The organism is Phaeobacter sp. S60 (assembly GCF_000826845.1).
In the GTDB taxonomy this organism is placed as follows: domain Bacteria; phylum Pseudomonadota; class Alphaproteobacteria; order Rhodobacterales; family Rhodobacteraceae; genus Phaeobacter; species Phaeobacter piscinae.
Genome location: NZ_JSWJ01000009.1, coordinates 1 through 57050 on the forward strand (window position 1 = coordinate 1; position 57050 = coordinate 57050).

The window sequence follows — 57050 nt, forward strand, 5'->3', positions numbered from 1 at the left end:
TTCTATGGCGATGCAAAGGCGTCAATCGACGGTTTGCTGCCAATTTTGGGATAGCGTGCCAAGTTGATCGTGAAAGGCGGAGAAACCGATGAAGAACATAGTATATGTCAGCCAGGCAGAGCGCCCGTTTGCGGCTAGGGACCTCGCAAATCTACTGGAGACCAGCCGCGCCAAGAACGCGGGATACGGGGTTTCCGGGTTGCTTATCTACCGATTCAACCACGAATATAATCGCGGAAACTTCGTCCAAGCGATTGAGGGGCCGGAAGCGGCGATTGACGATCTTTGGCAAAAAATTTCCACGGACAATCGCCACCACACCATTGTTGTTGTGCAGGAAGCTGCCATTGAAGCCCGTATGTTCGATGGCTGGTCCATGGGGTTCAAAAATGTTGATGCAGCCGATTTGGCCGGATTCGAAGGGTTTTCCGACCTTGGCAGCGACCGGTTCTGGAAAGAGATCAGCCCGGTGTCTGCCGCCGGTGCAATTGAGCTGCTGAGAAACTTCTACGATGGCTCTTGAGCTTTTCTGGCCGCCAATTCCGAACGGATCAGCGCGACACCCGCTCCAAGGTGAGCAATTCGACCACAAGACATCTGTTCTAAATGGAGGTAAACGGGTCCAGTGAACCCCATGCTTAACCATCCTGCGGTCGGAACCATCGAACCGGTCAGGGCTTTGGCAAGTTCTGCCAAGCCCGGTGTTCTGGCAGTAATCACCGGCATTGAAGGCCCGTCCTACCGGCCGCTTGGCGCGACAATGGCCATCCTGGGCAATGGATCGTTGGTGGGTAGCCTGTCCTCTGGTTGTATCGAGGCCGACATCGCCCTTCAGGCCGCCGAATGCTTGCAAAAAGGGCAGCCCGCCAGCATTGTCTATGGCCGCGGCTCGCCATTTGCGGATATCCAGCTTCCTTGCGGCGGGGGGCTGGAGATCACCTTGGTGCCGAATCCCGATCAGGTTGTCCTCCAAGAAGTGGCCGAACGTAGTGCCAGGCGGCAAGCCTGCATACTCACATTGGATACCACTTCAGGATCGCTGTCGATTGAGGACGACGGCGAGACCAGGCGCAACAACGCCGTCGTCATGATCAGGTTTGAGCCCGAAACTTTCTTCTATGTATTCGGCAAGGGACCAGAAACCGTGTCATTTTCGGGGCTTGTTCAGTCCACAGGTTTTCCTGCCTTGGTTTTGTCCCCCGATGAAGAAACCCTGATGGCCGTGGCGGAAACAGGGTGTTGTACACGTCACCTTACGTCGGCAAGTTTTCCAAAGGATCTGGTCCTCGATCAATTTTCGGCAGTCGTCCTTTTCTTTCACGATCACGAATGGGAACCACCGATCTTGCAGCGAGCGGTTGCAACAGAAGCGTTTTATATCGGGGCCCAAGGCAGCCACCGGGCAGCCGCTGTGCGACTATCGGAAATGGCTGCTTTGGGAACTTCCGCTTCGGATCTTGAGCGGATAGCGGGTCCTATTGGACTAGTCCCATCTGTTCGCGATGCGCGAACCCTGGCCGTCAGCGTTCTGGCAGAAATATTGCAGAAACGCCTGAGCTAGGTCTGGTGTTTTCGAATTGCCATAGCATGGCTGACTCTCGAAAACCGAGGGTTTTCAGACCAGTTTGCACTAACCCAGTTACGGCAGACGGAACTTTATGCGGCATCATTTAGGTATTTAAGACAACGCTGTTCCCGGTTTAGCCGATCCATGGCTCAGCCCCCCCTCTGGATCTCTGGTACTCTTACCAAGCGTGAGCGCACCTACGCGTGGAGGACCCTTCGGAAGCTGCTTTGCAGTTGCGCGGATGTGGTCCCATCTCTGTCCGCTCACTGCATCATAGTGCATTGCAACGCTAAGGGAACTAGAGCAACCCATCCAATCGGTCTGGGCAGCCCCAGAAACCTTCATTAGTAAATTCCCGGTGAACTAGCGCTTTGTTTGAGCGTTTCGCTTCTTCGGCTAAGACGCTGCGAAAGGACGGTTTGAACTCCGCCGATTTCCGCAGGCCCGAAGGGTCGGGTTGGGCTCTTCAATATCGGCAATTATGGACCAAAGCAGGGCTGTTGCCACAAAACGCTAGCCTCCCCATGAGTTGGAAGCCGACGCTCGGTTGCATTTGAAACCAGTCCATTTTTGGGTGGCCATAGGAAATGTCGCAACCCATCTCCACATTGCTAAATAGGTGATCGCTGGTCAGAGTAAGTGTTTCTGTGACAGCATGACCTGCAGATCATCCGCTATTCTCTCAACCACACGGCTTTGGTTTGGTACCATCGGTCTCTTTTACTTTGACCTCTGAATCGTCCCTCTCCTCAAGGAAATAGGATAGAGCAAAGCCCTTGGTTTGATTGAGAAACCTCTGCCAGTCTTTGTCGTTTAGGTCATCTTGCTCGAGAAAGAAACTGACTTCAGGACGAAATGCGACGTAAAAATGTTGCGCGCTCCAGATCTGGAAGAGAAATGAAAGAGGGTCGGTTCGGCGCATGACACCGTCATCCATGTACTTCTCAAGTAGTGCGACAGTATTGCCGACAATCGTCCTGGATCCACGGTCCTTCATAATTTGAATACTGGCAGCGCCGCCTGAAATCATGTCCGAAATAATCAGCTTGTTCTGATGTGGCTTTACTTTGGCTTGAAGGAACAGATGGTCAATGTACTCAGATATAACCTTGCGTGGAGGTGCGTCCCAATTAACAGGGTTCAGACTGCGCCACTCTTGGAAGATCCGTTCAATGACATCCTTATAAAGGCCTTCCTTGCTTTGGAAGAAATAGAGGACCTGCCGCTTCTGCAGGCCCGCCCGATCTGCAATGGACTGAACCGAAGTGCCGCTGAGCCCGTTACTGGCGAATTCTATTTCTGCAGCATCCATGATGCTCTGAACTCTCTTTTCGCGCACACGGTTGGCCCGTTGACGTGGTGCAGGCGCCTCCGATTCTGCCACTTTGCTCTCCTTAAACATACCTGAAATCGCCCTATACCACGATGCGAAGCTAATCTGCTAACCTTATGGCTGTACATCATTTCATAAACCGGCTTCGCCTTCAAACTTCAAAAAATTACAGTTTGTCAGCGGGTTACTCTGGATATTGCACCCAGGTAAATGACCGATGACAACTTGTTACCAGTATGCGGCACTCAAAATCTGTTGACAAATTATTTTTGACACCAGATGGTGAATTTACACCAAATGGTGAAAATAGGATTTGAGTGTCCATGAACATGAACGAATTCATCGCCGCAATGCCCAAGGCAGAGCTTCACATACATATCGAAGGCACCGTCTCAGCAAAAAAGGTTTTGGAGTTAGCCGAGCGCAATGGGGTCGATATCCCCTACGCCTCCGAAGCGGAAATTGTAGCGGCGCAGGACTATAGCTTCCCGGCGTTGGAGAACTTTCTGGACTATCACTACATGTGCTCCAGCGTTCTGCGGGACGGGCGTGACGTTTACGAGATAACACGGGACTTCCTCGAAAAATGCCGGTTTGAAAATATCCGGCATGTAGAGATGTTCTTTGATCCGCAGCAACATATCGAGCGCGGAGTTTCTTTCGACGATCTGATGGAAGCGATGATGACAGCATGTCAGGCGTCGGAAGTGTCCACCGGTCTGATCATGTGTATGAACCGCGAACGCTCGTTGGAAAGCGCAATGGAGATGCTCGATCTGGCAGACAAGCATCGGGAGGACATCATCGGGGTTGGCCTGGATTCCTATGAGGAAGGCAATCCGCCAATAAAATTTCAGGAGTTCTATGACCGCGCCCGTGAAGATGGGTACCGGCTGACTGCACACTGCGATTGCGATCAGAAGGATGCGGTCAAACATGCCCATCAGTGTGCGCACGATCTTAATGTCGATCGGATCGACCACGGCCTACATGTTCTGGATGATCCGGAATTGGTCGAGGTTGTGCGGAAACGCGAGATCACGCTGACGATGTGCCCGACTTGGCGCCCTTCTGATCCTGAACCGCGCCGCCTGAAGGCGCTGCGCGAGATGCTGGATCTAGGGCTACCGGTTTGCCTGAACACTGATGACCCCGAAGAATTCGCCAGCCGCTACCTGACTCACATGATGCAGAGCGTGCAACAGAAGGGCAATTTCAGCGCCGAAGAGATGACCCAGTTCATGCGCAATGCTTTCAGGGGCTCATGGATCGGACAAGAACAACGCGCCATTCATCTGACCGAGCTTGAAGCGCATTTGGAGGCCTATCTGAAGCAAAATTAACTGGCATGCGAAACAGTCAATCTCTCAGGGAGGAAAGAGATGAATTTACGACCATTTGTGAAACAGATTGCACCGGGGGTCCTGGCAGTTGTCGGCATGTTGGGTGTGCTCAGCACCACAACCACGTTTGTTCACGCTGAGGAACCGGTGCGCGGAGGTGAACTGGTAATAGGGGCCGGGTATTCGGCTTCATCTCTTAACCCGGCCGTTCAATCTGGCTTTGGAGCCGGTGTTCCTGGGGCTCAGCTTTTTGCTGGGTTGGTACGCTATGATGAAGATTGGACCCCGCAACCGTATCTGGCCACCGATTGGGCCTTCAGCGCTGATGGCAAGACACTAAGGCTGAATCTCGTTAAGAATGCCACCTTTCATGACGGGGAGCCCATCACCGCCTCGGATGTTGTATTCTCGATCAATGCAGTGAAGGCAAACCACCCGTTCAAAACGATGCTGCAAGCGGTCGAAAGCGCCAAAGCAGCGGACGACCACACTGTTGTGATCAATTTGTCTCAGCCACATCCCGCCTTGATGGTTGCGCTGTCTCCCTTGCTGCTGCCAATCATGCCAGAACATATCTACGGAGATGAGCAGGAACTTCGCACCCACCCTCGCAATCTGCAGGACGTTGTTGGCTCTGGTCCTTTCAAGTTCGGGGAGTATGTGGCCGATCAGCGGATCGTTCTGGATCGCTATGAAGACTTCTTTATCGAGGGTCGACCCTATCTCGACCGCATTGTCATTCAGACTGTACGTGACCGTAGCAACATGTCTCTTCTTCTTCAGCGTGGTGAAGTGCAATACAATCCATTCACCAGCCTGACCCTGCGGGATGTAGATCGGTTATCACGCATTAATGGCTTGTCCGCGACGACCGAAGGCTACGGCGGAATTGGGGCCATTAACTGGTTGGCCTTCAATCTTGATCGCGAACCACTGAAGGACTTACGTGTTCGTCAGGCCATTGCCTATGCAATAGACAAGGACTTCATCATAAATACAATGCAACTTGGCCGTTCTAAACGCGCCACGGGCCCGATCGCCGATAGCAGCCCTTTCTATACTGCCGACGTCGAACAATACGACTTGAATATCAAACGCTCTAAACAGCTCCTCGATGATGCAGGATATGCGCCCGACGAAAATGGGGTGCGGATGACGATAACCATCGACTGGATCCCTGGCACGGTTGAGTTCGGAAAAAACCTTGGCGAAGCGCTGTCGGCGCAGCTACGTAAGGTTGGTGTCGAAGCAACAGTACGCAGCCTGCCCGACTTCGGGTCGTGGATTGGTCAAATTTCGGCAACCAGCGACTACGACCTGAGTATCGAGAGCCTGTTCAATTGGGGTGATCCAATCATCGGCGTGCATCGATCCTATATCACGTCAAACATTCGTCCGGGCGTTCCGTTCTCCAATACTACGCACTACACAAACCCCGAGATTGATGCGCTGCTGGAGCAGGCCGGAGCAGAAACCGATCCGACCGAGCGGACCGCTCTCTATCATGAGTTCCAGAAAATCATCACCGATGACCTGCCGATGCACTATCTGCATGAAGTTCCGTTCCACACCGTCCAAAGGGATGAACTACGTGACCTTCCCGTCGGGATCTGGGGCGCCATGGCGCCGTTCGACCGGGCCTATTGGGCCCAGTGATCCCGGCAGAGCCGGCGCGCGCTACTCTCCTCGGCGCGCGCCACTTTCCCAACTTCTCAGTTGATCCATGAGGGATGCATGAAACAAAAATTGCTCTTCTCCGTGGGGTTGGTTGTCTGCGTTGTCATTCTGAATTTCTTTCTGATTAGAATGGCGCCTGGAGATCCGGCAATAACCTTGGCTGGTCAAGCTGGCGGCGCGGATGAAGCAACTTTGGCGCATATCCGCAAGATTTACGGGCTTGATAAACCCATCTGGAACCAGTTTTTTGTTTATGTTGGCAAGATGCTGACCGGGGATCTTGGGACATCGTATTTCTACAATTTGCCAGTTCGGGACCTCATTCTTGAACGCGTCTTCCCGACAGTTCTGCTGGTGATATCATCTCTGTTGATCTCGGTGGGCATTGGCACGTTCATGGGTGTACTCGCGGCCCACAGGCCCCGCGGAATGTTGAGCTACTTTGTCACATTCTTCTCGCTCGGAGGCTATTCGTTGCCGACATTCTGGCTTGGGCAGATGTTGTTGCTCGCGTTTGCTTGGTACTGGCCGATCTTTCCGATTGGGGGCGTGCAGGGGTTTCGAGTGGAAGGGTTCTTTCCACGAGTTGCTGACATTGCGATGCATCTGGTGCTGCCTGCGATTACTCTCGGACTTGCTTTCATGGCGCAATACAGCCGCGTAGCGCGCGCCAGTATGCTGGAGGTCTTAAGCAGTGACTACATTCGCACCGCTCGGGCAAAGGGGGCCAAGGAAAGCACGGTCTTGTTCGTTCACGGCCTGCGCAATGCAATCCTTCCAGTGATCACCTTGGCCGGGCTGCAGCTGGGTCAGATACTGTCAGGCGCCGTTCTGGTCGAAACGGTCTTCGATTGGCCTGGGTTAGGTCGTCTGGCAGTCGATTCCATTTTTCGCCGCGACTATCCCACGATCTTGGGCATCCTCTTTGCCTCCGCTGTGGTTGTCGCTGTCATCAATATTCTGACAGACGTTGTCTACAGATGGGCCGATCCGCGTCTGCGTGCCGGCGGAGGACACTGATATGAAACCTATTGGAACTGTCCCTAAACCACAGTCGCCGCTTCGTGAAGCCTTGACCGTGTTCTTTGGCAACTGGGCGGCGACCATCGGGTTGATCATTCTGATAATTGTCATTCTCGGCAGTATTCTGGGTCCGTCTTTCTACGGCGTCAGCCCCAATGAAACGGTCAATGCACCTTTCTTGCCACCAATGGCGGACCCATCGAGCCTACTGGGCACCGACTATATCGGGCGCGATGTATTGGCCGGTATTCTGAAGGTTGATCGGCAACGATCATGATCGGTGCCACTGCGGCGCTTGTGGCCGTTGTCATAGGGATCACTATTGGTTCGATTTCTGGCTATTACGGCGGGCTGACCGACACAATATTGATGCGGTTCACAGAGTTCTTTCAGGTGTTACCTGCGCTGCTGTTCGTGATGGTTCTGATGACCCTGTTTGCCCCCTCGATACACGTTACCATTATTGGCATCGGCCTGGTGATGTGGCCTCCGACGGCGCGCTTGGCCCGAGCTGAGTTCATGAAGCTGAAGACCGTGGATTACGTGCGAGCTGAAAAGGCAATGGGGGCACGTGATCGCAGGATCATTTGGCAGGTGATCCTCCGCAATGCGCTGCCGCTGATCGCAGCAGCCACACTGGTCATTGGGGTTTCTATCCTGTTTGAGGCGGGGCTTAGCTTTCTTGGATTAGGCGATCCCAACATCCGCAGTTGGGGAGAGATGATCGGCGCCAACCGAGACTACATATTCGACTGTCCCTGGGCGGTATTCTTCCCCGGTATAGCGATTTTCCTGACTGTGCTGGGCGTGAGTCTGGTGGGGGACGGGTTGAACGACGCAATGAACCCTCGTTTCCGGGAAAGGTAATCCGATGAGCGACCCAATCCTCCAAGTCGAACATTTGTGCATCGATTTCAAGACGAAGTCCGGCCCGGTGCGTGTTCTCAGCGATGTCTCCTTCACTCTGTCCGCCGGGGAAACTCTTGGTATCGTCGGAGAGTCAGGCTGCGGCAAGAGCATGACGTCACTGGCAGTGATGGGCCTGATCCCCAAACCAAATGGCAAGATCGTGTCCGGACGCATCTCCTACAGGGGCGAAGATCTGGTTCAGGTGCCTGAAAAGCGCATGCGTCAGATCAGAGGCGGTGACATTTCGATGATCTTTCAGGAGCCGATGACATCCCTGAATCCGGTGTTCAGTATCGGAAAACAGATAGGTGAAGCGTTAAGGTTGCACGAAGACCTCTCCGGGGCAGAGATTCACGATCGGGTCATCGACGTCTTGGCACGCGTCGGCATTCCGGACCCGCTCAAACGCGTCAACGACTTCCCTCATCAGATGTCAGGCGGCATGCGCCAACGGGTTATGATTGCGATGGCGTTGGTTTGCAAACCACGGATCATCATTGCGGATGAGCCGACAACCGCGCTCGACGTCACAGTCCAGGCACAGATCCTTGAATTGATCCTCCAGCTTCAGGAAGAAGAGAATACAGCCGTCATTCTCATATCTCACGATATGGGGGTGATCTCGCAAGTCTCGGATCGTGTTCTAGTGATGTATGCCGGGCGTACGATAGAGGAAGGCGATTGCGTGTCCGTAGTTCAGGACAGCGCTCACCCGTACACCAAAGGCCTGATCTCTTGCATTCCGGACATCGACCGCACCAAAGACATGTCATTAAGTGACCGCTTGCCAATTATCGAGGGCATTGTTCCGAACCTTAAGACTATTGGCAGCGGGTGCGCATTTGCCCCGCGCTGCCACCAGGCGGACGAGGCCTGCAAAAGCTGGGAGACAAGCCCGGTCCAAGTCGCAGAGACACACCTTGCAAGCTGCCGCAAAGTAGTAGGGAGCGACGTATGAAGGATCAGACTTCAACCGTTTTCAGTGCCCGCGACCTGAAGGTTCACTTCAAACTTGGCACCGAAGATTCCAATGGCAATCCTCAGGTCGTGCATGCCGTTGATGGCGTCAGTTTCGATATCCCGCAGGGTACTACCCTCGGCATTATCGGAGAGTCCGGTTGCGGAAAGTCCACGACGGCCTTGGCGGCGATGCAGCTGCTACACAATGTGGAGGGTACGATGCAGCTATCGGGCGTAGAACTTTCCAGCCTGTCCAAGGGAGAATTACGCCAGCACCGAAAGAAGTTTCAGATTATTTTCCAGGATCCATATTCCTCCCTAAACCCGCGCCAGCGAGTAGGATCTCTGATCAGAACGCCGCTGGACCTTCTTGATGTCGGCACCCCGGAAGAGCGGGACAGGAAGGTTGACGAACTTCTCGAACTTGTCGGGCTGCGTCCGGAGGCACGAAATTTGTTCCCGCACCAGTTTTCCGGCGGGCAGCGCCAGCGCATAGGCATCGCCCGCGCTTTGGCGACTTCGCCGGATCTAATTGTTTGCGACGAGCCTGATTCCGCGCTGGATGTAGCCATTCAAGCCCAAATTCTGAACCTGATGAAAGATCTGCAGGACGAGCTGCAGCTGACCTACCTGTTCATCTCACATGACATGGGGGTGGTCAGTTACCTTTGCCACGAGGTTGCAGTTATGTATCTGGGTGTATTCGTGGAACAGGGGAACTCGAAAGAAATCCTAAAAGAGCCTCTGCATCCCTATACCCGCATTCTTTTGTCGGCGATCCCGAAAATCGATCCGGCCAATCGCAGCTTGTTTGACGCGCAAAAGCTTGCCGGGGATCCGCCGAGCCCGATCAATCCGGCGCCAGGATGTCGTTTTGCCAGTCGCTGTCCGCACGCAAAAGAAATCTGCAAAAGCGAAATGCCTGCACTTCAATCTGTGTCGAAGAACGGCATGTACAGGCGCGTCGCATGTCATTTCGCCGGTGAAATCTAAACTTCCAATAAGGGGCCAACAATGAAAAACCTTCGAAATCTGTGTTTGGGGATAGCTATGGTCACAACTTCTGCTGCCGGCCTCCAGGCCGAAACCAAATTGCCGAACATGGCGGTTGAGTTGGTCACGCTACATACGGATAACTATTCGGAAATGCTCGTCTTTTATAGGGATGTGCTGAAGTTCGAGGTCGCCTTTGAACAAGGTGAGTTCGCCAATTTCGTCTCAACCCCAACAAATCTTGGTTTGGTCAGCCGATCCGGTATGTTGGAAACTCTTGGCGACAGCGGTTTCGACGGAACTCGAACAGGTTCCGGTGTCGGGTTGGGATTCTACTTTGATACCGACGCACAAGTGGACGAAGCGTATGCAGAGATCGTGGACAGGGGCGCTCGCGTGGTTTCAGAGCCAACCAAGATGCCCTGGGGTGAATACATCGGGTTCTTTTCGGACCCGGATGGCAATGTCCATGAGTTTGTCTCTATGGAGAAACACTAACCTCCCTACGTAAAATACAAGGCAGAGCACGCAGCCGATGTCGGCTCCATGCTCCGGGAACGGGGATAAACGAAGTACAGCGTCGCCAAGGTCGCAGAGTCTCTCAGCATCGAGGATGCTAGACCAACTTGATCCCTCACACGGATCATCGTTCGACCGAATTGCCGCGAAGTAACTGAGCGACAGCAAATAGGAACCACTGCGCCGCAATAGAAGGGCTGGTCATCAGCGGCTCTCTTCGCAAAGCGAGAAGTCTGGCACCCGCAGATATTGCATTTGCAGCTAACGCTCGAAGCACTTGCCGTTGACCCGCGGCGTGGCAGGCGTCTACCCACTGTTGGGGCACGCAGCTCAACGCTCTCTGACCTGCGCGTCTATGGATTGAACAGGGTTTGTTGCAGTTTACCAGACATAAACTTCCATCTCGTCGGCGGAGATGGAATAGCCGGTTTGACCAAGTTTAGTGGACTGCAATTGCGTTCGCATGGTCCCTGTTACCCAAACAGGATCCCAGAGCAAATCGCCCGGCCAAGGCGTTTTGGTGCTCACCATGACCAGCTGGTTTGCAGGCGGTGGCGGGGTGTGGATGCAGGCGCCGACGTAAGGAACCAGCATGAAGTCGGTCACGCCGTCGGAGCTGATTTCAAAGGGAATAATGAAGCCAGGCATTTTGATGAAAGCACCGTTCAGCGTTTCATTCAGTATTGTGGCATTGGTGTCGTAGATCGGCGACCATGTATCATTCTCCATGTCCAAATCGCCTTCACCAATAATTTCCGAATAGGGAACACCGGGTGGGATCAAATCCTCCCACATGATTTCGCGGGGGGTCGCTCCAAATGCCATATGCGGCGCGGTGACTGATCCCGCCAGACCCATCATAACCGTTCTGCGATTCACCATGTGCCTTCACCTCACCCAGAGCATCACGTTTTCACGACCATACCATCAGCCACAGACATTCTGTAGGCTCGCATCGCGGGTATGAGGCTCACAATCACGCCAGCGCAGATGACACCCAGTATGAGCCAGACCTCGCGCAGCGTCGGAGCATCAATCGGTATCCAGAGGCCGAAAGTGCTGTCCAGCATAGGTTGTGCTACCAACAATCCGACATATTGCAACACCAGTCCAAGAAGTGCGCCAACGGTGGCCATCACCATTGCTTCCAGCACCAGTAAGCTGAGAATAGTCAGGGGTCGGGCGCCCATGGCGCGAAAAATCGCCATTTCGCGGCGCCGTTCATTGAGGCTGGAAAAAATTGTCGCCATCATTCCGATTAAAGCGGTGACCACCACCATCGCAGACACCGCAAGCAAAGCGGTTTCTGCGATGCCGACGATGCTCCACAGCTCCTGCAGCGCAACGCCTGGCAAAATCGCCAGCAGGGGCTCCTCGCGATAGTCATTGATGGCGCGTTGCAACGTGAAGGTCTGGAGTGGGCTTTCAACGCCGATGAGGGCTGCGGTTATCGCCTTGGGCGTCAGCTCCATCTCACGGATGACGTCGACAGGCGTTGATTGGCCGGGGATTTGGGCGCCGCTTTTCCAATCAACATGTATTGCTTCGATTGCTTCCATACTCACGATGACTGTGCGATCGACGGGTGTGCCCGTTTTCTCCAGTATGCCGGACACGCGGAAAGGCTGATCTTTATGCTGGGCAAAAGAGGCAAGCCCGTGCGCCACGACAATGGGATCCCCAACATGATAGCCCAACGTGGCAGCAACATCGGCACCAATCACGGTATCAAAGAGATCATCCATCCGAGTACCATCCGCCATCTCTAGGGACCGGCCTTGGCGGTATTTATAGTGATCGAAGAATGCTTTGGTTGTGCCCATGACGCGAAACTGACGATGGCTGTCGCCCAGTGAAATCGGAACGATCCAGTCAACATCGGGTCGCCTTGCAATGTCTTGATAGCTCTCCCAGGTCACATTGTTGGTGGCATTGCCAATGCGGAAAACAGAGTAGAGCAGCAGCTGCACAGATCCAGACCGGGCGCCGACGATTAGATCTGTGCCGGAAATCGTATCGGCAAAGCTTGCCTTGGCGCCGGTCCGTATTTTCTCGACACCAAGAAACAGGGCGACAGATAACGCGATGGCAAGGATTGTCATGCCGACGGTCAACGCCCGTTCGAAGAGCGAAGCAACTGCAAGGCGCAATATCATGTCATCGCCCTTTTCATGTGAGCGATTTCTTCCATATGGATCACACGGTCAAAAAATGCGCTGAGCCGTGCGTCATGGCTGACCATCAGCAGCGAGGAGCCATGCGAGGCTGTCTGAGTAAAAAGTAAGTCTAAAAAGGCGCTCTGCACACCGGTATCAAGTGCGGAGGTGGGCTCGTCAGCGATGATCAACGGAGGGGTGCCGATCAATGCTCGGGCCACTGCAACGCGTTGTTGTTGGCCCACGCTCAGGGTCCGGGCCTTGGCGCTGATAATATCCGCTGGCAAATTGAGCGCAGAACACAATCGCGATGCCTCCGCGGTTGCATCACTTACACGCTGTCGCCGTGACGGTGCAAAGCGGAGCGGGAGCAGAATATTGTCTATCACCGTTCCGAATGGCAACAGGTTAAACTGTTGAAAGATAACCCCAATATGATCTGCTCTGAACGTGTCACGCGCGCCACCATTTAACGCAGAGATGGTCCTGCCCGCGATCGAGATCTTTCCACGATCCGGCAGGACTGTGCCGCAGATTAACGACAAAAGCGTGGATTTTCCGGAACCGCTTTCGCCGAGCAACAGCACGGTTTCACCTGCTGCTACCGAAAGGTGCGGGACCGTCAGCGAGAACCCATCACGACCCGGCCAGCGATAGGCCAGATCGTTGATTTTCAGCGTTGCATCAACCACTTGAGGTCAAGGCTCCAGGTTTAGGACTGGGGCGTTACGGTCAACCTGATAGGCGCGTGCACCAGTTGATTTGATCACTTGCACATCTACGCTCTGCGCATGCGGAAAGGCCGTGAAATAGGCAAATGTCATGTTACTCAACGCCTCAGGTTTCGCACAATCTAGTGTGTAGTTTGCATGAAACTCGGAGTGGGCAGCATGCTCTGCGTGACTGTCATTATGGTCACTATCATGCTCTTCGTGTTCATGTTCCTCATGTTTGGCGTCATCATGTTTTTCATGATCCTCATGCCCGTGATCATGTGTGCGCTCCTCATGCGGGTGTTCGTCAGCGTGATCCTCATGTTCCTCCCCGCCTGCGAGCGCTGCATGCGCATCCACTATGCTGCAGAGCGCTGAATCCGGGACAGCGAACAACTGCAAAGGTGAGCTGAGTGTGGCAAGCGCTGTGTTAACTGCAGAGATATCAGCCTCACTTTTGGCGGTGTATTCAAACCCGACAATATCTGCCCCTGGGGCTTCGAATTCCATTGAGACCGTTGTGTCTTCGATCGCAATGTTGAGCGTCCCAACGCCATGTTCATGGGCATCAAGTTCGCGCGTGCCTTCTGCCACTGCAGGCAGAGCGGCGACAACAGCAAGCAATGAGAGGGTTCGTTTCATGATTATGATCCAATATGTAAACAGTCGTTCAGGCAGCACATGCGCCGCACAATCCGTGGATTTCGACGATATGACGCACGGCATGAAAGGCATTCTGGCCGGTCAGGGCCGTGAGTTTCGGTAGCAGCTCGCTACCGTCATGTTCGTCAACCGTGCCGCAATCGTCACATATCGCCAAGACAGGCACGCTCTCGGCGTGGCTGCAACGGCAGGGCACAAAGGCATTGATCGATTCAAGGCGATGGGCGCGCCCCTGGTCGGCCAGCGCCGAAAGTGTACGATACACGGTCGGCGGCGCGATATTAGGTTCAGCTATCTGAAGTTGCTCAAGAATTTGATACGCGGTCATCGGCTTATCGCATGCTTTCAGCACGCTCAGTACATCCAGTTGCCGAGCAGCAGCACGCTTTCTCATATCAAGGCTCCTTCTCTCTGTGGTTTGTTATTTTATAATGTAACAAAATTAAAGATGTGAATCTTCTTACCACCTCCTAGATCACCTGCTGAGAGCCGTTGTCCCGATATAGCGCATCCTTGCGCTCAGCAGGAACTGTCACCTGTCGCGGGTGCTCTCTCAGTCTTTGGTTTCGGTGCGCGGAACCGTAAATAAAAAGTCGTCTGGGAGAGACTGTTCGGTGAGCTCATTCGGAATTACATCCGGGCCACTTAGAAATACATTGGTGCTAAAATGCGCATGCATTCGGGACAGCTTGCGCAGCCTGTCGCCTGTGATTTTCTGGTACAACACTCGCATGTCGTCGCGGTTTTTTAACTCATCAATCTGCTCCCGATGCCGCCGACAGACATAGTCGTGCGCGGCGGCTATATCCGGGTCACGCAGCAGCCTTGCCATTTCTGCCTCCAGTTCGGGGATCAGGCGTTGAATGGATCGCTCTTCCTCGGAATTATTATTCATTCGAAACCAGTAGGGGAGGCCTTGATCTCGTTCTGTGTGGTTCACACGGCCACGATCCCGTTTGACCAAAAAACTCTCAGCACTGCGCACCGCATAGTGATTGAGCTGCACCAGATCATATCCGTAGGTTTCAATGGTCGAGCGCCAGCCGCTACGGAACATCTGTTGTGGCATAGCCTGCCCGGATCCGTTCACCCAATGGATATCCTTCCAGTGGTGCGGTCGCAGCCCCTTGGGCCGGTGTACGCCGAGTTTTCTGAAGATGCCCTCATTTCGGAACAGCGTTTTGAAGCCCCATGCCTGGTGAGGTCGGCGCGTGATTTCGCGGGCGCATCGTGTGAACTCTCGTGTGACCAGCTCACCTGAGAATTTCGACACATTATTGTTGCCGAACAGGCGCCACGTCATGGAAATCATATTGGCGCCTTGCATCGCTGCAAAAAGATCGCTGAGATGTCCGTTACCGCATTTGATGTTGATGAATTCATCAACATCCATACAGACGATCCAATCAGCGTCGCGGATAAGGGGCTCCTGTTGAGCCGCCTGAAAGGCTGCGTGCTGTGGGGTTGTGTCGGTGTCGCGGCAGGGGTTGTCACGATGCTGGACAATTCCCTTGTCCTGCAGAACCTTCAGAAGAGCAGCGGTGCCGTCCGTGCAATCGTTGGTGTAGACGAGAAAATCATCGACACCGATGACCCGGTGGTAGGCCAGCCATTCCAGAATGAACGGCCCCTCGTTTTTCATCGTCGTGACCACCGATGTCCGGGTTCCCGCGCTTGGGTGGAGCAGAGGTTTCTTTTCGGGCATACGCACCGGATTGCCGCCAAGATGATCCCGCGACAGTGTCAGCAGTTCCGGCGATTCCAGCAAGCTTCCTTTTGCCACGAGATGCGAGATGTTCCGTGTTGGATGGCGCAGGACCATGTTTCGAAAGAAATTTGACGGCTGGGTCGGTTCGGCTGTGGCTCCGATAATCTGGCTTTGGTGCCATATATGGCCGTCCTTGTTGCCGCGAGGCGCAACGCACCAACGTGGATGGCGGATATTGCTATCAAACGCGGTGTAGATGTGATCAGCGAACGCGGCATCTAGGTTCCGGCGAACGCGCCACGGATAGGTTTGTGTTCCAAGTAAGCGGATATATTTGTCGCCTGCCTGCACTGCGCGGTCGAATATATTCGGCTCCGAATGCCGGGCCAATAGGTCACATAGATCTATGTTTGCAACGGCGCGCGCGTCGCTTAGGAACCGTCTCCGGATAATTTCATAGATCAGAAATTCGCCCAGAGGTGCTCTCCATGGATCTATGGGCGGCGACTCTGGCCAATCTCTTTTTGGGGCGTCCCGAGCGTTCGAAGGGTGCGCTTCTGCAGGCAACCCTTTCTGACCCAGTGGGATTTCCGAGTGTATCACGACTACTTTGATTAGCCCTTCGACAGTCTGCGCCAATTTACGCAACTCTCTGATGAAAAGGCGACTTTCATTGGGGGGGGCTTGGTCGATAATGACAGCCGCCTGCATTCCATGCTGCGTTACATGATATTGCATCCACGTCGCGGCTGTTTCCGGGCTTTCACCATTGCGGATCGCAAGCAGCACATTGAGGCCGGCAAACAAACTGGTTTCCGGGGGTTCCGCAGTGAGACTGAATGATTGACCCAGTATATTGAGCTTTACCGGCTCAGCAGGGCTCGTCGTTGGAATATCAAGGATCACAGCCCCGTTTCCGCTCCGACTTGGTGAAACAGTCGCATCCGGTGTTGAGATATCTTCGACCAGAGTGTCAGATTTGAAGAACAGACTGGCCAGATAGCCGGTGCTTTGGGGTAGAAGAACGCAGTCCAGTAGAGTGGTTTCTGCGAGACATTGCGCGCCCAACTGACGTTCCAGAACCTTATCCGATGTCATCGCGAAACCTGCATGCGTCATTGAATATCCGTAGCGATTTCTTTTAAGTACCATGGCTTTGTAAATCTGACCTGTCAAAAATGACGATCAATGCTCGGGTGCTAAGCAAGGCGTCCTCTCTCCGAATGCAAACGGATATTCCATATCATTTTGCCAAGAAGCTACCGATACGAACTGGTTGTTCCCCCGGTCCAGCGACGGAAGGCGCGGTGAAAGTTGGCGGCAGACGAAAAGCCAAGGTCATCGGAGATGTCCTCGATGGATTTGTGACCTGCCCGAAGATCACGAATGGCGATATCGCGGCGCAAAGCGTCCTTGATGGACTGAAAGGACGTCGCCTCATCCTCCAGTCGTCGCATCAGCGTGCGGGGTGTCACATTCAGCATCGCGGCCGCGTCACCCAGACGGCAGTCTTCCCAGTTTGACCGATAAAGAAAATCCCGAATTTGAAGGGACAGCCGATGCTCACGAAAGCCAGTGAAGATCCAGTCCCGCGGCGCCCGATCCAGGAATGCCGCAAGCTCCGCCGGGCTACGAGGCTGCGGGGGCCCCAGCTGTTGCGGATCAAATGAAATCGCAGAACACAATTGAGAGAAGCGCACGGGGGCCGGAAAAATAACCCCGTAGTCCTGCGCAAAATCTGGCTGGTCAAATGCAAACTGCACAGCTTGTACTGGCACCTCGTAGCCTGCGAGCCAAGACAGCAACCCATGCGCCAATTTCAGCAGGAGCATATGCCCAAAACGGTGTACCTCGGGCGAACCACGTGGCACGAGGCTGAGCGTGATTTTTAATTTTTCTGATTTTAGGTCAATGTGATAGTCGTCCAGTATCAGGTTCCAAAACGTTGAGAACCGATAGAGTGCCGCCGGCAGAGTTCCGGCTTCGCGCACAGTTGTGAGCAGGTGTTGAAGCGCCCGAGGGCGAACCGGACGGCTCCACAGGCCAGGCATCTCATCGCCGGTTTCTGCGGCAGCAATTTGATAGAGCTTAACGATCTGATCCAGTGTAACGCGCTGAGTGGCCCTGTTCGCCTCGGGCTTCGAGTTGGTAAGCTGGCGAAGCCCGCAGTGGGACAGGATCCTGTGTATCTGATCTACATCACAACAAGACTGAAGAGCTGACAGCCAGTCTTCAATGAAAGGCAATGAAACGGTTGCCAGCGTGTCTGGATTAGGGCGTATCATAGAGGCGATAGAATACGTCGATTTGTCACTTTCGGAAAGTCGTTTGTCAAATTCTGGGATGGGCAGGCTATTGGCCATAGCTTAGACAATCGGCAACAGCTAGCACAGCAACGAGGCGCCAATGACCTATGAAGCTCCGATCCGCGACATGATGTTCAATCTGGACCATCTCTCGCAATGGCCGCAGGTCAGCGCGCTTGAGAAATACGGTGAGATTGATCGCACTGATGCCCGGGCCGCGCTGGAGGAATTGGGTCGGTTTTGCACTGATCTGATCGCGCCGCTATCGGCTGTCGGCGACACCACGGGGGCTCGGCTGGATGGAGATAAGGTCGTTCTGCCAGAAGCCTTTGCGGCTGCCTATGCACAGTTCGTCGACATGGGATGGCAGAGCCTGGCCCACCCAGTCGATCACGGTGGAATGGGGCTGCCCCGCGTGGTTGGCGCGGCAGCGACCGAAATTCTAAACGCGGCAGACATGAGCTTTGGCCTCTGCCCGCTGCTGACAGATGGGGCCATCGACGCGCTGCAATTGTCGGGAACCGAGGCGCAGAAAGAGCTCTATCTTCGTCCGCTGGTCTCCGGCCGATGGACCGGAACTATGAACCTGACGGAGCCACAAGCCGGCAGCGATCTGGGGCGGGTGCGTTGCAAGGCCGAGCCGCGCGCGGATGGCAGCTACGGGGTCAGCGGTACCAAAATTTTCATCACCTATGGCGCGCATGAGCTGTCGGAGAATATTATTCATCTGGTTCTGGCCCGGACGCCGGGCGCGCCGGAGGGCCACCGGGGGCTAAGCTTGTTTCTGGTGCCCAAGTTCCTTGTTGATCAGGACGGCACACCCGGCGACCGCAACAGCGTCAATTGCGTCAGTATTGAACACAAGCTGGGGGTACGGGCGAGTCCCACTGCGGTCCTGGAGTATGCCGATGCCACGGGCTACCTGATCGGGGAGGAAAACCGCGGTCTTGAATACATGTTCACCATGATGAACGCCGCGCGGTTTGCGGTTGGGGTGCAGGGCGTCGCTGTTTCCGAACGCGCCTATCAACACGCGCTGTCCTACGCCAAGGAACGGGTGCAGGGCCAGGCGATCGGGCTGGACCCCGACCAGACAACGGCGATCATTGGTCATCCCGATGTGCGCCGGATGGTTCTACGTATGCGAGCATTGGTCGAAGGGGGACGCTCTCTGAGTATGGCTGCGGCCGGTTGGCTGGATTTGTCCCAAAACGGCGACGATGACATCCGCGCCGAGACCGCGCCGGTGGCTGAATTTCTGGTTCCCTTGGTCAAGGCGTTCTGTTCGGAGCGGGCGGTTGAGGTGGCATCGCTGGGGGTGCAGATCCACGGCGGCATGGGGTTCATCGAAGAAACCGGTGTGGCGCAGTTTTACCGGGATGCGCGCATTCTGCCGATCTACGAAGGCACCACCGCGATCCAGGCCAACGACCTGCTTGGGCGCAAGGTATTGCGAGACACAGGTCAGACGGCGCGCCGGTTCTCCGCTATGATTGCAGACACTGAGGCTGCGTTACAGACAGGAAGCGCCAAACTGCAGGATATCGCGGCATGCCTGGGTAAGGCGAGGGCGGCGTTTGATACCAGCCTGTCCTGGGTGCTGGAAACCGCCGCCAATGATCCCAGAGCCGCATTTGGTGGCAGCGTGCCCTTCCTCAACCTCACCGGGACGCTTGCTGCTGGCTGGCAGTTGGCGCGCGCCGCGCGCGCTGCTGAGGCAGAACAGCACAGGGGGAATGAGACCGAATTCATGGCGCAAAAAGTAACCACAGCGCAGATATTTGCGCATCACGTTCTGGTCGAATGCGAGAGTGATCGTGCGCGCATCATGACGGGCGCAACCAGCCTTCTTGATGAAGCCAGCCAGCTCTGACCTCTGATAAAATATATGCCTCCGGGCACACCTCCTAGTCCGAAAGGATCCAGCCATGTTGGCAAAAGACAGTTTCAGCTCATATCAAAACCTCGCAATCGACGTGCGCGACAACGGTGTCTGCGTCGTGAGCCTTGATCGCCCCAGCAAGCGCAACGCGCTCGATACCGCCACGATTGAGGAACTGGTCCAGTTCTTCAGCAGCGCGCATCGCAAGGGGGTAAAGGCGGTGGTCCTGGCCGGGAAGGGCGACCATTTCTGCGCCGGTCTGGATCTGGTGGAGCACTGGAAAGAAGACCGAAGCCCCGATGAATTCATGCATGTCTGCCTGCGCTGGCATGAGGCGTTCAATAAGATGGAATATGGCGGTGTACCGGTGATCGCAGCACTGCAGGGCGCGGTGGTTGGAGGCGGTCTGGAGCTTGCCAGCGCCGCCCATATTCGCGTGATGGATCAAACCACATATTTTGCCCTGCCAGAGGGTCAGCGCGGGATCTTCACCGGAGGTGGTGCCACCATTCGCGTGTCCGATCTGATCGGCAAATCCCGCATGATCGACATGATCCTGATGGGGCGTGTCTATCAGGGGCAGGAGGCTGTTGATCTGGGGCTGGCGCAATACATCACTGATGGTTCCAGCTTTGATAAGGCGCTTGAGCTTGCTGATCGGGCAGCCGAAAACCTGCCGCTCACCAATTATGCCATCTGCTCTGCGATCAGCCACCTCAACAATATGTCCGGCATGGACGCAGCTTACGCCGAAGCCGTTGTCGCAGGCGTGGTGAACACGCAACCGGCCGCCCGCGCGCGGCTTGAGGCTTTCGCCAATAAAACCGCGGCTCGGGTGCGGCCGAACGACTAGCGCGATATTGGTCCCGTCAAGCCGACGAGGGGAGGGCGGGTCCGCGTCGCAGGGGAGCATTGCGGGTGGGTGATGCCGCCTTGACTGGCCTGACCGAATGTAGCAAAGCTTGGGGTATGACTAAGGCCAGAACAGGGGCAGCACTGCTGTCCCTCTCCCTTGATCGCGACAGTACAGACACGCTTCAGGCGCAGCTCCTTGTGCAGCTCAGGCGTTTGATTCTGGACAGAATGATCGCTCCGGGATCAAAACTCCCCTCCAGTCGAGCGCTGGCCGAAGAGTTGTCGGTCTCTCGGGTGACGGTCTCTGCGGTCATCGATCAATTGATCAGCGAAGGCTATTTAGAGGGGCGCGCCCGGTCCGGCGTCTATGTCGAAGCAGAATTGCCGGATCAGCTGCCAGAGGCGCAGTCCAGCACTGCGGCCTCTGTGGATCAGGGCGGGGTCGACATCCTTCCGGAAAAGGCACCCCCTGTCGCGCCCGCGCCCTTGCAGCCATTTGATACCTCCGCACCCGAACTGATGCTGTTTCCTTACCGGCAATGGGCGCGTCATCATGATCAGACCTGGCGCAGGCCGGATGCGGCGCTGCTGTCGCGTGTTGATCCATTTGGCTGGCCGCCTCTGCGGGAGGCTATCGCGGATCATCTGCGTGAATGGCGTGGATTGCCCTGCACGGCAGACCAGATTTTCATCACATCAGGTGTTGTCGAAGCCATCGGCCTGATCGCTGCTACAACGCTAAACGAAGGAGACGATGTGCTGACCGAGGAGCCGGGATACGCCGTCCTGAACCGGGCTGTGCACCACAACCGGCTTGTCTCTGTTCCGTCGCCGGTTGACCAACAGGGGTTCGATATCAAGACGGCGCTTCAAACGACCCCTCGGGCGAAGGCGGCGATCGTGACCCCATCGCGCCATTATCCGCTGGGCGTCACGATGCCACTGTCCCGCCGGCTTGAGCTGATTGAATGGGCCGTCGCCCGCAACGCCTATGTGATCGAAGACGACTTTGACAGTGAATATCGGTTCCAAGGTCAACCGCTTCCCGCCATGATGAGCCTCAGCAATCAGGATCGGGTGATTTACGTCGGAAGCTTCTCTAAAGTGATTTTTTCCGCATTGAGGCTCGGGTTTGTGGTTTTCCCGAAGTCAATGTTGCCCAAGGTGAGGTCAATATCACCCCAAATAGATCAGCAGGCATCGCTGATGCTGCAGCCGGTCCTGGCACGGTTCATGCACAGCGGTGATTTCGCCATACATATCCGGCGTATGCGGCGCCTATATGCCAAACGGCAGGTGGCAGCCTTGCAGGCAATCAAGCTACACGCCGCCGATCTTCTGATTGTCGATCCCGTGCCTGCCGGCATGCATCTGGTCGCCAATTTGACGCCAGACCTACAGAGCCGCATGAGCGATACTGAAGCTGCAAAACGAGCCAAATCCGCCGGAGTGACTGTTCAGCCTTTGTCGTCATTTTTTGCCGGACCACCTATGCGCCAAGGGCTCGTCATGGGGTTCGCGGGATTTTCGGAGGAGCAATTGGAGAACGGCGTTCGAGTATTAGCGGCGGCCTTGAGAGCCTGACGCCCGATGCAGTTGATTGCATTAGTATTAACATAATCCGCATTACCGTATGATAGTGCGAGCCTGGGATCGCACTACATTTCAGTGTGACTGCTACAGGTTGAGGTGCTTTGCGGCCAAGGAATGCCGCGCATTGATGCGATCAGGCAGGTGCAGATAGGGGCTGCGGCTCATGTATCGATCAACCCTATCAACGATTCCAAACATGTCTCTTGAAGAGCCTAGCTTGCGGCAAGAATACTCAGAAAACCAACGGAATATGTTAGCTAAACCCACACGAAATGTCATGGACGGCGAACACCTGAGCGTTGAACATAAGGGGCTCGGCAGAGCAAGGATGCAAAAACCAGGCATAGGCTCTCCCGTCAGAGCAACCTGAAAGTCTGAATTGTCGATTCTGACATGAATCTTGTCCGAAAGCGCATCGGCAGCCTCAGCTCATTTCACGGCAACTGTTCTCGCAAGGAACAGGAGCCGCTATGCGATATTCTGCGTTTGGACTGATCAAGGAAGCCCTCAGCGGGCACAAGGGCTGGCGCCCGCAATGGCGTGATGCTGCGCCGCAGGCGGCCTATGATTATGTGATCATTGGCGGTGGCGGACATGGTCTGGCGACGGCCTATTATCTGGCCAAGGAGTTCGGCGGCGCGCGGATCGCGGTGCTGGAGAAAGGCTGGATCGGTGGCGGCAATGTCGGGCGGAATACCACGATCATCCGCTCCAACTATCTACTGGATGGGAATGAGCCGTTTTATGAGTTTTCGCTGAAGCTCTGGGAAAATCTGGAACAGGACCTCAACTACAACGCCATGGTCAGCCAGCGTGGTATCCTGAACCTGATCCATAGCGACGCGCAGCGCGACGCGGCTCGGCGCCGTGGGAATGCAATGATCCTCAACGGGTCCGACGCCGAGCTTTTGGATGCAGATGGCGTGCGCGCAATGTATCCGTTCCTGAACTTCGACGATGCGCGCTTTCCTATTAAAGGCGGCCTTTTGCATCGGCGCGGCGGCACGGTACGCCATGACGCGGTGGCCTGGGGTTATGCCCGTGGTGCCGATCTGCGTGGTGTGGATATCATCCAGAACTGCGAAGTCACCGGCCTGCGTATCGAAAGCGGCAAGGTGCTGGGCGTTGAAACCTCCCGGGGGTATATCGGGGCAGGCAAGGTCGGCGTCTCGGTTGCCGGCAATTCAAGCCGCCTGATGGCCTTGGCCGACATGCGCCTGCCGATCGAGAGCCACGTCTTGCAAGCCTTTGTTTCAGAGGGGCTAAAACCCTTTATTCCCGGTGTGATCACCTACGGCGCAGGGCATTTTTATTGCAGCCAGTCAGACAAGGGTGGGCTGGTCTTCGGTGGTGATATCGACATGTACAATTCCTACGCACAGCGTGGAAATCTACCGGTCGTCGAAGATGTCGTGGAAAGTGGCATCTCACTGATCCCGGCTCTTGGGCGGGCGCGCCTGCTGCGCAGCTGGGGTGGTATCATGGATATGTCTATGGATGGCTCCCCCTTCATCGACAAGACCCATATCGAGGGCCTCTATTTCAACGGCGGGTGGTGCTACGGCGGGTTCAAGGCCACGCCGGCAGCCGGCTACTGCTTTGCGCATCTTCTGAAAACCGATCGTCCGCATGAGACCGCGACCGCCTACCGGCTGGATCGTTTTATGTCCGGTCACATGATCGACGAAAAGGGCCAGGGCGCCCAACCGAACCTGCACTGAGGAATTGTCCAGATGATTATCAACCATCCGCTGCTTGGGCCCCGCGACGCGCAGGAGTTCACCTATTTGGGCGACGCTGGCCTGATAAACCGCCCCTACTGGCTGTCAGAAACGGCCCTGCAGCAGTTCCACGACTATCTGTATCTGCGCAAGAACCCGGCGGGCGAACATCGCGAACTGTGGTTCCACGAACAGGGCGACCGGTCCTGGCTGGTGGTCACCCGTAATACCACGACCCATGAGATCCTGAGGGTGGAACTTGCCCGGGATGTGGCGCTTGCCAACAAGGCGGCGAATACCTCGCAGGAGCCGCAGCAATGAGCCAGAGATCCGTATTGAAAAATCGACTCGCGGGCGGCCTTATTGACCACGGTGCACCGCTGTCGTTCCAGTTCGACGGCAAGACTTACGGGGGTCATCAGGGGGATACGCTGGCATCTGCGCTGCTGGCCAATGGTGTTCGGCTGATGGGGCGGTCCTTCAAATATCATCGCCCACGTGGTGTGCTGACCGCCGGCAGCGAGGAACCGAACGCGCTGGTTGAGCTGCGCTCTGGCGGGCGTCAGGAACCCAATACCCGCGCCACCGTTGTGGAGCTATATGCAGGGCTGGAGGCCCAATCGCAGAACCGCTGGCCGTCGCTTGAACATGATATGATGGCGATCAATGACCGGTTTTCGAATTTCCTGACCGCAGGGTTCTATTACAAAACCTTCATGTGGCCGAAGGCGTTCTGGGAAAAGCTCTATGAACCGATCATCCGCAAGGCGGCCGGGCTTGGCAGTCTGACCGGGGAGGCAGACCCTGATGCCTATGACAAGGGATACCTGCATTGTGATCTGCTGGTCATAGGCGCGGGACCGACAGGGCTGGCGGCGGCGCTGACCGCTGGCCGCGCTGGCGCACAGGTCATCTTGGCGGATGAGGACTATCGCCTCGGCGGGCGCCTGCTAAGCGAAACCGAAGCGCTGTCGGAAGTGTCTGGCACCGATTGGGTGGCGCAGACACAGGCGGAGCTGGCTACGATGCCAAACGTCCGCGTCATGCCACGGACAACCGTGTTTGGCGCCTACGACCACGGCATCTACGGCGCGGTTGAACGCAACGCAGACCATCTGCCAACGCCCGCAGCAGGGAAACCGCGCCAGACGCTCTGGCGGATCTATTCCAAACGGGCGCTGATTGCGACCGGGGCGATTGAACGTCCGATCGCCTTTGAGAACAATGATCGTCCGGGCGTGATGCTGGCGGGGGCTGCACGGGCCTATGCCAACCGCTGGGCGGCGACACCGGGCCAGTCTGTGGTGGTTTTCGCCAATAATGACGATGCCTATCACACCGCTCGTGATCTGATGGCGAAGGGGGTGGAGGTGCCCGCAATCGTCGATGTGCGCAATGACGCGCCAACCCTGTCGGGCACCGAGGTTCTCGCCGGGGCCGAAATTATCGACACCAAGGGGCGTCTCGGCTTGTCGTCGGTCACTGTGCGTCTGGCAAATGGCCAAACCCGCACCATCACCTGCGATGCACTTGCTGTTTCAGGGGGCTGGAATCCCAATCTCGGCCTGACGTGCCATCAACGGGGCCGCCCGGTCTGGAATGACGCGATCCAGTCCTTTGTACCGGGGGATGGGCTGCCGACTGGTCAACTGGTCGCCGGCGCAGCTGCGGGGGAGATGTCCACCGCACAGGCTTTGAAAGGCGGTGCAGAGCGCGCCGCTAAGGCGCTTAACGATCTTGGCATCTCAGCCCGGGCTGCGGACTTGCCGCAAGCTGAAGACGCGCCTGTATCGCTGACGCCATTCTGGCATGTCAAAGGCGCCAAACGCGCCTGGCTTGATTTCCAGAACGATGTGACCGTGAAGGATGTCAAACTCGCCCATCAGGAAAACTTCACCTCGGTGGAGCATCTGAAGCGCTACACGACCCTTGGTATGGCGACAGATCAGGGAAAAACCTCGAACCTCGGCGCCTTGGCGGTGATGGCGGAGCTGACCGGAAAATCCATCCCGGACACCGGCACCACCATCTTTCGCCCCCCCTACACGCCAGTTGCTATGGGCGCGCTGGCGGGCCGTGCTGTTGGCAAGGATTTTCATCCGACCCGCCTCACCCCCAGCCACAAATGGGCCGAGGAACAAGGCGCTGTCTTTGTCGAGGTTGGCAACTGGCTGCGGGCGCAGTGGTTCCCCCGTGATGGTGAGACCCACTGGCGCCAGTCTGTGGACCGCGAAGTGCTGCAGACCCGTAGTTCTGTCGGCATCTGTGATGTAACCACATTGGGAAAGATTGATGTGCAGGGCGCGGATGCGGCGACCTTCCTCAACATGATCTATGCCAACGGATTTGCCAAACTGCCTGTAGGCAAGGTCCGGTACGGGTTGATGTTGCGGGAGGATGGCGTTGCTTATGATGATGGCACCGCCGCGCGGCTTGCCGAGGATCATTTTGTCGTCACAACCACCACGGCCAATGCCGTTCTGGTCTATCGCAATATGGAATTTGTGCGTCAGTGTCTCTGCCCTGATCTGGACGTGCAGCTGATTTCGACAACCGAGGCCTGGGCGCAATACGCCGTCGCCGGTCCCAATGCGCGTAAGCTGCTGCAAAAGGTCGTCGACCCTCAGTTCGACATCTCCAACGAAGCGTTTCCCTTTATGGGATGCGGTGAGATCACGGTCTGCGGTGGGTGCCGGGCGCGGCTATTCCGCATCTCTTTCTCGGGTGAGCTGGCCTATGAAATTGCCGTCCCAACCCGCTATGGCGATGCGCTGATGCGCGAGATGATGGCCGCAGGGGAGGAATTCGATGTGACACCCTATGGCACCGAAGCGCTCGGCGTGATGCGGATCGAAAAGGGGCATGCCGCCGGCAATGAACTAAACGGAACCACATCTGCACTAAACCTGGGTTTGGGCCGCATGGTCTCAACCAAGAAGGACAGCATCGGCAATGTGCTAAGCCGCCGCGACGGTATGAACACAGAGGATGCGTTGAACCTCGTCGGGGTGCGCCCCGTGAATTCCAGCGATGGTGTCGCTGCCGGGGGACATTTGATGGCAAGCGATGGGCCGGTCGATGCGGCGCATGATCAGGGATATGTGACTTCTGCCGCCTATTCACCCATTTTGCAAAGCGCGATTGGGCTGGCCTTTGTCAAAGGCGGGTCAAACCGGATGGGCGAGCAGCTGCGTCTGGTCAACCCACTGGAAAACCAAACCGTTCTGGTTGAGATTGTCAGCCCTCATTTTGTAGATCCCGAAGGGGAGAAACTCCGTGCATAAATTGGCCCCCCTCTCCCCACTTGGCAGTGACACCCCCCGGGTGGACACGATTGGCAACCTGACCGTATCCGAAGTGACAGACCGGGCGCTTGCCTCAGTGGCGGCTCGCAAAGATCAAGAACCGGCGCTGCGGGCAGCTCTTGCAGAGGCCTATGAGATGGAGCTGCCAGAAGTTGGCGGTTCGTCACAGGCTGGTACACTCTCGGTCTTTTGGACTGGACCGGATCAATGGATGGTTTCAGGGCCATATGCTCAACACGAGCTGCTGGCCCGCGATTTGAAACAGGTGGCTGGCGCCACAGCATCGGTGGTGGAACAGACGGATGGCTGGTGTCGGTTCGATGTCGCGGGCGCTGCCCTGTGTGATCTGTTTGAACGGCTCAGCAACGCGCCGGTCCGCGACATGAAACCCGGATGCGTCATTCGCGGCACTTTGGAGCATCTTGGCGTGTTCCTGTGGCGCCTTGACGAGGATCGCATGGCTGTTCTGGGGCCGCGCTCCTCTGCTGCATCTCTGCATCACGCGCTGATCACTGCCGCCCGCTCCATCGCTTAAGATTGGGATCTGGATGTGCATGCCGCGCCGGGCTTATCCCGCCGGCAGGGCATCCCCGCTTTTGACGCGCAAGGAGTTCTTGGCGCGCCGGTCATTGATCGGCGTGACGCCAAAACTCTCGCGGTAGATCCGCAGGAATGCGCCGGGGGTGCTGTAGCCCACCATATAGGCGATTTCGGTCACCGACGTACTGGAATACAGCACCAGCTGCCGCGCCTGGTTCATGCGCATCATCCGATAGTATTTCAACGGGCTCTGGCCTGTGGCCTCCTTGAAGCTGCGTTCCAGCGACCGGGCGGATACCCCAATGGCATCCGCAACGTCACTGATCTGGATCGGATCTTCGATGTGCTCAGCGAAATGCTCGATCGCCTGCGTCACCTTCTTTGGCAGCAAATCCTTGCTTTTGGCCGTTGAAAACGCGGGCGTTTTCTGAGAGGTCGCTGCGCTGCGCACATAGGGGTGCTGAAACCAGCAGGCGACCTCGGCCATGATATCTCCGCCGAGATGCTCCTCGATCAGGGCGAGCATGTAGTCAAACACCGCTGTCGCTCCGGAGATTGTCACAAAGGAACCTTGATCGCAGATCACCGTGCTTTGCCGTTCGATGTCCGGGAACTCCGCCTCAAACGCGGCCTCGTAACACCAGTGAACCGAGAGCGGCTGACCCGCCACCAGACCGGTCCGTGCCAGCGGGAACACCCCACCGCTGAAGGCGCCGAGCCGGGTCTTGCTCCGGGTGATCCGCTGCAAGGCTGCATTGGCCCGTGCGGGTTGGTCAAACCGCGCATTTGGTCCCGCCGTGAAAAACAGAAAATCATGCTCGGCCAGATCCGCCAACACGGTATCCGGACCGAAACTGACCCCAGCTGAGGAGGCAACCGGATCTGCCGTTTCAGCAACCACAGTCCAACGAAATGCCTCCTTCCCCGCGATTTCATTGGCGGCGCGCAATGGTTCGATGCATGAAGTCAGGCACGCCATGGGAAAGCCGGGGAAAATCAGAATACCCAGTGTAAGCGGCGTGTCGGTTTGGGTCATGACAGGCCTCCTTCGGTGAGTTCGGCAGCACAGGTGAGGATGTGTTTTTCCAGCAATCGCGCGGCTGGCGCCAGGGCGGTATCGGTTTTGCGCAGCAGATGAATCTGTCGTGTGGCCCGCGAATCGGCCAGCTGACAGAACACCAGCTCCGGCGCATTTGCAGCCCGTGCGGCCATTTCCGGCAAAATAGTGACGCCAATTTCTGCCCGCACCATCGCCATAATAGAGGTCAGGTTCTGCGCCTTCAGCAGCGCCTTATCATGCAGGATCCGGGACGGCTCGGCATTGATGCCGGCTGACAGGCTGTTGGCGATCAGACGTTCATCGCGCAGCATGTCCCAGTCGATTTTTCCCCGTTCCTGGGCCAATGGGTGATTCCGGGTGCAGATCACCCCAAAGGCGTCAGACAGCAGGGGCTGGCTGTGAAGCCCGGAGCTGTTTTGGCCCAGTGTTGCAATCCCGATGTCAATGCGATCTCGGGACAGTTCATGCAGCACGGATATGGAGTCCATATCGCGAAGTTCGATATCAACATGCTCGAAATCGCTGATATGCCTTGAAAAAACCAAAGGCATCACGGTGCCTGCGACCGATGGGACAGTGGCAATCCGCACATGCCCATGTGTCGCCTTGGCATAGCCCTCAATCGCTTTGACCATTGTGTCGTATTGCTGCAACTCGCGCTCGGCCTGCTCCAGCACAAAGGCCCCCAGCGCTGTCAGGCGGTTCTTTCGGTCGGTCTCAAACAGTGGTTCGCCCAGATGCGTCTCCAACTGTTTCAGCATCATCGACACCGCCGATGGCGTGCGCCCCAGAATACCTGCCGCGTCACTTAGGTTTCCGCTTCGGGCAACTGCGGCAAATCCGCGAAGCAACTCGATTTTAAGCGTCATGGGTCAAAACTTCAAAGTTTCTGAAATGATGTTCAGTTATTTGAGTTTGATTGAAGTGGCCTCTCATGTCCATACCCATGGAAACTGAATTCTGTGTGAGGCCTCTGACCATGACTGATATCCAAAAGAACCTGATCGCCGGTGAATGGCTTGCTGGTGAGAGCGAAGTTGAGAACCGCAACCCGTCTGATTTGAGTGATCTGGTCGGTATCTTTGCCCAGGCCAGCGCCGATCAGCTGGAGGCGACGCTGGATCAAGCGCAGGTGGCGCAGCGCGAATGGGCCGCCTACGGTCTGGAGCGCAAACAAGCGGTGCTGAATGCCATCGGAAATGAAATGATGGCCCGCGCCGAGGAACTGGGTACCCTTCTCAGCCGGGAAGAGGGCAAGCCGTTGGCCGAGGGCAAGGGCGAAGTCTACCGCGCCGGTCAGTTTTTCACTTATTATGCTGCCGAGTGTCTGCGCCAGATCGGTGAGAACGCGGATTCTGTTCGCCCTGATATTGAGGTCGACGTCCGTCGCGAAGCGGTGGGTACCGTCGCGATTATCAGCCCTTGGAACTTCCCCACTGCGACCGCGTCATGGAAAATCGCCCCCGCGCTGTGCTACGGCAACGCGGTGGTCTGGAAACCCGCAAACATCACCCCGGCATCGGCTGTTGCGCTGGCGGAGATCATTGAGCGGCAGGACATCCCCAAAGGTCTGTTCTCCCTCGTGATGGGGTCTGGCCGGTCCATCGGTCAGCGTCTTGTCGAAAGCCCAAAGGTGAACGCGATTTCCTTCACCGGTTCGGTGCCGGTGGGCAAGGGGATCGCGGCTGCCGCCATCCAGAACCTGACCAAGGTACAGATGGAAATGGGCTCCAAGAACGCGCTGGCAGTCATGGACGATGCCGATCTGGATCTCGCCGTGACGCTGGCACTTGGTGGTGCCTTTGGCGGCACCGGCCAGAAATGCACAGCCTCCTCGCGACTGGTGGTCCATGCCGGTGTTCATGACGCCTTCGTGGAGAAACTGGTGGCAGGGGCACAGGCGATGAAAGTGGGCCACGCGCTGGAAGCAGGCGTGCAGATGGGTCCGGTTGTCAGCGAACAGCAGCTGAACGAAAACCTCGCCTATGTTGACCTTGGCAAGACGGAAGGCGCTGAACTGGCCTGCGGTGGTCAACGCCTGGAGATGCCGCATCAGGGTTTCTACATGTCGCCGGGCGTGTTCCTGAACACCACCAACGACATGCGTATCAACCGTGAGGAAATGTTCGCGCCGCTGACCTCCGTAATCAAGGTTGGCAGCTATGATGAAGCGCTTTCGGTGGTCAATGACACCAACTTTGGCCTGACCTCGGGGATCGTTACCAAATCACTGGCCCGCGCCACCCATTTCCGCCGCAATGCGCGCACCGGTGTTGTGACCGTCAATCTGCCGACCGCTGGAACTGATTATCACGTGCCCTTCGGTGGTCGCGGTGACAGCTCTTACGGTCCGCGCGAACAGGGTAAGGCGGCAGCGGAGTTCTATACCACCGTCAAAACCGCCTATATCAGCGCAGGCCCGGTTTGATGCGGTCCGGGTTCCGGATTGACGGGCTGCAATACGCCAACTGGTCGGAGAAAATCTTTCGCCAGCTGCGCGACGGAGACGTGGATGCAATCCACGTCACCATCGCGTATCACGAGAATTTTCGCGAAGCGGTTCTGAACTTTGAGAAGTGGAACCGTTGGTTTGAGCAATATCCTGATCTGATCATGAAGGGTCTTTGGGCCTCCGACATCGATAAGGCGCGGGAGACCGGGCGCACGGCGGTGTTCTTTGGGTTCCAGAACCCCTCACCGATCGAAGATGATATCGGCCTGGTCGAAATCGTGCATACTCTGGGCGCGCGGTTCATGCAGCTGACCTATAACAATCAGTCGCTGTTGGCGACCGGCTGTTATGAGGCTGAGGACACCGGCATCACCCGCATGGGCAAGCAGGTCATTAAAGAGATGAACCGCGTCGGCCTCGTGGTGGATATGAGCCATTCTGCGGATCGTTCAACGATTGAGGCAGCGGATCTGTCAGAACGCCCGATTGCCATCACCCATGCCAATCCGCATGACTGGTCCCCTGCCCTGCGAAACAAGAAAGACGACGTGATCCGCGCGGTCACGTCCAATGGTGGAATGTTCGGCTTCTCCGTCTATCCGCATCACCTGAAAGACAAATCCGCCTGCACGCTGCAGAGCTTCTGCGAGATGATCGCGCGGACCGCGGATCGATACGGGGTGCAACATCTCGGCATTGGCACAGACCTTTGCCAGGATCAGCCCGACAGCATCGTCGAGTGGATGCGTGTTGGGCGCTGGACCAAGGAAATCGACTACGGCGAGGGCTCAAAATCCGCGCCCGGTTTCCCACCTATGCCCAACTGGTTTGAGGACAACCGTGACTTTGGAAACATCGAAGACGGGCTGCGCAATGTGGGAATGAACGAACAAGAGGTCGCCGGTGTCATGGGGGACAACTGGCACCGGTTCTTCAATGAAAATTTTGGACCAAAATCAATAGATTGAAGATCGAAAGACTGACAGAAAATACGGCCCGGCACATCCTGGCGGACCGATCAAAGGGAGGGAAAGATGTCCGAGACATCTATGGAGACAACACCGCAGGAAAGCCGGATCAACAAACCGCTCTTCCTGCTTTCAGGGGGGTTTATTGCCCTGTTCTGTGCGGCAGCGCTGATCAATCTGGACGGCCTGTCGGCGCTGGTCGATTGGGGGTTCAATATCGCTGCGACCTATTTTGGCCTGTACTGGCAGATCCTGCTTCTGGCGACGTTTTTGATCGGTCTGCTGCTCTGTGTATTGCCTGGAGGGCGTGCCATTCTCGGCGGGCTGGCCACACCTGAGTTCACCACTTTCCAGTGGGGTTCCATGATCATGTGTACGCTTCTGGCGGGCGGCGGTGTGTTCTGGGCTGCGGGTGAGCCGATTGCGCATTTCCTGTATTCGCCGCCACTCTATGGCGCGGAAGGCGGCAGCGAAGCCGCTGTGACACCAGCCATCGCGCAAAGTTTTATGCACTGGGGGTTCCTGGCCTGGGCGATCCTTGGCTCGCTTTCGACCGTGATGCTGATGCATTACCACTATGAAAAAGGGCTGCCGCTGGCACCGCGGACGCTGCTGTATCCTGTGTTCGGCGACAAGGCCATCAACGGTCCGATTGGTGTCATTGCCGATGCGTCTTCGATCATTGCTGTTGTGGCGGGCACCGTGGGTCCGATCGGGTTTCTCGGGCTTCAGGTCAGCTATGGTCTGTCTGACCTCTTTGGCATCCCGGATGTTTTTGCCACGCAGTTCGTGGTGATCGGTGCACTGGTCGGGCTATACACAATTTCCGCAATGACCGGGCTGTCCCGTGGCATTCAGCTGTTGTCAAAAATCAACGTGATCCTTGCAGCGGTCCTGTTGATTTATGTCCTTCTGGCAGGACCTACCGGGTTCATCTTCGGCTCGTTCTTTTCCGGGTTTGCGACCTATCTGGGCAATTTCTTCCAGATGGCTCTGTATCGTGGTGATGCGGCCGTGTTCGGCGACCCCGGCTGGTTGGGGTGGTGGACCGTGTTCTTCTGGGGCTGGTTCATGGGGTACGGCCCGCTGATGGCGATGTTTATCGCGCGGGTATCCCGCGGCCGATCCATCCGCTCGATCATCATCATGCTGTCGATCATCGCCCCCATCGTGACCAACTTCTGGTTCACCATCATCGGCGGCACCGGCATCGCGATGGAACTGGCCGAGCCGGGCACCATCTCGGCGGCGTTTGAAGGTTTCAACCTGCCTGCCGCGCTGCTGGCGATCACCAATAACCTGCCCATGGGGTTCCTGGTCTCCATCCTGTTTCTGATCCTGACCACGATCTTTGTGGCCACAACCGGAGATTCGATGAGCTACGTGATTTCCGCTACAATGACCAAAGGCGACACACCCAGCACAGCTATACGTGTTTTCTGGGGCATTGCGATGGGTGTGATGGCCGTGATCTTGATCTCTGTCGGCTCCGGCGGCGTATCAAAACTGCAAAGCTTCATCGTGGTCACGGCTGTGCCGGTGTCCTTGATCCTGCTGCCTTCGCTCTGGGATGCACTGCGCATCACCCTGGCGAAGGGCAAAGAGAGCTAAACATCTGCCGGGCGTCGCTGGCGCCCGGCATCCATTCCAACCGCCCGACCTGTTCAGATCATACGGGATATGACTAACGACCTGATTGCAAAGGCCAATCCGAATGACCGACATTCTCTGCCGTGAACCGAACACTGTCATGCGTCTGGCGCGCCTCGGCTCGATGCACCAATCACGCCTCTCCTTCATGCGGGTGCTGACGCGACGTCTGGCGCGCGAGGGCTGGCGTTTTGAACAAACTGCCTTTGACATTGATGAGACAGGCCAGGGCCATGCGATCTATACCGCGCATGGGCCAGATCGATCCTATTCGCTGGTGGCCTTTGCGCATGACCTGCCGCCCGAAAAACGCTCTGACCGCGTCATTGCGGAGGCGTGGGACGCCACATTCACCTTGTACGACGGGGTGCCCACCGACGCGGATATCACACGGCTGTCGCAGAATATTCCTGTTCAGGAAGCCGGGCGTGTATCCGGTTCGGAACTGTCTGTCTCCCGTGCGAACCGCTCTGTGCGGTTGTGGGAACATGTGGTCAGCTCCTTGGCGTCAGGCCAGCAGCCTTCTGCCGAACAGATCGACGCGGTGGGTTACCTGATGCGGACAACGGCTGTATATGGGTCGGGAAAACTGGGGGCGGCAGATCGCGAAATGATTGCGGAGCGCCCCGAATTCCGAGCGCCTTTTCAGGTCGAGATGCTGTCGGTCTATCTGACCCGTTGGTTTGTGACCGATTTGGTCCAGCACATGGCGGATTGCCGCGCGAGAGCCAATGGGACCACTGCCGCCAGGTTGGCACCGGAGTTGGCGCGATCGATGGGAATTGGCAATTCTACCGGCCTTGGAATGGCGCCGTTTCTGCTGAACCATCCCGTGCTGTTCAACAATTGGGTGGCCGCGCGGGAAAAGGCCATTCAGGCCGTACGCAACATTGAAGAAGCCCATCCAGATGACATCGCGCTGTTCCGTTCTTTGGTTGAGCGCAGCAAAATGACAATTGCAGACTGGCAATCGGAACACCCGATCCAGATCCAGAAACTGAGCGCGCTGCGGTCGGATGCCGATCAGGTGACGAGCTATCTTGAAATCCAGACGTTGGCCGGACCGAAGCCTTGGGACGTCCTCTATCGCTGGGCTGAGGAGACGCTCTCGCTGGAAGGGCAGGAGTGGATCGCGTCGTTGATGCTGGAGCCTTACGGCGGATTGGTCGATGGCTTTGCCGAAGACATGTCGGCGGACAACACTGCCACCTTCCGCATTGCCGGCGCGATGACGATTGGGGATTTGCGCAAGATCCTGTGCGATGTCTACGCCTGGGCCATCGATACCAACTGGCAGACGCCGGCGAACAAGGCCCGCGCCTGGTATGTTTCAGAAGAAAAGCTTGAACCGCGGTTAGGGGAGCGCTTCGAGGAACCGATTGAGGAATATGAGCAGCCGCTGGCACCGGGTCGTGATGCTGCCATGTTGTATCAGGCCCTCGCCCACTGGCCGGACGAGGCTCAGGTCGCCGATTTCCTGCTGCGCCATTCGGAGCATCGCCACGTCCTGCGACGTGCCCAGATCGTGGGGCGCGCGCCCTATGCGGAAATTCGTGACAACACGATTTCCGATCAGGTGCTCCCCATTGATATGCTGCGCTGCAAGCTGGCCTTTTTCGGGGCAACCAAATTCGACCCTCGGTCGGACCGCTGGGTGCGAATTTGTATGTATGGCAACGCCCCGCTTCCGACTGAGTTAACAGCTGAGAACGCAGAATTCTGGGTGTTCCCCGAACTGGAAGAGGGTGCGGCATGAGCCATTCGCTGAATGAAATCGAGGCCATGAGCAAGCGCGCCGCCCGCGGGGCTGGGCTTTCATGGGGGCTGGCGGAGGAGGCTGCCAAGGGCACCCGCTGGCTGTCGTCTTTTGGCTTTCCCGGCACTGAAATGCTGGCGGGTCTTTTGACCATGAATGACCGCATCCCGCCGATTGACGTTTCGCCCGTTTCGTTGCGGGCAGAGATCTGGCACGCGCCTGCCCGCCGGATGAGCCCGCTGATCGCCGGCGCGGCTCTGAGCGATTGCGCTGTGCGCCTGCTGGAGCGCGGTCGGATCACGATGGAAAATGTGAATTTTCCCTTGCTGGCTGTCCCCTTCATGGGCGGGGCCGCTTTGCGACTCGGGCGCCCGGTCGCTGCTGAATGGCAGGGCGCGCGGCTTGCCACCGATGGCAAGCGGCTTTGCGTGCAGGGAGAGAGCGACGCCTTTCTTACCCAACTGGCTGATCAGATGGTGTTTTCCGCACCCGCCGATATGACGGGCCAGAAGGAGCCCGTCATGCGCGCCAATGTTTCAGACGAAAGCTGGGAACAGCTGAGCCAATTTGCCCATCGCACCTTTGCGCCTGCCACCGAAGAAAGCCGCCTGCGGGGCGCTGGCGCAGGTCTCAGCGACAACGATTGATCCCCCTTCTGGTGTCAGCCTGTCTGGCACCCTATCCCTATATTCAGACGAGAAAGATCGACATGACTGCGACAGAAACCCTGACCCTTGCCGAAATCGAAGATCTGGCCTTCAGCGCCTTGGTTAAGGCGGGCACCTCTGAGGCCAATGCCCGCCCACTGGCTGTCGCCACAGCCATGACCGAAGCCGATGGCGTTGCCTCGCACGGGCTGGCCTATATTCCGATCTACGCCCAGCATGTGGAATGCGGCAAGGTTGATGGACAGGCCACCCCCGTTGTCGAGCAGCCCCGCCCCGCTGTGGTGACTGTGGATGCGGCCACCGGCTTTGCCCATAGCGCCATTGATCAGGGTTTCGAAAAACTGATCCCACTGGCCCGCGAGATGGGGGTTGCGGTTCTGGCGGTGAACAATTCCTACAACTGCGGTGTTCTGGGGGTTCACACCCAACGCTTGGCGCAGGCGGGCCTGCTGGGTATCGGTTTTACCAATGCGCCAGCCTCAATCGCGCCTTCGGGGGGGGCCAAACCGGTCGTCGGCACCAACCCGTTCTCCATCGCCGCCCCCGATGCAGACGGCAATGCAGCGCTGCTGATCGACCAATCTGCCAGCACCATCGCCAAGAGCGAAGTGATGAAACACGCCCGCGAAGGCAAGCCCGTGCCGGAGGGTTGGGTACTGGACGCGGACGGCCAGCCGACCACTGATCCCGACGCAGGCCTCAAAGGCTCCATGGTGCCCTCCGGTGGCTACAAAGGGGTCGGCATTGCGCTGACCGTTGAACTGATGGCCGCCGCCATGACCGGTGCGACACTCGGCTCAGTCGCCAGCCCCTTCTCCGGCACTGCGGGCGGCCCTCCGAAGACCGGCCAGTTCTTCATTGCAATTGATCCGAAGGCAACGGCGGGCGGTGCGTTTCAGGAGCGTTTGGCCGACCTCATCGCCTCCATCCATGATCAGGATGGTGCCCGCCTCCCCGGTGATGGTCGTCGCGCCTGCCGGACCCGTGCCGCATCTGAAGGCGTCGCCGTCAATGCCGCGCTGCTGGAGAAGGTTCGCGCGCTCCTCTGACCTATTGTGGACGAAGTCCATTTTCAAACAGCAGCAGAAGAGGGAGGCCACCACGGCCTCCTTCCTTCATTTTATGGCCTGCTATCCCCGCAGGATTGTCCCAGCTGGGTCAAACGGTGGCTGTTCCAGAATGACGGCACGGTGCGGACGACCCAGTACCATGACCTGAACCTCGTCACCCGGGGCTGCATCCCGTACAAATCCCAGTGCAAGCGACATCCCCACGCTGTAGCCGTAGGCACCGGAAGTGACCCGGCCAATGCCCTTGCCATCCTTAAAAATCGGCTCCCCACCGGTTGCATCAGCATTTGACGCCTCCGTCTCCATCTCATCCAGATGCAACAGCACCAGCTGTTCACGCGCCGGATTTTCCAGAACGCCTTGCACGCTACCTTTGTTCAGGAAGTCTTTTTGCAGTTTGCAAAGCCGATCCAATCCGACCTCATGTGGCCAGTATTCCGGGCTGTATTCCCGGCTCCAGGAGCCATATCCCTTTTCAACGCGCAAAGACATCAGGGCCCGGCTGCCAACGGGACCTGCGCTGTATTCCTCACCCGCCGCCAATAGTATCGCGTAAAGCCTCTGCTGATCTTCACGTTTGCAATGCAGCTCCCACCCCAGATCGCCGGTAAAGGACACCCGCAGGGCCAATACCTCTATACCTGCAAGGTCGATCGTCGCGGACCGCATGAAAGGAAAATCCTCCGTCGCAAGCGATGTGTTGGTCAGCCGTTGCAACATCTCTCGCGACTTCGGGCCAGCCACGTTAAACCCACAGGTATCATCAGTTTTTGACTCAAAGACCGTGCCCGCCGGCAGCGGTACCTCTTTGAAAAACCGTTTGTGATAACGCTCGGCCATGCCGGAGCCGATAATCCAGAATTCGTCTTCCGCGACGCGCGTCACGGTGAAATCTCCGGCAATGCCACCGCGTTTGGAAATCAGCGGTGTCAGGCAAGAACGACCCACGGCCTTAGGCATTGTGTTGGCAAAGACCGCGTTCAGCCAGGCCTCCGCATCTGGCCCGGCACAGCGGTATTTGGCGAAGTTGGAAATATCAATAATGCCTGCGCGGCTGCGCAACATGCGGCATTCCTCGCCCACCGGTCCCCACCAGTTTTGGCGCGTGAACCCATTGGTGTCCTCGGCTCCGGGAGCCGTGGCAAACCACAACGGGTGCTCCCAACCGGCATTGAGACCAAAAACCGCGCCCATTTCTGCCTGAAGTGCATAGATCGGACGGGTTCGCGCCGGGCGGCCTGCGCTGCGCTCCTCATTGGGGAAGTGGATGGCAAACCGATGCGCATATTGATCCTGCACCCGCGCCTTGGTGAACTCTTTGGTGGCCCAGCCGTCAAACCGCGCCATGTCCCAGGCAAACATGTCATATTGGGTCTCGCCCTCGATGATCCATTGTGCTGCCATCAACCCCATACCGCCGGACTGAGAGAAACCCGGAATGATCCCGTTGCAGCAGAAATACCCATCCAGTTCCGGGACCGGCCCCATTAGAACATTGGCATCCGGCGACCAGATCATCGGCCCGTTAATGACACGTTTGATCCCCGCCTCTCCGACCGCTGGCAGCCGCTCAATGGCGTTCATCATGTTGTCCTCAATCCGCTCCAGATCGTCGGGAAACAGATCATGGGCGAAATCCAGCGGCGTGCCGTCTTCGGCCCAGAACTTCATGTCCTTCTCATAAGCGCCGACCAGCAGGCCCTGACCTTCCTGGCGCAGATAATATTCGCCATCCCGGTCGCTGACAGACGGCAGCCGGGTGCCGTGACCTGCGACATCGGCCATGGTTTCGGTCACGAAATACTGGTGCTCCGTTGGCTGCAACGGCAGCTCAACCCCCGCGAGCGCTGCAACCTCGCGCCCCCAAAGTCCGGCGGCGTTCACCACCCATGGCGTGCGAATATCCCCCTTGGGGGTTTTGACAAGCCAACTGTGGTCCACCTGCTGCTCGGTGGCTGTCACGGGGGTAAAGCGATGGATCTCCGCGCCCCGCTGACGTGCGCCAACTGCATAGGCATTGGTCACGCCGGACGGATCCACATTCCCACCATCGGGTTCGTACATCACACAACGGATGCCGTCATAATTGACCAGCGGGTTCAGGCGCTTGGCTTCCTCAAGGCTGATTTCGTAGAAATTCATCCCGTAGAGCTTGGCCTTGGCAGCCTGAAGCTTCAGCTGATGTTCACGCTCTTCGGTCTGCGCCAGATAGAGCGATCCCGGCTGAAACACCCCACAACCTTGCCCGGTTTCCGCTTCCAGCTCTTTGTAGAGCGTCATGGTATAGTGCTGGATACGGCTGATATTTGTACTGTCGTGCAACCCATGAATATTGGCCGCTGCATGCCAGGTTGAGCCGGAGGTCAACTCATCCCGCTCCAGCAGGACCACATCGGACCATCCCAGTTTTGTCAGGTGATAGAGGATCGAACAGCCGATGACACCTCCGCCGATGACAACTGCCTGTGCTTCACTGCGCATTTCTGCCCCCTTCAAGAGCCTTATGTCGCGGGAATAGTGGCCTGCACCGTCACCGCGACGGGTTGGACCGTTGGGTCCGGTTGAATGGCCTCACACCTTAGGGTGCCAGCCGGGATTGTATGAAAAATGCCCGTTTGCGACATCTCAGAAGACAAGCCGATGCGCCCGCCCCTGTGCGGCCAACCGGGCGTTCAGCGGGTCAGCCTCCGATGCGCCGCTTTCCAGCGCAAAAACAAAGGCATGAGTGAGATAGAAGCAGACCCGATCCATCTCGTCTGCGCCCTCCGCCGCGTCCGCTGCCAAAGAGTAGAGCCGTATCAGAGCGGCGCTGTCACCCTCCGCATGGGCCTGTAGCAGGGCCTGGTCAAGATCATCACGCTCCATGCCTCAGCCCCTCAGCGAAATTGCGATATTCTTGGTCCGCACATAGTTATACAGCGCTTCCAAGCCTTTCTCGCGGCCAAAACCGGATTTGCCGATACCGCCAAACGGGGTGGAAATTCCACCAGCGAACCATTCATTGACAAACACCTGACCGGCGCGAAGTTTGCGCGCAACGCGGTGCGACCGCGCCAGATCACGGGTAAATACCCCGGCGACGAGACCGAACTCCGTGCCATTGGCTATGGCGATTGCCTCGGCCTCAGTCTCGAATGGGGTGATGCAGGTCACCGGTCCAAAGATCTCTTCCTGGGCAACGCGGGCGTTTGGGTTGACGTTAGACAAGACCGTCGGCGCCATGAAATGGCCCTCACGCTCCAGCCGTGCTCCACCCGCGGCTATACGGGCGCCGTCCTGCCCTGCGGTGGCGATCAGCGCTTCGATCCGCGATAGCTGCGTTGCGGAAATCACTGGCGTGTGCTCTGGATTGTCCAAGCCGTGCCCGACCGTCAGCCCATCAGCCAATGACACCGCACGGGCCACGACCTCGTCATAGATCGAACGATGCACCAGAACCCGTGCCATGGCCGAACAGACCTGACCGGCATTGAAGAAAATCCCCGATTGCAGGCTCTCTATCAGCCCATCCAGATTCGCATCTGCAAACACCACCGCCGCAGATTTGCCGCCCAGCTCCATCAGGGACGGGATCACCGTGTCAGCGGCAGCCCGCAGGATCGCCTGCCCGGTAGGCACCGATCCGGTAAAGACGATCTGATCAACCTCACTGCTGGCGACCAAACGCGCGCCAAGATCGCCGCCGATGCCATTCAGGATTGAAACTGCGCCCGCAGGCACCTCGGCGCGTTCCAGTGCCGTGCCCAACAACGCGAGCGCGATTGGATCCAGCTCAGGCGACTTGATAATTGTGGCGTTCCCTGCCGCCATTGACGGCGCCAACGACCGGGCGGCGATAGACACCGGGAAATTCCAGGGCACCACCTGCGCGGACACGCCATGTGGCTCATATATCGTATAGTCGACGTAGTCCGGCCCCAGGGGGATCGACTTCCCTTCAATCTTGTCGGCAACGCCACCATAGTATTCAAAATATAAGGCGGCTTCTTCGAATTCATCCCTTGCCGCATCCAATGTCTTGCCACTTTCACGGCAGAGGAGCTCTGCGCCTTCCGACTTGATGGCACGAATTTCACGCGCCACGCGCAGCAGCAACCGCCCTCGGGCCGAGGGCTGCAGATCCGCCAGATCCCCTCGTTCGAAAGAGGCCCGAGCGGCCTCCAGCGTGCGGGCCAATGTGGCCTCCCCGGCCATCGCAACATCAACAAAATCCTGTGCCGTACCGGGATCCTCAACCGCCAAACGCGCGCCGCCATCCCCTTCGACCCAAGACCCGGCGAGGTAGTTCCGCGCCAGACCATCGCGCAGGAAATCGCTCATGCCGCGCGCCCTTTTTGAACCTGCGTTGCGACCCAGTGGTGAAAGTTATGCGTCGGCCCATCCATCGCCGGAGAGAAACGCCCACCATCGAACAATATCCCGTGGCGGCCTTTCTGCATGCCTTCGACAACAAAGACATCTTCCTCAAAGACAGTCTTCCACAGTTGCGCATTGGAGGCGCGCAACCCGTCAAGCTCCGGCGTGTCCCGCTCGCTTTGGGCATAGTAAAGCTCAATATGTTCAACCGTATGGCCGCAATCCTTTGGCTCCAAAACGATCGCAAAACTATGATCACGCTGCACACCCAGCAGGACATTGGGATAGACTGCGATATATTCAGCACCTTCATCCCATTGGTCACTCAATCCCGCAAAATCGGGAAGTTTGGCCCCCCCCTCATCGGTCAGCTGGCGATAAACCAAGGTGCCCTGACCCGAATATTGCCCGCGCTCCTCAATATTGTAGTGATCCTCCAGTCGGGAGTAGCTGTTGAGACCCGGATGCACCCAAGGCAGGTGATAACTCTCACAGTAGTTTTCGACCGCCAGTTTCCAGTTGGTTGCGACCTCCAGTTTCAGCGAGGATCCTTCGCCGCCATGATGGATCGGCGTCTCAAATTCCTGCCAGCGCTTCAACAACCCGGCATGAACCTCAGTGAAGTCAGGCGCCTGCCCATCGACATTTACAAAAATCACATCCCGCCAGATATGTGAGCGGATACGGATCAGACCCAGCTTATCCATATCGACATCCTCATGGGTGTTTTGCCCCGGTCCGCCAACATGCGGCGTTGTCCGCAAGGCACCGTTCAGCCCGTAGCACCAGCTGTGATAGGGGCAACGGATGGCACCACGGATCTTCTGCGGTTTGTCGACAAGGATCATGCCCCGGTGACGGCAGGTGTTCTGAAACACGCCGATCTCGCCCGTACGATCCCGCACCAGCAACAGCGGCATGCCGAGGAAATCAACCGGCTTGGCGTCCCCTGCCTCCGGTATGTCCTTGCCAAAGCCGATGCCCGACCAATTCGCGAACAGTACGGATTTCTTTTCTTCGTCAAAAACGCGTGGATCGACGTAATGTTCATTTGGCAGGCCATTGGCAGTGTTAACCGGGGCCAGCACGGACGACAGCGGGCTATGTGTGTTCATCGAACTCTCCATGCGAAGGTGGCTGCCCTATTGGAGGCGCAGGCCGACTGCGCTCAATAGGAGAAAACTTCATTCATGGATGAGCGAAACTAAACTGATGCATCGCGCGCTTGCGACAGGATCCATTGTTTCAGTTTGAGCGCATTGGGAGAGAGCTCATCCTCCGGCAATCCGACCAGATAAAATTCTCGTGGTGCCGGAACACTATGATGGCCAACAATCGCAAGCTTGCCGCTGTCCAGCATCGGCTGGATCAGTCGCCGCCACCCAAGCGCAACGCCTGCGCCTTTTCGTGCGATTTGCAGCGCAACCGAATAGCTGGTCACCCGGGTGCCAGCAGCGATATCGCCCTTGTGGCCCAATTCGTGGAACCAGTCGGCCCAGGTTGTCCAACTCTGGCTGGCGCTTTGCAGGTGGATCAGCCGTTGCTGTGATAGCTCCTGCAGGGCAGCCCCGCTAAGCCCCGCCGCGAGATCAGGCCGCGCCACGGGCACCAGTTGATCACGGTAGATTGCGGTATGCGCCAGTGTGGCATCACTGTCCCGCCCATAGCGGATAAAAAAATCAAACTCCCGCGTGTCATGAAATGGGCGGTCCTGCGTGATCTGATGAATGTTCAGATCCGGGTATTCCCGCCAAAATTGGATAATCACCGGAGATAGCCAAAGCGCTGCCACTGCAGTGGTTGATCCAACGGTTACCGCGTCTTCCTCACCCATTTGTCGGGTTTTTGAAAGCTGGCGCGAGATTTGCCGGAACGATGTGGCCAAGCTCTCATACAGCCCCTGCCCCTCACGGGTGAGTTCGACACCACGGTGTTTCCGCTGAAACAGGGCAACACCAAGCTCTCCTTCCAGCGCCTTGATCTGATGGCTGACCGCGCCTGGTGTGACAGATAGCTCCTGCGCGGCATTCTTGAAACTGAGATGGCGCGCGGCGGTTTCGAAGGCCGCCAATGTCGTAAGGGGCGGCAGGTCATAGTGGCGTCTGGACATGGTGGCTCTGCTGTTGGGCGTGGCTAGGCATTATATCAATTCACCTGAGTATGAGTATTTTTCGAATTGAATGGCAAACTCAAATGCGGTTCTGAGAGACAGCAATTCACCCCCTTGGAGGATGGACAGCAGATGGACACCCGGATCGCTCGTCTTGTTGGCAAAACTGCACTAAGCCCGGATACCGCCGATTTTTCCTTTGAAGTCATTGAGGGGCGGTTTTCCGGTCTGGAACCCGGTGCGCATGTTGATGTGCATTTGGGTCAGGACCTTGTGCGGCAGTATTCGATCTGGAATTGGAGCCAGGATGGCCGTCAGCTGAATATTGCCGTCAAACAGGAAGCCAACGGCCGTGGCGGATCGCGTGCCATGCACGCGCTGCAATGTGGGGATGAAATCGTGCTCGGCACCCCTCGTAACAATTTCAGATTACAGCCCAATACGCATGCCGATGCGCAGTATGTCACTCTGATTGCGGGTGGAATTGGTGCAACACCTCTGGTGGCCATGGCGCGTGAGTTGGCGAATGCGCGACGGGATTTTCAGGTCTATTATCTGGTCCGCTCACAGGATCTGGCCGCGATGGATCAGCAGTTTCGCGCGCTGGATCTGGGGGACCGTTATCACCTGCATTGTGACGATACCGACGGCCAGCTGGATCTGGCCGAAGTTCTGCTGTCAATGCCGATGGGCAGTGATGTCTACACCTGTGGGCCGGAGCCGATGCTGAACGCGGTGCTGGAGGCAGGCAGTGTCATGCGCGGTGGCACCATCCATTTCGAACGTTTTGCGGCCCTCGCCGATACGGACACCGGTCGCAATGACAGCTTTGACATCGAAATCCAGTCAACCGGTGCAATGCTGCGGGTGTCTGCTGAAGAAAGCCTTCTGGATGTCCTAAGGGCCAACGGCATCGCGGTGGATTTCGGCTGTTCCGAGGGTTTGTGCGGTGCCTGTCTCGTTGATGTGCTCGACGGGGACGTGGATCATCGCGATGGCATCCTCACACCTGAGGAACAGGCGACAAACCGCTATCTCTGCACCTGCGTTTCCCGCGCCAAAGGCGATAAACTGGTGCTAAATCTCTGACAGCTATTGCGGTCACCGCTGAGGATGCAGCGTGAGCCTGCTGCGGGGCAGCGCGGCACCCCTGCCGCGCCACCGATCCGCTAGTCGAGCTTTGCCGGCAGGCTCAGGTCACCGGATGCAACGTCAAAGACATCCACGACGCAGAGCAACGGAGCATGCATGTTGGCATTGACCCGCAGGGCTGATGTCACGCCATCATAAGCCACGCCGACAAGGTCTACATCGCTGCGAAAGCCAACCGTTACGGCAATTTCCGGCCCGTCGAACAATGGCGTGAAGCCTGGGCTGTCCAGATAGATAGGCAGGCCCGGCCAAGTTGCTGGCAGCTGCGGCGTGGCACCTGCGGGAATGTCACGCACCGCCAATGCGCCGGGGCCGCAGGCCTCGGTCGGGGTCAGGACCACCCAGTGGCTGTGCCACAGCAGGCCATCATTGCCCGTATCCCCATCATTGTTCTCATCCACCAGGGGCGTGTCATCAAAATCGGGATGGCTGGTGGCTGCTAGTGCAAGGATTCCGGTGCCCGCTTCAAACCCGACCGCCTCGGGGTCCAGCGAAGTCGGCCAGACGTATGAGAACACCCCCGCTCCGCCGACCGTACCGACGGGCTCCGGCGTGTCCGCCCCGGCGTTGCCATTTGTCGTCATGTGAAAGGTGACGGTGTTACCAGCCCGGTGCGCATGCGCCGCCAGAATGTCAAAGGAGGCCACTTTCTGGGTGTCTGTTTCAGACAGTATAGCCCCCTTTTGGTGCACGGCATGATTGCCATCGGCAACAGCGCTGCCCGCACCAAGTACGAGGATGGCCGCCGGTATTACGAATCGTGTCATAGTCGTCTCCAGTTTAATGATAGCGAGTCGCTACAAATAAACCGTATTGCACTATTGATTTCGAGTCGATACCAATAATTCATGACATCACAATCCCGCATTCGTTCACTGATCAATCGTCTGGCCCGCATCGACGCCGCTGGCGGATGGTCGGGCAGCCTCAACCCCGCTCAATACGCTGCATTAGATTACCTCGGGCGGGCCAACCGCTACTCAAGAGCGCCCTCTCACGTGGCTGAGTTTCTTGGGACAACACGCGGCACCATGTCCCAGACGTTAAAGGCCCTCGCGCGCAAAGGATTTGTTCAGGAGGAACCCAAAACCGGTGATCAGCGCTCTATTTCCTATGGATTGACCGCAGAAGGGGTGGCACTTGCAGAAGCGCCTTCTGTCATCGGCGCGGCCTTGTCAGAGCTGGAGGATCAGGTGGCAGAGGCATTGGAAAGCGCGTTGGCGGCAACCTTGCAGGCCGCATTGGACGCCCGTGGCGGGCGGGCTTTTGGCTTATGCAAAACCTGCCAGTTTCACGATACCGGCCCTGCCCATGGCTATTGTACCCTGTTGAATCTTCCACTTCAGCCCGGGGACAGAGATTTAATTTGTGTGGAACATAAGGCGCTTTCAGATGATGCAACCTGACCTTTCAACCCGGATAGCGGGGATTTTCCACGGACCCATTGCCAACCCTTGGGCTGACAAGGCTCCGACTGCCATCCACAAAACCCCCGTTCACGGGCCGCAGCAGATAGACTTCGACGGCTTCACCGGGGATGCCCAGGCAGATCTAACCGTTCATGGCGGCGCGGATAAGGCGATCCATCACTACGCAAGCGACCATTATCGCCTATGGCAGGACGAAGCAGAGATGCCGCTCACCTCGGTGCCTGCCGCTTTTGGTGAGAATATCGCAAGCTTAGGTCTGACCGAGGACATCCTCTGCATTGGTGATATCCTGCGATTGGGCACCGCCGTCGTTCAGATCAGCCAAGGGCGGCAACCCTGCTGGAAACTGGGACACTATACCGGCAACACAAGGATGCCCTACCTGTTTCAGAAAACAGGACGCACCGGATGGTACTACCGGGTGCTTGAACCCGGAACCGCGCAGACAGGGGATGAGATCACGCTGATGGAACGGCGACAGCCAGACTGGACTGTACAGCGTGTCACTCGCGCCCGGCTCACCCGTAAGGTTTCACCGGAAGAGGCCGCAGTGCTGGCACAAATGGAGGACCTCGCTGCAGGCTGGCGCGCCGCCTTCACCCGCATGGCAGAGGGAGACACCGGCGAAGATACCCGCGCGCGCTTGATCGGCGCGCGGGACTAGGGTTTGGGCTGCGACCCATTTCTGGGCCTGCTTGATGGCGCCGGTTGTCAGCTAACCTGGTATTGCGGGGTTGAGGCGAGAAACTGCCCGTAAGCTGTCGCATCCGGTGGCGAAAATTGCTCCACCAGCGGGTTTTTGCGCTTGTGCACCCGCGCGCCCATATCCGACAGCAGTTCGTCGAAGTGTTTGAAATGAAACGGAGCTGAGCAGAGCCCGCCGTAGACCTGCGCCGCTGGCCGCTCGCGGCGGCGCCAGTTCAACATCATTTCAATACTGTCTTCCATCTCAGCGCGGCTCGGCTGATGGGCCAATTGCCCGTCGGCATAGCGCACCAGCCAATTGGCGATCATCTCGGCCGACAGAACTGTGCAGAAACTGGAATTGAACCCCACAAACCCCATGTCTGGCAACTCCGGGTTCACCGACAGTCGGTAGACGCGATACTGACCGTCGTCCTCTATCAGCTTGTCTCGGTACTCTTGCGCCAGATAGGGCACGCCAAGCTTCCAGCCAACCGCCAGAATGGCGATATCGCAGGGAACCACTTCTCCATTGCTCAGCCGCAGACCGTCTTCCTTATAGCTCTCAAAGGTGCCGATGACGGATCGGATACTGCCATCATTCAGCCCCTCAAAGAGACCCGGCGTCACAATCGGCACGGAGCAAGACACCTCCTTCTCAATTGGAGTGGTAGGCACCATATTGTGCTTCTTAAGTCCCAGTTGCAGTTTCAGCAGGGTTTCCAACCCGCGAAAATTAGCCCAGACCAGAGGCTTCAGCGCAGCTGCGATTACGCGCTGTAGGGGGGTCTTGCCCCATTGATTGAACTGCTGTTCCTGCGCTCGCATATAAAGCAGCTTCTTGAAGTTGATGCCGCCGACGAAATAGGGCACGCGCCAGACGTTCTCCCGGTAGACCAGCCGAACAGATTTTGCGCCGTTCTTGGCTGCATTGACAGCAATATCGGTGGCAGACTTGGACCCGCCAAGGACCACAACGTCCTTCCCTGCCATCAGGCTGGGATCCGTGTAATCCGATGAGTGCATCACCTGCCCACCCCGTGCGACAAACTCCTCCTGACCTGGATGGCGAATGATGTTCTTCTCTGAAAACTGACCGGTGCAGATTGCCACAAAATCGAAATCCTGCTGCCAGGTTCGCCCTGCGGCCTCAAGTGTGAGGGTCCATCCAGGCTGGTCGTCCTGCCGTCGATCCATCGCTGTGATCGAGGTGTTAAGCCGGAACAGCCGCGCCAGCCGGTGTTTCTCTGCATAGGAGTGCAGATAAGCATGGACCTGCGGTCCCTTGGGCCACTCCGGGTACTCCGCAGGCATTGGATGGTCGGTGTAGCAATAGAGATCTTTTGGCGATTGTGTCTGCACGTCCGGGTAAGAGCGCGACAATTCCCAGACACCCCCAAAATCATGGCTGCGTTCGAACCCGATCACCCGATGCCCGCGCTCGTCAAAGGCTTTGGCTGCGGCCAAACCGCTGACACCTCCTCCGATTACGGCAACTGTCTTTCGTCTTATCATATTGCGGTCTCCCCTCCCGGCCCGCTCTCCCGGCAGGCGGTCCCTATTTGTCGGCCCGCCTCCCCCTGCGGACCGGTCGCTGGCATGTATTCCACGGGTCAGATGGCGATCCGGCCCGTTTCCACCTCAGGCATCATCAGGGGGTGGCAGGAAATCGACCTCATGCAGGGCAGACAGGCGCACCAGTTCCGCCGGATCAGTGACGCCATCCAATTCAATGAACAGATCAAACAGCTTGCGCGCGGGCGCCACGCCGAAAACGCAATGCGCCTCTGCGCCGGACCGGTTGAAAATCGCGTGGGCTTCGCCCTTTGGCATACGCACCGTATCGCCCGGTCCGGCCTTGTGGACATCGCCTAGAAATTCCACCTCCAGCTCCCCCGCCAGAACGCTGATCCATTCATCCTGGGTGGGGTGGATATGCGGCGGCACAAATGTATCGGCAGGCAAAACCGCATCCCAGATGAACGCATCATTGCTCAGTAATTTGGGAACATAGGTCTGTCCCACCACTGTCCAGGACATCCCCTGGATGCCCTCGCGCGCCTTGGTGATCCCTTTTTCCATCGCGGTTTCCTCCCTGAAACTGTGTTGCGATGACCAGCCTGCACCGGGAGCGGAAATTCGATTATCCAGAAAACGAACCCATCTGAACCCTAGATGGTTGAGGCTTGAAATATCGGTGCAGCGATCTAAGCTGGAGCCACCAGACGTGGAGGCGAGATGACCATCGCTGCCCAGACAGAGGCTGTTGAATACCTGAAAAATCACCCGTTGCTGCGCACCGGGGATCTGGATGAGGCACGCCATCGGGTCGGGCAGAAATTTTGCGATCACCGATTGGATATTGCGCAGCGGCATCAAGACCTCGCAGTCCGCCACAACCACGTGGCCGGGCGACACAGTTCGATCAACTACCTGCACTATGGTGCCGATGTGACCATTGATCCGGGCATGTTGAATTCCTTCTATTTGCTGCAGATCCCGCTGTCCGGGCAGGCCAGTGTTCGGCATCGCGGCTCGGATATTGTTGCAAATGAAGGCACCGCGACGCTGCTCAATCCGGACCGGGACACGACAATGCAGTGGGGCGCGGACTGCCGCAAACTGCTGCTACAGATCGACCGGGGCTATTTGGAAACCGTGGCGCGTCAGATCATTCGGGCAGAACTGCCAGGACCAATCCGCTTTGCCAGCCGCGTCGATCTCTATTCCGAGGGTGGGCAGCGCCTGAGGCAGATGGTCTGCGCCTGTGTGCAAGCGGCTGAGGCTGGGGTTCTGTTCCAAGGCGCGCTAAGTGGCTCCGATCTCCGGGTGGAGGAGGATTTGGCACGCGCGCTGCTGACACGGCTTCCCAGCAATATTTCTCATATCATCGAACGCGCTGACCACGGTTCACTGCCACCTGGCATTCGGGCGGCAGTGGAATACATTCACGCCAACCTGAGCAATCCAATCCAGCTGAGCGATATCGCAGCCCATGTGGATCTGAATATCCGCACGTTGCAAAACGGGTTTCGCCGTGCATTTGGCGAAAGCCCGATGCGGGTGCTTCGCAACGCTCGGCTGGATGCGGCGCATTATCACCTGATGGCACAGACCGACACGCCGGATGTGACCACCGCTGCCTTTTCCAACGGGTTTTCACACCTTGGCCGCTTCGCCCGCGATTACAAGGCCCGCTTTGGCCACTCGCCCAGTCACACCGCCCGCCAGCAGGACTGCGGCTAACGTCCCGGCCTTGCTTGCCTTTGACGGTGGAGCTACATCATGCTGCAGATTGCATGGGTGAGCGCCGATGCGACTGAGACCCCAGCCAAGGACACAGATGTCAGACGGCCCGCGCAAACCCACCCGGATCGAGACCACCGCCAAACGACGGCAGCAGATCCTCGAAGCGGCGATCATGTGTTTCCTCGAAACTGGCTACCACCAGACCGGTGTGCGCGACATCGCAAATCGCGCAGGCGTCAGCCTCGGCAATCTTTACAATCATTTCCCGGGCAAACATGATGTGCTGGTGGAGATTGCCGCTCTGGAACGTGCGGAACTTGTCCCTTTTATCGACGGGCTCGGACAACCACGCGCCCCGATGACGCTGCTCGAAAACTTCGTGAAAGCCTATGCGAAATACCTCGCGGTGCCCGAGAATGTCATTCTGGGGCTGGAAATCACCAGCGAAGCCATCCGCAAACCGGATATCGCCCGCCTCTTTCTCGACAATCGCAACGCATTGGTCACCGCGCTTACCAAGGTTCTGGAACGCGGGACACACGCGGGTGACATGAGGAGCCAGCTGGCCCCCAAAGAAACGGCGCAGATGATTGTCGAACTTATTGAAGGCAGCGCCTATCGCAGCGTGCTGGACAACGTGCCAATGCGACAGCTGCGGGGCAGTCTTCTGGATTTCATCCTCGCGGCGGTGCGCCCGGACTGAGGCTAAAGCGGAGTATCCCGGACCAGCCTCAGGCCCAGATGTGCTGGCGGCGATCCTACGGCACAGCCACCCCGTGCCGGGTCGCGGACAAGGAATGGTACGGCTGCCAAATGTTCGCCTGCCACAAAATACGCCGGACAGCGGCTGGAACTGGCCCCGGAGGCACCGGCATAGCAATCCTGCGTCCACTCCCAGACGTTGCCGTCGAGATCGACAATCCCATCCGGTGATGTCGTATAACTGCCTTGCGGACGCAGCGCCCGGCTCTTTTGTTCGCCCAGAAGATAGGTCGACGCCCAGGTGAGATCTGGATCTGTGAAGATCGGATCAGGTTCTTCCGGGAGGACGGGTGCTGCGAGATGCTCCCATTCCGCCACGCGCGGCAGGCGATATCCGCCATCGCTGCGGGCGTTGATCCAGGCCAGATATTCGCCCACGTCAAGATAGCTCAGCCCGGTTGCGGGCGTGGTCCGGGCATCCTGATTGGGGCGTGTGCGCAGGTTCAGCGCGCACACGCCGTCGGCATGGCAACGGTTCCACTCTGCTACCGTGACCTCATGTTTCATGACGTAGATAACATGCTGACCGCCATGCTCTGCCACCGCAGGCACCAGCTCTGGCTGAAGGATGCCCTTCCCCGCAGGTCCGACAGACACGCGGGGGAGGAATATGGCGACCAACAGGACCAGCGCCGCCACAAGGGCGCCCAGACCCAACAGGACAATCCGGTCAGCGGGGCGGTGCAATGTGGCAGCGGTCATTGTGCTCTCCTATGGTCGTTATACGCAGTGCGCGGGTTCAGGTTTCAAAGCTGCGCGGCGCAACCACCTGTTCCATCAGCGCATTATCCCAGGCGCCATCGACGACGAAGTGGGCAGTGGCCCCCAGCAGAACCGCCTCAATCAGATTGTGGTTCACATAGGCATAAACGCCAGGCTGTTCGAAGGTGTACATCGCTGCCATGGCGCTGCCGCCACGCACGAACCAGCTCTCGATACCTGTGAGCGGCGCATCGGTGAAAGACCCGGTCTCCCAGACATAATTGCCGTGGCCGCCGATCAGGTGCGGACGGGAGTCGCGGTTGGCCTGATTGTGGATCATCAGAACCGTCTCGCCGACCTTCGCGCGCAGTGCGTTGTCGCCGGTCAGGGCGCCGACAGCGCCGTTGAAAACCGAGTGGGTCGGCACCAGCGTCCGCATCGCGTCCATACTGTCAGCATAGTCGTCGCCTGCCAATTCATAGGTGCGATAGTCGCCGTTTTCGTCCATCGGCAGGTAGTAATCCTGCTCACCGATATAGGCGATGCTGTCATAGCGCAGCGGATTGCCCTCACCGTCTTTGAGGCCATCGCGCGGCAGCACCATGATGGCACCATTCATCCCATGGGTAACGTGATAGGGGATCATCGCGCCGCCAGGTGCGCAGTGATAGGTGAAGCAGCCGGGTTTGGTTGCTTTCCAGCGCAGAACAGTTTCTTCGCCCGGGAAAACATGGGTGAGACCGCCGCCCCCCAGCGCCCCGGTGGAGGCGTGAAAGTCGATGTTGTGTTCCATCTGGCTGTCTGTCGGATTGCGCAGGGTGAGTTCGACATAATCGCCCTCATGCACGATGATCAGCGGGCCAGGAACAGACCCGTTGTAGGTCAGCGCCCAGATCTCGGCGCCGGTGTCCTCATCCACCACCATCAGCCGCTCTTCGGTGATCAGTTCAATCTCGACGATTTTCGGCCCGCCGGATGCTACCTGCTCATGTTTGGGAGCAAACGGCGGCGCCACCAGTTCCTGTTTGACGCGGGTGTATCCCGACAGATCCACCGGGGCGGCCTCCGCCTGTGCCTGCGCTTCGGCTTGAATGAACTGGGGCGCCGCGCCGCGCAATGGCGGCACCGCTGCCCGACGACCGGCCCCGTTTGCCGAGGAAGCCAGCCCACCGGTCATCGCCGCAGCACCGGCCAGAACGGTTCCGCGCAGCACATTGCGACGGCTTGTTTGCGCAAGCCCGGGGTTGAAACGTTTGGTCATTGTCGCTCTCCTTGTCTTAGGCGTGGTCCGCCGTGGGCGAGCCGCGTTTGCTGATGTCGCGATAAATTTAGCTGATCACCAAATTCGGGACGTTGCGGCAGCGCAAAGACAGCGGCGGTTTTTTGGCTGACCAACCCGCGGTCAAAGCACCGCGCGGGTGACGCCCCCCCGGTTTTGTTTTAGGATCATGACAACGCTTGTTCGGAGATGCCGTGCGCCACCTACATGAAAGCCTGCTTCGCCCGCTGCCACCATTCTCGCAGCTGGCCGACGCGCAGATCCGCACGATCCTTGATCACGCCAGCAGTCGTGGCGTTGGGCCTGGGCAAACGGTTTTTGCCGAAGGTGATCCTGCGGAGACATTTTACCTGCTGCTGGATGGCACCATTCGGGTCGTACGGATCTCCAGCGACGGTGAACAGGTGACCTCCTTGCATATTCCACCCGGCCAGTTGTTCGGAATTGCACGGGCACTGGGGCGCGACAGTTATCCAGCCACCGCCGTTGCCGCGAGCGAGGCGCTGATCCTCTCCTGGCCAACCGCGCTGTGGGACAGTTTCATCGCCGACTACCCAGGCTTTGCCACAGAGACCTATAAAACGGTCGGCGCCCGTATTGGCGAGATGAACACCCGCATCATGGAGATGTCGACACAGCATGTCGAACAACGGGTTGCCCGGGCTTTGCTGCGATTGATCAATCAATCCGGCACCAAGGTCGCGCAAGGAATCGAGATCGGATTTCCGATCACCCGTCAGGATGTTTCAGAACTCACCGGCACCACGTTGCACACGGTCAGCCGCCTGCTTAGCGCCTGGGAGAAGGACGGGATGGTCAGCAGCAAGCGCAAGAAAATCACCATCTGTGACCCCCATCGGCTGATGCTCCTCAGCGATCCATAACGGTGCCACCGGCGCGGAGCAGGCGTGGTGTGCCTCCGCTGCACCGACATCTTCTGATCGGATGGAAAACCGGGATCAGCCCCGGTTCTGGCGCGCGAGTTCAACGGCGTCTGCCAGCGCGGCGCGAAACACCTCTTCATCCAGATGATATTCCGCGCAGGCTTCGCTGACGGAATGAAACGGGCTGACCATACAGCCAACACAGAGCATATCGTGGTCCATGAAGACCCGGACCGTCTCCGGCCAGGTCGTCATGAGGATATCCAGCGGCAGGTCGGGGTCGTCCAGTTTTGGCGGCGGCATGACGGGTCAATCCTCTCTCTGAGGTCAGGCTAGCAGTGGCAATCGCGCCAAACCTTGCGCTTGCACAACCTTTGCCTCTGCTGTCCGGGCTATCACCAAGCGATCAGCAACTGCCGGAAAGGGCCACGCCATGGCTGAATTTCTGACCAAGTCGCGGGCGCGCAATGTGTTCTACGGAGGATCGATTTTCTTCGTTGTGGTGTTCATTGGCATGACCGTGCACAGCCACCGCTATGTGGTGACAACCTCCACCGCAGGAATGCCCCTGACCGAAGCCGTCACACTGGGCAAACGTGTCTGGGAACGACACTCCTGTATCAACTGCCACACGCTACACGGCGAAGGGGCATATTTCGCGCCGGAAGTCGGCAATGTGATGACCAGATGGGGTGTTCAGGATGACCCTGAAGAAGCCTTTGAAATCTTGAACAGCTGGATGGAGAGCCAGCCCAGCGGTGTCGAGGGGCGCCGTCAGATGCCTTATTTCGAGTTGACCGAAGAGGAAACCCGCGGCCTGGCCGAATTCCTGCGATGGGCCGATCAGACCGACACTCAGGGCTGGCCGCCGAATGACGCGGGCTAAGGGAGAGACATCATGAAATATCAATCTCAAAAGGTCGCTCAGGCCTATTTCATCTGCGCGATGGCGCTATTCGCAATTCAGGTCCTCGGCGGGTTATTGGCAGGTTGGGTTTATGTCTCACCCAATTTCCTGTCTGAACTGCTGCCCTTCAATATCATTCGTATGCTGCACACCAACGCGCTTATCGTTTGGTTGCTGCTTGGCTTCTTCGGTGCGGCCTATTTCCTGATCCCGGAGGAATCCGAGCGCGAGATCTACTCGGTCAAACTGGCCTATCTGCAGCTTGCGATCCTGATGATCGGCACACTTGGGGCGGTTGGGTCCTATCTGGTCGGCATCCACGGAGGGCGCGAATTTCTGGAGCAACCGCTCTGGGTGAAGTTTGGTATCCTCGTCGCTGCGCTGATCTTCCTCTTCAATGTGTCGATGACAGTGCTGGCGGGGAAGAAAACCGCGATCACCAATGTCTTGTTGATGGGGCTATGGCTGCTGTCGCTGCTGTGGATCTTTGCCTTCATCAACCCGGAAAACCTCTCTCTGGACAAGATGTACTGGTGGTTTGTTGTCCACCTCTGGGTGGAAGCAACCTGGGAACTGGTGATGGCGGCGATCCTTGCCTTCCTGCTGCTGAAGCTGACCGGGGTCGACCGTGAAGTGGTTGAAAAATGGCTGTATGTTATCGTCGCCACCGCTCTTTTCTCGGGCATTTTGGGCACCGGTCACCATTTCTACTGGATTGGTTTGCCCGGCTATTGGCAGTGGGTTGGTTCGATCTTCTCAACGTTTGAGGTGATCCCCTTCTTCCTGATGATGTCCTTTGCCTTTGTGATGGTCTGGAAGGGACGCAAGAACCACCCAAACAAGGCTGCTCTTTTGTGGTCGCTCGGGTCCAGCACCGTTGCCTTCTTCGGTGCGGGTGTCTGGGGATTTCTGCACACGCTGCATGGGGTCAATTTCTACAGCCACGGCACCCAGATCACCGCTGCACATGGGCATCTGTCCTTCTACGGGGCCTATGTGGCGCTGAACCTCGCGATCTTTACCTACGCGATGCCAATGCTGCGTGGACGGGCGCCATATAATCAGGTTCTGAATATGGCCAGCTTCTGGCTGATGACCGGCGGCATGGCGTTCATGACGTTCGTGCTGACCTTTGCCGGAACCATTCAGACCCATATGCAGCGCGTCATCGGGGACTATTACATGGATGTGCAGGACAGCCTGTCGATTTTCTATCTAATGCGGTTCGGGGCCGGCGCTGCGGTTGTGATCGGGGCCTTGCTGTTCATCTACGCGCTTTTGGTGGTGCGCCGGGATGAGGTGATTGCACCCGGACCAGCGCATAAGACCGGCACGGTTGCGGGGGAGTAAGTCATGAACATGCATGCCCCCCGCCCGATCCCGCATTACCATGAAATTGCTCAGGAATGCGCATTGTTCGAAACCGCCCATGCCCAAGGCCTGCCCCTTCTGTTGAAGGGGCCGACCGGCTGCGGCAAGACACGGTTTGTCGAACATATGGCAGCCCGGCTCGATCGGCCGCTGTATACCGTGGCCTGCCATGATGATCTCTCCGCCGCTGACCTGATTGGACGCTATCTTCTAAAAGGGGGCGATACCCATTGGGTCGATGGTCCACTGACCCGCGCCGTGCGCGAGGGGGGGATCTGCTATCTGGATGAGGTTGTCGAGGCGCGTAAGGACGTCACTGTGGTGCTTCATCCACTGACCGACAACCGCCGCACGCTGATGATTGACCGCACCGGCGAGGAACTGGTGGCGCCGCCCGGCTTCATGTTGGTTGCCTCTTACAATCCCGGCTATCAGAACGTGCTGAAGCGGCTCAAACCTTCGACACGGCAACGGTTTCTCTCAGCCAGTTTCGATTTTCCCGACCCGCAGTCGGAATGCGCCATCGTCGCTAAGGAAAGCGGGCTGGATGTGTCGAAGGTGCAACCGCTTGTACGGTTGGCCGGTCATATCCGCGCCTTGTCGGGCATGGATCTGGAAGAGGGCGTGTCGACCCGGCTGCTGATCTATACCGCCAGTCTGATCCACCGCGGCATGCCAATTGAGCCAGCGCTGGAGGCCGCGATCATCGAACCTCTCACCGATGAAGAGGACATCAAACAAGCGCTGCGCGATCTGATCGCGACGATCTACGGG

53 protein-coding genes (1 of these 53 running past the window's edge) are annotated in these 57050 nt (G+C 57.5%); 32 read left to right on the top strand and 21 right to left on the bottom strand.

The window, feature by feature from the left end:
• Positions 1-88: 88 nt before the first annotated feature.
• Both OO25_RS09115 and OO25_RS09120 read left to right on the top strand, forming a co-directional pair.
• Positions 89-523, top strand: a complete 435-nt coding sequence (locus OO25_RS09115) for a BLUF domain-containing protein (protein WP_040179775.1) — start codon at positions 89-91, stop codon at positions 521-523.
• Between the two features lie 111 nt (positions 524-634).
• Positions 635-1561, top strand: coding sequence for an XdhC family protein (locus tag OO25_RS09120; RefSeq protein ID WP_052465631.1), 927 nt, complete (start codon positions 635-637; stop codon positions 1559-1561).
• A gap of 688 nt (positions 1562-2249) precedes the next feature.
• Here the strand turns inward: OO25_RS09120 and OO25_RS09125 are convergent.
• A complete protein-coding gene (locus OO25_RS09125; RefSeq protein WP_165587467.1) occupies positions 2250-2951 on the bottom strand; it encodes a TetR family transcriptional regulator C-terminal domain-containing protein in 702 nt (233 codons plus the stop codon).
• 272 nt (positions 2952-3223) lie between these two features.
• Here OO25_RS09125 and add point away from each other — a divergent pair, with 272 nt between their 5' ends.
• From add to OO25_RS09160, 8 genes are all read left to right on the top strand, one after another.
• Positions 3224-4243, top strand: coding sequence for an adenosine deaminase (add, locus tag OO25_RS09130; RefSeq protein ID WP_052465632.1), 1020 nt, complete (start codon positions 3224-3226; stop codon positions 4241-4243).
• 39 nt (positions 4244-4282) lie between these two features.
• Positions 4283-5899: an ABC transporter substrate-binding protein gene (locus OO25_RS09135; RefSeq protein ID WP_040179776.1), complete on the top strand. Its 1617-nt coding sequence runs from the start codon at positions 4283-4285 to the stop codon at positions 5897-5899.
• A gap of 78 nt (positions 5900-5977) precedes the next feature.
• Positions 5978-6940, top strand: a complete 963-nt coding sequence (locus OO25_RS09140) for an ABC transporter permease (protein WP_040179777.1) — start codon at positions 5978-5980, stop codon at positions 6938-6940.
• Position 6941: 1 nt separating this feature from the next.
• Positions 6942-7220 (top strand): hypothetical protein, encoded by a 279-nt coding sequence (locus OO25_RS23230; protein WP_242407012.1) that lies wholly within the window; start codon positions 6942-6944, stop codon positions 7218-7220.
• Positions 7217-7810, top strand: coding sequence for an ABC transporter permease (locus OO25_RS09145; RefSeq protein ID WP_242407013.1), 594 nt, complete (start codon positions 7217-7219; stop codon positions 7808-7810). Before OO25_RS23230 ends, OO25_RS09145 begins: the two co-directional genes overlap by 4 nt.
• 4 nt (positions 7811-7814) lie before the next feature.
• Entirely contained in the window at positions 7815-8810 is a 996-nt protein-coding gene (locus OO25_RS09150; RefSeq protein ID WP_040179778.1) for an ABC transporter ATP-binding protein, read from the top strand.
• On the top strand, positions 8807-9805 hold the full coding sequence (locus tag OO25_RS09155) for an ABC transporter ATP-binding protein (protein ID WP_040179779.1): 999 nt from the start codon (positions 8807-8809) through the stop codon (positions 9803-9805). The genes OO25_RS09150 and OO25_RS09155 overlap by 4 nt, the downstream gene beginning before the upstream one ends.
• A gap of 21 nt (positions 9806-9826) precedes the next feature.
• Positions 9827-10303 carry a VOC family protein gene (locus tag OO25_RS09160; protein WP_082035309.1) on the top strand — a complete coding sequence of 159 codons (477 nt, stop codon included), beginning with the start codon at positions 9827-9829 and terminating at the stop codon, positions 10301-10303.
• A 402-nt stretch (positions 10304-10705) separates the two neighbouring features.
• Here the strand turns inward: OO25_RS09160 and OO25_RS09165 are convergent, their stop codons facing one another.
• The 7 genes from OO25_RS09165 to OO25_RS09195 form a co-directional block, all read right to left on the bottom strand.
• Positions 10706-11206 (bottom strand): DUF3299 domain-containing protein, encoded by a 501-nt coding sequence (locus OO25_RS09165; protein WP_040179781.1) that lies wholly within the window; start codon positions 11204-11206, stop codon positions 10706-10708.
• 23 nt (positions 11207-11229) lie between these two features.
• Complete coding sequence (locus tag OO25_RS09170) at positions 11230-12480, bottom strand: ABC transporter permease (RefSeq protein ID WP_040179782.1); 1251 nt, start codon at positions 12478-12480, stop codon at positions 11230-11232.
• On the bottom strand, positions 12477-13172 hold the full coding sequence (locus OO25_RS09175; protein ID WP_040179783.1) for an ATP-binding cassette domain-containing protein: 696 nt from the start codon (positions 13170-13172) through the stop codon (positions 12477-12479). Before OO25_RS09175 ends, OO25_RS09170 begins: the two co-directional genes overlap by 4 nt.
• A gap of 6 nt (positions 13173-13178) precedes the next feature.
• The gene (locus OO25_RS09180) at positions 13179-13835 is read right to left on the bottom strand and encodes a DUF2796 domain-containing protein (RefSeq protein WP_040179784.1); all 657 of its coding nucleotides are present in this window, start codon (positions 13833-13835) and stop codon (positions 13179-13181) included.
• Between the two features lie 28 nt (positions 13836-13863).
• Positions 13864-14250, bottom strand: a complete 387-nt coding sequence (locus tag OO25_RS22500) for a Fur family transcriptional regulator (RefSeq protein WP_082035310.1) — start codon at positions 14248-14250, stop codon at positions 13864-13866.
• Between the two features lie 159 nt (positions 14251-14409).
• Positions 14410-16683, bottom strand: coding sequence for a glycosyltransferase family 2 protein (locus tag OO25_RS22185; RefSeq protein ID WP_242407015.1), 2274 nt, complete (start codon positions 16681-16683; stop codon positions 14410-14412).
• Positions 16684-16823: 140 nt separating this feature from the next.
• Entirely contained in the window at positions 16824-17849 is a 1026-nt protein-coding gene (locus OO25_RS09195; RefSeq protein ID WP_040179786.1) for an AraC family transcriptional regulator, read from the bottom strand.
• 121 nt (positions 17850-17970) lie between these two features.
• Here OO25_RS09195 and OO25_RS09200 point away from each other — a divergent pair, with 121 nt between their 5' ends.
• From OO25_RS09200 to OO25_RS09230, 7 genes are all read left to right on the top strand, one after another.
• Positions 17971-19743: an acyl-CoA dehydrogenase gene (locus OO25_RS09200; protein ID WP_040179787.1), complete on the top strand. Its 1773-nt coding sequence runs from the start codon at positions 17971-17973 to the stop codon at positions 19741-19743.
• A gap of 55 nt (positions 19744-19798) precedes the next feature.
• Positions 19799-20605 carry a methylthioacryloyl-CoA hydratase gene (dmdD, locus tag OO25_RS09205; protein ID WP_040179788.1) on the top strand — a complete coding sequence of 269 codons (807 nt, stop codon included), beginning with the start codon at positions 19799-19801 and terminating at the stop codon, positions 20603-20605.
• Positions 20606-20721: 116 nt separating this feature from the next.
• A complete protein-coding gene (locus OO25_RS09210; RefSeq protein WP_040179789.1) occupies positions 20722-22191 on the top strand; it encodes a PLP-dependent aminotransferase family protein in 1470 nt (489 codons plus the stop codon).
• A 479-nt stretch (positions 22192-22670) separates the two neighbouring features.
• Entirely contained in the window at positions 22671-23921 is a 1251-nt protein-coding gene (locus OO25_RS09215; protein WP_040179790.1) for a sarcosine oxidase subunit beta family protein, read from the top strand.
• Positions 23922-23933: 12 nt separating this feature from the next.
• Positions 23934-24242 carry a sarcosine oxidase subunit delta gene (locus tag OO25_RS09220; RefSeq protein ID WP_040179791.1) on the top strand — a complete coding sequence of 103 codons (309 nt, stop codon included), beginning with the start codon at positions 23934-23936 and terminating at the stop codon, positions 24240-24242.
• Positions 24239-27205, top strand: coding sequence for a sarcosine oxidase subunit alpha family protein (locus OO25_RS09225; protein ID WP_040179792.1), 2967 nt, complete (start codon positions 24239-24241; stop codon positions 27203-27205). The genes OO25_RS09220 and OO25_RS09225 overlap by 4 nt, the downstream gene beginning before the upstream one ends.
• The gene (locus OO25_RS09230) at positions 27198-27761 is read left to right on the top strand and encodes a sarcosine oxidase subunit gamma (RefSeq protein WP_040179793.1); all 564 of its coding nucleotides are present in this window, start codon (positions 27198-27200) and stop codon (positions 27759-27761) included. The genes OO25_RS09225 and OO25_RS09230 overlap by 8 nt, the downstream gene beginning before the upstream one ends.
• A gap of 33 nt (positions 27762-27794) precedes the next feature.
• On the opposite strand, the gene OO25_RS09235 is transcribed toward OO25_RS09230, so the two are convergent.
• A complete protein-coding gene (locus OO25_RS09235) occupies positions 27795-28802 on the bottom strand; it encodes a GlxA family transcriptional regulator (protein WP_040179794.1) in 1008 nt (335 codons plus the stop codon).
• Positions 28799-29695, bottom strand: coding sequence for a LysR family transcriptional regulator (locus OO25_RS09240; RefSeq protein WP_040175701.1), 897 nt, complete (start codon positions 29693-29695; stop codon positions 28799-28801). Before OO25_RS09240 ends, OO25_RS09235 begins: the two co-directional genes overlap by 4 nt.
• Positions 29696-29805: 110 nt before the next feature.
• Between OO25_RS09240 and OO25_RS09245 the strand changes: the two genes are divergently transcribed.
• The 6 genes from OO25_RS09245 (at position 29806) to OO25_RS09270 (ending at position 37369) form a co-directional block, all read left to right on the top strand.
• On the top strand, positions 29806-31254 hold the full coding sequence (locus OO25_RS09245; RefSeq protein WP_040179820.1) for an aldehyde dehydrogenase family protein: 1449 nt from the start codon (positions 29806-29808) through the stop codon (positions 31252-31254).
• Positions 31254-32246, top strand: coding sequence for a membrane dipeptidase (locus OO25_RS09250; RefSeq protein WP_040179795.1), 993 nt, complete (start codon positions 31254-31256; stop codon positions 32244-32246). The genes OO25_RS09245 and OO25_RS09250 overlap by 1 nt, the downstream gene beginning before the upstream one ends.
• 66 nt (positions 32247-32312) lie before the next feature.
• Positions 32313-33857, top strand: a complete 1545-nt coding sequence (locus OO25_RS09255) for a BCCT family transporter (protein WP_040179796.1) — start codon at positions 32313-32315, stop codon at positions 33855-33857.
• A gap of 103 nt (positions 33858-33960) precedes the next feature.
• Positions 33961-35652 (top strand): hypothetical protein, encoded by a 1692-nt coding sequence (locus tag OO25_RS09260; RefSeq protein ID WP_040179797.1) that lies wholly within the window; start codon positions 33961-33963, stop codon positions 35650-35652.
• Positions 35649-36299, top strand: coding sequence for a DUF3726 domain-containing protein (locus OO25_RS09265; protein ID WP_040179798.1), 651 nt, complete (start codon positions 35649-35651; stop codon positions 36297-36299). Before OO25_RS09260 ends, OO25_RS09265 begins: the two co-directional genes overlap by 4 nt.
• 62 nt (positions 36300-36361) lie before the next feature.
• Positions 36362-37369, top strand: a complete 1008-nt coding sequence (locus tag OO25_RS09270) for an Ldh family oxidoreductase (protein WP_040179821.1) — start codon at positions 36362-36364, stop codon at positions 37367-37369.
• An 81-nt stretch (positions 37370-37450) separates the two neighbouring features.
• Here the strand turns inward: OO25_RS09270 and OO25_RS09275 are convergent, their stop codons facing one another.
• From OO25_RS09275 to OO25_RS09295, 5 genes are all read right to left on the bottom strand, one after another.
• Positions 37451-39871, bottom strand: coding sequence for an FAD-dependent oxidoreductase (locus OO25_RS09275; RefSeq protein ID WP_040179799.1), 2421 nt, complete (start codon positions 39869-39871; stop codon positions 37451-37453).
• A 144-nt stretch (positions 39872-40015) separates the two neighbouring features.
• A complete protein-coding gene (locus OO25_RS09280; protein ID WP_040179800.1) occupies positions 40016-40255 on the bottom strand; it encodes a hypothetical protein in 240 nt (79 codons plus the stop codon).
• A gap of 3 nt (positions 40256-40258) precedes the next feature.
• Positions 40259-41710, bottom strand: a complete 1452-nt coding sequence (locus OO25_RS09285; protein ID WP_040179801.1) for an aldehyde dehydrogenase family protein — start codon at positions 41708-41710, stop codon at positions 40259-40261.
• Positions 41707-42861: an aromatic ring-hydroxylating dioxygenase subunit alpha gene (locus tag OO25_RS09290; protein ID WP_040179802.1), complete on the bottom strand. Its 1155-nt coding sequence runs from the start codon at positions 42859-42861 to the stop codon at positions 41707-41709. Before OO25_RS09290 ends, OO25_RS09285 begins: the two co-directional genes overlap by 4 nt.
• An 89-nt stretch (positions 42862-42950) precedes the next feature.
• Positions 42951-43856, bottom strand: a complete 906-nt coding sequence (locus OO25_RS09295; RefSeq protein ID WP_040179803.1) for a LysR substrate-binding domain-containing protein — start codon at positions 43854-43856, stop codon at positions 42951-42953.
• 132 nt (positions 43857-43988) lie between these two features.
• Here OO25_RS09295 and OO25_RS09300 point away from each other — a divergent pair, with 132 nt between their 5' ends.
• A complete protein-coding gene (locus OO25_RS09300) occupies positions 43989-44945 on the top strand; it encodes a PDR/VanB family oxidoreductase (protein ID WP_040179804.1) in 957 nt (318 codons plus the stop codon).
• Between the two features lie 80 nt (positions 44946-45025).
• On the opposite strand, the gene OO25_RS09305 is transcribed toward OO25_RS09300, so the two are convergent.
• Positions 45026-45775, bottom strand: a complete 750-nt coding sequence (locus OO25_RS09305) for a hypothetical protein (protein ID WP_040179805.1) — start codon at positions 45773-45775, stop codon at positions 45026-45028.
• Between the two features lie 81 nt (positions 45776-45856).
• On the opposite strand from OO25_RS09305, the gene OO25_RS09310 reads away from it, so the two are divergent.
• Both OO25_RS09310 and OO25_RS09315 read left to right on the top strand, forming a co-directional pair.
• A complete protein-coding gene (locus OO25_RS09310) occupies positions 45857-46414 on the top strand; it encodes a MarR family transcriptional regulator (RefSeq protein WP_040179806.1) in 558 nt (185 codons plus the stop codon).
• Complete coding sequence (locus tag OO25_RS09315; protein WP_040179807.1) at positions 46401-47102, top strand: MOSC domain-containing protein; 702 nt, start codon at positions 46401-46403, stop codon at positions 47100-47102. Before OO25_RS09310 ends, OO25_RS09315 begins: the two co-directional genes overlap by 14 nt.
• 47 nt (positions 47103-47149) lie before the next feature.
• Here OO25_RS09315 and OO25_RS09320 read toward each other — a convergent pair whose 3' ends face one another.
• Together OO25_RS09320 and OO25_RS09325 are read right to left on the bottom strand one after the other, a co-directional pair.
• Positions 47150-48637, bottom strand: coding sequence for an NAD(P)/FAD-dependent oxidoreductase (locus tag OO25_RS09320; RefSeq protein ID WP_040179808.1), 1488 nt, complete (start codon positions 48635-48637; stop codon positions 47150-47152).
• Positions 48638-48763: 126 nt separating this feature from the next.
• Complete coding sequence (locus OO25_RS09325) at positions 48764-49204, bottom strand: cupin domain-containing protein (protein ID WP_040179809.1); 441 nt, start codon at positions 49202-49204, stop codon at positions 48764-48766.
• Between the two features lie 156 nt (positions 49205-49360).
• Between OO25_RS09325 and OO25_RS09330 the strand changes: the two genes are divergently transcribed.
• Complete coding sequence (locus tag OO25_RS09330; protein WP_040179810.1) at positions 49361-50368, top strand: AraC family transcriptional regulator; 1008 nt, start codon at positions 49361-49363, stop codon at positions 50366-50368.
• A gap of 97 nt (positions 50369-50465) precedes the next feature.
• Complete coding sequence (locus tag OO25_RS09335; protein WP_052465633.1) at positions 50466-51074, top strand: TetR/AcrR family transcriptional regulator; 609 nt, start codon at positions 50466-50468, stop codon at positions 51072-51074.
• A 2-nt stretch (positions 51075-51076) separates the two neighbouring features.
• Here OO25_RS09335 and OO25_RS09340 read toward each other — a convergent pair whose 3' ends face one another.
• Both OO25_RS09340 and nirK read right to left on the bottom strand, forming a co-directional pair.
• Positions 51077-51835 carry an SUMF1/EgtB/PvdO family nonheme iron enzyme gene (locus OO25_RS09340; protein ID WP_040179811.1) on the bottom strand — a complete coding sequence of 253 codons (759 nt, stop codon included), beginning with the start codon at positions 51833-51835 and terminating at the stop codon, positions 51077-51079.
• A gap of 37 nt (positions 51836-51872) precedes the next feature.
• A complete protein-coding gene (gene nirK, locus OO25_RS09345) occupies positions 51873-53096 on the bottom strand; it encodes a copper-containing nitrite reductase (RefSeq protein WP_040175728.1) in 1224 nt (407 codons plus the stop codon).
• Positions 53097-53308: 212 nt separating this feature from the next.
• Here nirK and OO25_RS09350 point away from each other — a divergent pair, with 212 nt between their 5' ends.
• Positions 53309-53998: a Crp/Fnr family transcriptional regulator gene (locus OO25_RS09350; RefSeq protein WP_040179823.1), complete on the top strand. Its 690-nt coding sequence runs from the start codon at positions 53309-53311 to the stop codon at positions 53996-53998.
• Between the two features lie 75 nt (positions 53999-54073).
• On the opposite strand, the gene OO25_RS09355 is transcribed toward OO25_RS09350, so the two are convergent.
• The gene (locus OO25_RS09355; RefSeq protein ID WP_040175731.1) at positions 54074-54301 is read right to left on the bottom strand and encodes a DUF1858 domain-containing protein; all 228 of its coding nucleotides are present in this window, start codon (positions 54299-54301) and stop codon (positions 54074-54076) included.
• 130 nt (positions 54302-54431) lie between these two features.
• Between OO25_RS09355 and OO25_RS09360 the strand changes: the two genes are divergently transcribed.
• The 3 genes in view from OO25_RS09360 to OO25_RS09370 are tightly spaced (at most 12 nt apart) and all read left to right on the top strand, a layout consistent with a single transcriptional unit that may run on beyond the window.
• Positions 54432-54884 (top strand): cytochrome c, encoded by a 453-nt coding sequence (locus tag OO25_RS09360; RefSeq protein WP_040175733.1) that lies wholly within the window; start codon positions 54432-54434, stop codon positions 54882-54884.
• 12 nt (positions 54885-54896) lie between these two features.
• On the top strand, positions 54897-56255 hold the full coding sequence (locus tag OO25_RS09365; protein ID WP_040175734.1) for a cbb3-type cytochrome c oxidase subunit I: 1359 nt from the start codon (positions 54897-54899) through the stop codon (positions 56253-56255).
• Positions 56256-56258: 3 nt separating this feature from the next.
• On the top strand, positions 56259-57050 hold the 5' portion of the coding sequence (locus OO25_RS09370) for a CbbQ/NirQ/NorQ/GpvN family protein (protein WP_040179812.1). It continues 3 nt past the right edge of the window; 792 of the gene's 795 nt are visible here — the first part of the coding sequence; the start codon lies at positions 56259-56261; its stop codon lies off the right edge, out of view.

What these genes read in the sequence shown, in the direction of transcription:
- OO25_RS09260 (WP_040179797.1), top strand. Translation starts at nt 33,961, where the DNA reads ATGACCGACATTCTCTGCCGTGAACCGAACACTGTCATGCGTCTGGCG.
- OO25_RS09295 (WP_040179803.1), bottom strand. Translation starts at nt 43,856, where the DNA reads ATGTCCAGACGCCACTATGACCTGCCGCCCCTTACGACATTGGCGGCC.
- OO25_RS22185 (WP_242407015.1), bottom strand. Translation starts at nt 16,683, where the DNA reads ATGACGCATGCAGGTTTCGCGATGACATCGGATAAGGTTCTGGAACGT.
- OO25_RS09330 (WP_040179810.1), top strand. Translation starts at nt 49,361, where the DNA reads ATGACCATCGCTGCCCAGACAGAGGCTGTTGAATACCTGAAAAATCAC.
- OO25_RS09170 (WP_040179782.1), bottom strand. Translation starts at nt 12,480, where the DNA reads ATGATATTGCGCCTTGCAGTTGCTTCGCTCTTCGAACGGGCGTTGACC.
- OO25_RS09195 (WP_040179786.1), bottom strand. Translation starts at nt 17,849, where the DNA reads ATGATACGCCCTAATCCAGACACGCTGGCAACCGTTTCATTGCCTTTC.
- OO25_RS09215 (WP_040179790.1), top strand. Translation starts at nt 22,671, where the DNA reads ATGCGATATTCTGCGTTTGGACTGATCAAGGAAGCCCTCAGCGGGCAC.
- OO25_RS09305 (WP_040179805.1), bottom strand. Translation starts at nt 45,775, where the DNA reads ATGACACGATTCGTAATACCGGCGGCCATCCTCGTACTTGGTGCGGGC.
- OO25_RS09200 (WP_040179787.1), top strand. Translation starts at nt 17,971, where the DNA reads ATGACCTATGAAGCTCCGATCCGCGACATGATGTTCAATCTGGACCAT.
- add (WP_052465632.1), top strand. Translation starts at nt 3,224, where the DNA reads ATGAACATGAACGAATTCATCGCCGCAATGCCCAAGGCAGAGCTTCAC.
- OO25_RS09275 (WP_040179799.1), bottom strand. Translation starts at nt 39,871, where the DNA reads ATGCGCAGTGAAGCACAGGCAGTTGTCATCGGCGGAGGTGTCATCGGC.
- OO25_RS22500 (WP_082035310.1), bottom strand. Translation starts at nt 14,250, where the DNA reads ATGAGAAAGCGTGCTGCTGCTCGGCAACTGGATGTACTGAGCGTGCTG.
- OO25_RS09335 (WP_052465633.1), top strand. Translation starts at nt 50,466, where the DNA reads ATGTCAGACGGCCCGCGCAAACCCACCCGGATCGAGACCACCGCCAAA.
- OO25_RS09255 (WP_040179796.1), top strand. Translation starts at nt 32,313, where the DNA reads ATGTCCGAGACATCTATGGAGACAACACCGCAGGAAAGCCGGATCAAC.
- OO25_RS09360 (WP_040175733.1), top strand. Translation starts at nt 54,432, where the DNA reads ATGGCTGAATTTCTGACCAAGTCGCGGGCGCGCAATGTGTTCTACGGA.
- OO25_RS09145 (WP_242407013.1), top strand. Translation starts at nt 7,217, where the DNA reads ATGATCGGTGCCACTGCGGCGCTTGTGGCCGTTGTCATAGGGATCACT.
- OO25_RS09365 (WP_040175734.1), top strand. Translation starts at nt 54,897, where the DNA reads ATGAAATATCAATCTCAAAAGGTCGCTCAGGCCTATTTCATCTGCGCG.
- OO25_RS09120 (WP_052465631.1), top strand. Translation starts at nt 635, where the DNA reads ATGCTTAACCATCCTGCGGTCGGAACCATCGAACCGGTCAGGGCTTTG.
- OO25_RS09320 (WP_040179808.1), bottom strand. Translation starts at nt 48,637, where the DNA reads ATGATAAGACGAAAGACAGTTGCCGTAATCGGAGGAGGTGTCAGCGGT.
- OO25_RS09325 (WP_040179809.1), bottom strand. Translation starts at nt 49,204, where the DNA reads ATGGAAAAAGGGATCACCAAGGCGCGCGAGGGCATCCAGGGGATGTCC.
- OO25_RS09115 (WP_040179775.1), top strand. Translation starts at nt 89, where the DNA reads ATGAAGAACATAGTATATGTCAGCCAGGCAGAGCGCCCGTTTGCGGCT.
- OO25_RS09285 (WP_040179801.1), bottom strand. Translation starts at nt 41,710, where the DNA reads ATGAGCGATTTCCTGCGCGATGGTCTGGCGCGGAACTACCTCGCCGGG.
- OO25_RS09270 (WP_040179821.1), top strand. Translation starts at nt 36,362, where the DNA reads ATGACTGCGACAGAAACCCTGACCCTTGCCGAAATCGAAGATCTGGCC.
- OO25_RS09280 (WP_040179800.1), bottom strand. Translation starts at nt 40,255, where the DNA reads ATGGAGCGTGATGATCTTGACCAGGCCCTGCTACAGGCCCATGCGGAG.
- OO25_RS09225 (WP_040179792.1), top strand. Translation starts at nt 24,239, where the DNA reads ATGAGCCAGAGATCCGTATTGAAAAATCGACTCGCGGGCGGCCTTATT.
- OO25_RS09180 (WP_040179784.1), bottom strand. Translation starts at nt 13,835, where the DNA reads ATGAAACGAACCCTCTCATTGCTTGCTGTTGTCGCCGCTCTGCCTGCA.
- OO25_RS09315 (WP_040179807.1), top strand. Translation starts at nt 46,401, where the DNA reads ATGATGCAACCTGACCTTTCAACCCGGATAGCGGGGATTTTCCACGGA.
- OO25_RS09160 (WP_082035309.1), top strand. Translation starts at nt 9,827, where the DNA reads ATGAAAAACCTTCGAAATCTGTGTTTGGGGATAGCTATGGTCACAACT.
- OO25_RS09250 (WP_040179795.1), top strand. Translation starts at nt 31,254, where the DNA reads ATGCGGTCCGGGTTCCGGATTGACGGGCTGCAATACGCCAACTGGTCG.
- OO25_RS09165 (WP_040179781.1), bottom strand. Translation starts at nt 11,206, where the DNA reads ATGGTGAATCGCAGAACGGTTATGATGGGTCTGGCGGGATCAGTCACC.
- OO25_RS09155 (WP_040179779.1), top strand. Translation starts at nt 8,807, where the DNA reads ATGAAGGATCAGACTTCAACCGTTTTCAGTGCCCGCGACCTGAAGGTT.
- OO25_RS09220 (WP_040179791.1), top strand. Translation starts at nt 23,934, where the DNA reads ATGATTATCAACCATCCGCTGCTTGGGCCCCGCGACGCGCAGGAGTTC.
- dmdD (WP_040179788.1), top strand. Translation starts at nt 19,799, where the DNA reads ATGTTGGCAAAAGACAGTTTCAGCTCATATCAAAACCTCGCAATCGAC.
- OO25_RS09290 (WP_040179802.1), bottom strand. Translation starts at nt 42,861, where the DNA reads ATGAACACACATAGCCCGCTGTCGTCCGTGCTGGCCCCGGTTAACACT.
- OO25_RS09135 (WP_040179776.1), top strand. Translation starts at nt 4,283, where the DNA reads ATGAATTTACGACCATTTGTGAAACAGATTGCACCGGGGGTCCTGGCA.
- OO25_RS09265 (WP_040179798.1), top strand. Translation starts at nt 35,649, where the DNA reads ATGAGCCATTCGCTGAATGAAATCGAGGCCATGAGCAAGCGCGCCGCC.
- OO25_RS09140 (WP_040179777.1), top strand. Translation starts at nt 5,978, where the DNA reads ATGAAACAAAAATTGCTCTTCTCCGTGGGGTTGGTTGTCTGCGTTGTC.
- OO25_RS09240 (WP_040175701.1), bottom strand. Translation starts at nt 29,695, where the DNA reads ATGACGCTTAAAATCGAGTTGCTTCGCGGATTTGCCGCAGTTGCCCGA.
- OO25_RS09210 (WP_040179789.1), top strand. Translation starts at nt 20,722, where the DNA reads ATGACTAAGGCCAGAACAGGGGCAGCACTGCTGTCCCTCTCCCTTGAT.
- OO25_RS09355 (WP_040175731.1), bottom strand. Translation starts at nt 54,301, where the DNA reads ATGCCGCCGCCAAAACTGGACGACCCCGACCTGCCGCTGGATATCCTC.
- nirK (WP_040175728.1), bottom strand. Translation starts at nt 53,096, where the DNA reads ATGACCAAACGTTTCAACCCCGGGCTTGCGCAAACAAGCCGTCGCAAT.
- OO25_RS09245 (WP_040179820.1), top strand. Translation starts at nt 29,806, where the DNA reads ATGACTGATATCCAAAAGAACCTGATCGCCGGTGAATGGCTTGCTGGT.
- OO25_RS09235 (WP_040179794.1), bottom strand. Translation starts at nt 28,802, where the DNA reads ATGACCCAAACCGACACGCCGCTTACACTGGGTATTCTGATTTTCCCC.
- OO25_RS23230 (WP_242407012.1), top strand. Translation starts at nt 6,942, where the DNA reads ATGAAACCTATTGGAACTGTCCCTAAACCACAGTCGCCGCTTCGTGAA.
- OO25_RS09150 (WP_040179778.1), top strand. Translation starts at nt 7,815, where the DNA reads ATGAGCGACCCAATCCTCCAAGTCGAACATTTGTGCATCGATTTCAAG.
- OO25_RS09310 (WP_040179806.1), top strand. Translation starts at nt 45,857, where the DNA reads ATGACATCACAATCCCGCATTCGTTCACTGATCAATCGTCTGGCCCGC.
- OO25_RS09300 (WP_040179804.1), top strand. Translation starts at nt 43,989, where the DNA reads ATGGACACCCGGATCGCTCGTCTTGTTGGCAAAACTGCACTAAGCCCG.
- OO25_RS09340 (WP_040179811.1), bottom strand. Translation starts at nt 51,835, where the DNA reads ATGACCGCTGCCACATTGCACCGCCCCGCTGACCGGATTGTCCTGTTG.